This is a genomic window from Halorubrum sp. T3 (assembly GCF_000296615.1).
Classification (GTDB): domain Archaea; phylum Halobacteriota; class Halobacteria; order Halobacteriales; family Haloferacaceae; genus Halorubrum; species Halorubrum ruber.
The window spans coordinates 144,479-198,334 of the sequence record NZ_JH815329.1; the positions used below are offsets into that span (position 1 = coordinate 144,479).

At 70.1% G+C, this 53,856-nt stretch carries 60 protein-coding genes, 2 tRNA genes and 3 pseudogenes (1 of these 65 running past the window's edge); 32 read left to right on the top strand and 33 right to left on the bottom strand.

The annotated features are described in order from the left end of the window. Both B378_RS17265 and B378_RS0102850 read left to right on the top strand, forming a co-directional pair. On the top strand, window positions 1-917 hold a 917-nt coding region (locus B378_RS17265), incomplete at its 5' end, for a topoisomerase DNA-binding C4 zinc finger domain-containing protein (protein WP_237738318.1). 87 nt (window positions 918-1,004) lie between these two features. Further along, the gene (locus tag B378_RS0102850) at window positions 1,005-2,537 is read left to right on the top strand and encodes an ATP-binding protein (RefSeq protein WP_017342318.1); all 1,533 of its coding nucleotides are present in this window, start codon (window positions 1,005-1,007) and stop codon (window positions 2,535-2,537) included. Window positions 2,538-2,558: 21 nt separating this feature from the next. Here B378_RS0102850 and B378_RS0102855 read toward each other — a convergent pair whose 3' ends face one another. From B378_RS0102855 to B378_RS0102875, 5 genes are all read right to left on the bottom strand, one after another. Continuing rightward, entirely contained in the window at window positions 2,559-2,918 is a 360-nt protein-coding gene (locus B378_RS0102855) for a DUF192 domain-containing protein (protein WP_017342319.1), read from the bottom strand. 79 nt (window positions 2,919-2,997) lie between these two features. Continuing rightward, window positions 2,998-3,252 carry a glutathione S-transferase N-terminal domain-containing protein gene (locus tag B378_RS0102860; protein ID WP_017342320.1) on the bottom strand — a complete coding sequence of 85 codons (255 nt, stop codon included), beginning with the start codon at window positions 3,250-3,252 and terminating at the stop codon, window positions 2,998-3,000. A 289-nt stretch (window positions 3,253-3,541) separates the two neighbouring features. After that, window positions 3,542-5,188, bottom strand: a complete 1,647-nt coding sequence (gene thsB / locus B378_RS0102865; protein ID WP_044965568.1) for a thermosome subunit beta — start codon at window positions 5,186-5,188, stop codon at window positions 3,542-3,544. 215 nt (window positions 5,189-5,403) lie between these two features. Continuing rightward, window positions 5,404-5,928 carry a hypothetical protein gene (locus B378_RS0102870; protein WP_017342322.1) on the bottom strand — a complete coding sequence of 175 codons (525 nt, stop codon included), beginning with the start codon at window positions 5,926-5,928 and terminating at the stop codon, window positions 5,404-5,406. 69 nt (window positions 5,929-5,997) lie between these two features. Then, window positions 5,998-6,549, bottom strand: a complete 552-nt coding sequence (locus B378_RS0102875) for a hypothetical protein (RefSeq protein WP_017342323.1) — start codon at window positions 6,547-6,549, stop codon at window positions 5,998-6,000. Window positions 6,550-6,692: 143 nt separating this feature from the next. Between B378_RS0102875 and B378_RS0102880 the strand changes: the two genes are divergently transcribed. From B378_RS0102880 to pheA, 3 genes are all read left to right on the top strand, one after another. Beyond that, window positions 6,693-7,562, top strand: coding sequence for a CbiX/SirB N-terminal domain-containing protein (locus tag B378_RS0102880; protein WP_017342324.1), 870 nt, complete (start codon window positions 6,693-6,695; stop codon window positions 7,560-7,562). Window positions 7,563-7,564: 2 nt separating this feature from the next. Next, complete coding sequence (locus B378_RS0102885; RefSeq protein ID WP_017342325.1) at window positions 7,565-8,758, top strand: DR2241 family protein; 1,194 nt, start codon at window positions 7,565-7,567, stop codon at window positions 8,756-8,758. A gap of 85 nt (window positions 8,759-8,843) precedes the next feature. Beyond that, complete coding sequence (gene pheA, locus B378_RS0102890) at window positions 8,844-9,650, top strand: prephenate dehydratase (protein WP_017342326.1); 807 nt, start codon at window positions 8,844-8,846, stop codon at window positions 9,648-9,650. A 454-nt stretch (window positions 9,651-10,104) separates the two neighbouring features. On the opposite strand, the gene cysS is transcribed toward pheA, so the two are convergent. From cysS to B378_RS0102910, 4 genes are all read right to left on the bottom strand, one after another. Continuing rightward, entirely contained in the window at window positions 10,105-11,586 is a 1,482-nt protein-coding gene (gene cysS, locus B378_RS0102895) for a cysteine--tRNA ligase (protein WP_017342327.1), read from the bottom strand. Between the two features lie 89 nt (window positions 11,587-11,675). Continuing rightward, the gene (locus B378_RS0102900) at window positions 11,676-12,056 is read right to left on the bottom strand and encodes a hypothetical protein (protein ID WP_017342328.1); all 381 of its coding nucleotides are present in this window, start codon (window positions 12,054-12,056) and stop codon (window positions 11,676-11,678) included. 483 nt (window positions 12,057-12,539) lie between these two features. Then, window positions 12,540-13,802 (bottom strand): threonine ammonia-lyase, encoded by a 1,263-nt coding sequence (gene ilvA / locus B378_RS0102905; RefSeq protein ID WP_017342329.1) that lies wholly within the window; start codon window positions 13,800-13,802, stop codon window positions 12,540-12,542. Between the two features lie 75 nt (window positions 13,803-13,877). Then, complete coding sequence (locus tag B378_RS0102910) at window positions 13,878-15,269, bottom strand: deoxyribodipyrimidine photo-lyase (RefSeq protein ID WP_017342330.1); 1,392 nt, start codon at window positions 15,267-15,269, stop codon at window positions 13,878-13,880. A gap of 109 nt (window positions 15,270-15,378) precedes the next feature. Here B378_RS0102910 and B378_RS0102915 point away from each other — a divergent pair, with 109 nt between their 5' ends. From B378_RS0102915 to B378_RS0102930, 4 genes are all read left to right on the top strand, one after another. After that, window positions 15,379-15,915, top strand: coding sequence for an Hsp20/alpha crystallin family protein (locus B378_RS0102915; protein ID WP_017342331.1), 537 nt, complete (start codon window positions 15,379-15,381; stop codon window positions 15,913-15,915). A 98-nt stretch (window positions 15,916-16,013) separates the two neighbouring features. Beyond that, window positions 16,014-16,427 (top strand): archaeal heat shock protein Hsp14, encoded by a 414-nt coding sequence (gene hsp14, locus B378_RS0102920; protein WP_017342332.1) that lies wholly within the window; start codon window positions 16,014-16,016, stop codon window positions 16,425-16,427. Window positions 16,428-16,480: 53 nt separating this feature from the next. Then, a complete protein-coding gene (gene pcm, locus B378_RS0102925) occupies window positions 16,481-17,113 on the top strand; it encodes a protein-L-isoaspartate O-methyltransferase (RefSeq protein WP_017342333.1) in 633 nt (210 codons plus the stop codon). Between the two features lie 76 nt (window positions 17,114-17,189). Further along, complete coding sequence (locus B378_RS0102930) at window positions 17,190-17,957, top strand: protein-L-isoaspartate O-methyltransferase (protein ID WP_017342334.1); 768 nt, start codon at window positions 17,190-17,192, stop codon at window positions 17,955-17,957. Window positions 17,958-17,985: 28 nt separating this feature from the next. Here the strand turns inward: B378_RS0102930 and B378_RS0102935 are convergent, their stop codons facing one another. Then, window positions 17,986-18,462, bottom strand: coding sequence for a hypothetical protein (locus B378_RS0102935; protein ID WP_017342335.1), 477 nt, complete (start codon window positions 18,460-18,462; stop codon window positions 17,986-17,988). A 120-nt stretch (window positions 18,463-18,582) separates the two neighbouring features. Here B378_RS0102935 and B378_RS0102940 point away from each other — a divergent pair, with 120 nt between their 5' ends. The 4 genes from B378_RS0102940 (at window position 18,583) to B378_RS0102955 (ending at window position 20,931) form a co-directional block, all read left to right on the top strand. Continuing rightward, window positions 18,583-19,728 (top strand): ATP-binding protein, encoded by a 1,146-nt coding sequence (locus tag B378_RS0102940; protein ID WP_026046159.1) that lies wholly within the window; start codon window positions 18,583-18,585, stop codon window positions 19,726-19,728. 43 nt (window positions 19,729-19,771) lie between these two features. Next, window positions 19,772-20,176 carry a CrcB family protein gene (locus B378_RS0102945; RefSeq protein WP_017342337.1) on the top strand — a complete coding sequence of 135 codons (405 nt, stop codon included), beginning with the start codon at window positions 19,772-19,774 and terminating at the stop codon, window positions 20,174-20,176. Beyond that, window positions 20,173-20,532, top strand: a complete 360-nt coding sequence (locus B378_RS0102950; protein WP_017342338.1) for a CrcB family protein — start codon at window positions 20,173-20,175, stop codon at window positions 20,530-20,532. Before B378_RS0102945 ends, B378_RS0102950 begins: the two co-directional genes overlap by 4 nt. Window positions 20,533-20,601: 69 nt before the next feature. After that, window positions 20,602-20,931: a hypothetical protein gene (locus tag B378_RS0102955; protein WP_017342339.1), complete on the top strand. Its 330-nt coding sequence runs from the start codon at window positions 20,602-20,604 to the stop codon at window positions 20,929-20,931. A gap of 25 nt (window positions 20,932-20,956) precedes the next feature. Here B378_RS0102955 and cca read toward each other — a convergent pair whose 3' ends face one another. Beyond that, on the bottom strand, window positions 20,957-22,396 hold the full coding sequence (cca, locus tag B378_RS0102960; protein ID WP_017342340.1) for a CCA tRNA nucleotidyltransferase: 1,440 nt from the start codon (window positions 22,394-22,396) through the stop codon (window positions 20,957-20,959). Between the two features lie 159 nt (window positions 22,397-22,555). On the opposite strand from cca, the gene B378_RS0102965 reads away from it, so the two are divergent. The 3 genes from B378_RS0102965 (at window position 22,556) to B378_RS0102975 (ending at window position 23,296) form a co-directional block, all read left to right on the top strand. Then, a tRNA-Asn gene (locus B378_RS0102965) sits at window positions 22,556-22,664 on the top strand. Window positions 22,665-22,712: 48 nt separating this feature from the next. Next, complete coding sequence (locus tag B378_RS0102970; protein ID WP_017342341.1) at window positions 22,713-23,177, top strand: group I intron-associated PD-(D/E)XK endonuclease; 465 nt, start codon at window positions 22,713-22,715, stop codon at window positions 23,175-23,177. 43 nt (window positions 23,178-23,220) lie between these two features. Continuing rightward, a tRNA-Ile gene (locus B378_RS0102975) sits at window positions 23,221-23,296 on the top strand. 47 nt (window positions 23,297-23,343) lie between these two features. Here B378_RS0102975 and B378_RS0102980 read toward each other — a convergent pair. Then, window positions 23,344-24,207 carry a TIGR01548 family HAD-type hydrolase gene (locus tag B378_RS0102980; RefSeq protein ID WP_017342342.1) on the bottom strand — a complete coding sequence of 288 codons (864 nt, stop codon included), beginning with the start codon at window positions 24,205-24,207 and terminating at the stop codon, window positions 23,344-23,346. Window positions 24,208-24,273: 66 nt separating this feature from the next. Further along, window positions 24,274-24,747, bottom strand: a complete 474-nt coding sequence (locus tag B378_RS0102985) for a UPF0146 family protein (protein ID WP_017342343.1) — start codon at window positions 24,745-24,747, stop codon at window positions 24,274-24,276. 39 nt (window positions 24,748-24,786) lie between these two features. Here B378_RS0102985 and B378_RS0102990 point away from each other — a divergent pair, with 39 nt between their 5' ends. The 3 genes from B378_RS0102990 to B378_RS0103000 all read left to right on the top strand — a co-directional run bounded on the left by B378_RS0102990 (window position 24,787) and on the right by B378_RS0103000 (window position 26,888). Continuing rightward, window positions 24,787-25,308 carry an archaemetzincin family Zn-dependent metalloprotease gene (locus B378_RS0102990; protein WP_004598043.1) on the top strand — a complete coding sequence of 174 codons (522 nt, stop codon included), beginning with the start codon at window positions 24,787-24,789 and terminating at the stop codon, window positions 25,306-25,308. A gap of 75 nt (window positions 25,309-25,383) precedes the next feature. Then, window positions 25,384-25,683 carry a DUF6432 family protein gene (locus tag B378_RS0102995; RefSeq protein WP_017342344.1) on the top strand — a complete coding sequence of 100 codons (300 nt, stop codon included), beginning with the start codon at window positions 25,384-25,386 and terminating at the stop codon, window positions 25,681-25,683. 47 nt (window positions 25,684-25,730) lie between these two features. Next, the gene (locus tag B378_RS0103000) at window positions 25,731-26,888 is read left to right on the top strand and encodes an aminomethyltransferase family protein (protein WP_017342345.1); all 1,158 of its coding nucleotides are present in this window, start codon (window positions 25,731-25,733) and stop codon (window positions 26,886-26,888) included. A 51-nt stretch (window positions 26,889-26,939) separates the two neighbouring features. Here B378_RS0103000 and B378_RS0103005 read toward each other — a convergent pair whose 3' ends face one another. From B378_RS0103005 to B378_RS0103015, 3 genes are all read right to left on the bottom strand, one after another. Next, entirely contained in the window at window positions 26,940-28,115 is a 1,176-nt protein-coding gene (locus tag B378_RS0103005; RefSeq protein ID WP_017342346.1) for an inorganic phosphate transporter, read from the bottom strand. Beyond that, the gene (locus B378_RS17400; protein ID WP_017342347.1) at window positions 28,115-28,243 is read right to left on the bottom strand and encodes a hypothetical protein; all 129 of its coding nucleotides are present in this window, start codon (window positions 28,241-28,243) and stop codon (window positions 28,115-28,117) included. The genes B378_RS0103005 and B378_RS17400 overlap by 1 nt, the downstream gene beginning before the upstream one ends. A 445-nt stretch (window positions 28,244-28,688) precedes the next feature. Beyond that, on the bottom strand, window positions 28,689-29,231 hold the full coding sequence (locus B378_RS0103015; protein WP_017342348.1) for a metallophosphoesterase: 543 nt from the start codon (window positions 29,229-29,231) through the stop codon (window positions 28,689-28,691). Window positions 29,232-29,520: 289 nt separating this feature from the next. Between B378_RS0103015 and B378_RS17270 the strand changes: the two genes are divergently transcribed. Further along, complete coding sequence (locus tag B378_RS17270; RefSeq protein ID WP_237738319.1) at window positions 29,521-29,958, top strand: hypothetical protein; 438 nt, start codon at window positions 29,521-29,523, stop codon at window positions 29,956-29,958. Window positions 29,959-29,987: 29 nt separating this feature from the next. On the opposite strand, the pseudogene B378_RS17460 reads toward B378_RS17270, so the two are convergent. The 8 genes and pseudogenes from B378_RS17460 to B378_RS0103060 form a co-directional block, all read right to left on the bottom strand. After that, window positions 29,988-30,599 (bottom strand): annotated as a pseudogene (locus tag B378_RS17460) (replication factor C small subunit); the annotation flags it as partial. Between the two features lie 3 nt (window positions 30,600-30,602). After that, window positions 30,603-31,931 (bottom strand): annotated as a pseudogene (locus B378_RS15765) (replication factor C small subunit); the annotation flags it as partial. Further along, window positions 31,905-32,276 (bottom strand): annotated as a pseudogene (locus B378_RS17275) (AAA family ATPase); the annotation flags it as partial. The pseudogenes B378_RS15765 and B378_RS17275, both read right to left, overlap by 27 nt. A gap of 61 nt (window positions 32,277-32,337) precedes the next feature. Next, entirely contained in the window at window positions 32,338-32,592 is a 255-nt protein-coding gene (locus tag B378_RS0103040) for a hypothetical protein (protein ID WP_026046160.1), read from the bottom strand. 109 nt (window positions 32,593-32,701) lie between these two features. Continuing rightward, a complete protein-coding gene (locus tag B378_RS0103045; RefSeq protein ID WP_017342352.1) occupies window positions 32,702-33,625 on the bottom strand; it encodes a DUF5995 family protein in 924 nt (307 codons plus the stop codon). 84 nt (window positions 33,626-33,709) lie between these two features. After that, entirely contained in the window at window positions 33,710-34,657 is a 948-nt protein-coding gene (locus B378_RS0103050) for an electron transfer flavoprotein subunit alpha/FixB family protein (RefSeq protein ID WP_155118184.1), read from the bottom strand. Next, entirely contained in the window at window positions 34,654-35,442 is a 789-nt protein-coding gene (locus tag B378_RS0103055; protein WP_017342354.1) for an electron transfer flavoprotein subunit beta/FixA family protein, read from the bottom strand. Before B378_RS0103055 ends, B378_RS0103050 begins: the two co-directional genes overlap by 4 nt. Before the next feature lie 92 nt (window positions 35,443-35,534). Then, a complete protein-coding gene (locus tag B378_RS0103060) occupies window positions 35,535-36,824 on the bottom strand; it encodes a hypothetical protein (RefSeq protein ID WP_017342355.1) in 1,290 nt (429 codons plus the stop codon). Between the two features lie 257 nt (window positions 36,825-37,081). Between B378_RS0103060 and B378_RS0103065 the strand changes: the two genes are divergently transcribed. Next, on the top strand, window positions 37,082-38,425 hold the full coding sequence (locus B378_RS0103065; protein ID WP_017342356.1) for a hypothetical protein: 1,344 nt from the start codon (window positions 37,082-37,084) through the stop codon (window positions 38,423-38,425). A 95-nt stretch (window positions 38,426-38,520) separates the two neighbouring features. Further along, a complete protein-coding gene (locus B378_RS0103070; protein ID WP_026046161.1) occupies window positions 38,521-38,967 on the top strand; it encodes a type IV pilin in 447 nt (148 codons plus the stop codon). 35 nt (window positions 38,968-39,002) lie between these two features. On the opposite strand, the gene B378_RS0103075 is transcribed toward B378_RS0103070, so the two are convergent. Further along, window positions 39,003-39,713, bottom strand: coding sequence for a methyltransferase domain-containing protein (locus B378_RS0103075; protein ID WP_017342358.1), 711 nt, complete (start codon window positions 39,711-39,713; stop codon window positions 39,003-39,005). A 123-nt stretch (window positions 39,714-39,836) separates the two neighbouring features. On the opposite strand from B378_RS0103075, the gene B378_RS0103080 reads away from it, so the two are divergent. Continuing rightward, entirely contained in the window at window positions 39,837-40,661 is an 825-nt protein-coding gene (locus tag B378_RS0103080) for a DUF6663 family protein (protein WP_017342359.1), read from the top strand. 35 nt (window positions 40,662-40,696) lie between these two features. Here B378_RS0103080 and B378_RS0103085 read toward each other — a convergent pair whose 3' ends face one another. Beyond that, window positions 40,697-41,671 carry a C-terminal binding protein gene (locus B378_RS0103085; protein ID WP_017342360.1) on the bottom strand — a complete coding sequence of 325 codons (975 nt, stop codon included), beginning with the start codon at window positions 41,669-41,671 and terminating at the stop codon, window positions 40,697-40,699. Window positions 41,672-41,859: 188 nt separating this feature from the next. Between B378_RS0103085 and B378_RS0103090 the strand changes: the two genes are divergently transcribed. Further along, window positions 41,860-42,138 (top strand): hypothetical protein, encoded by a 279-nt coding sequence (locus tag B378_RS0103090; RefSeq protein WP_044965570.1) that lies wholly within the window; start codon window positions 41,860-41,862, stop codon window positions 42,136-42,138. Between the two features lie 128 nt (window positions 42,139-42,266). On the opposite strand, the gene B378_RS0103095 is transcribed toward B378_RS0103090, so the two are convergent. Beyond that, window positions 42,267-42,548, bottom strand: coding sequence for a helix-turn-helix domain-containing protein (locus B378_RS0103095; RefSeq protein WP_004598013.1), 282 nt, complete (start codon window positions 42,546-42,548; stop codon window positions 42,267-42,269). Between the two features lie 284 nt (window positions 42,549-42,832). On the opposite strand from B378_RS0103095, the gene B378_RS0103100 reads away from it, so the two are divergent. The 4 genes from B378_RS0103100 to B378_RS0103115 all read left to right on the top strand — a co-directional run bounded on the left by B378_RS0103100 (window position 42,833) and on the right by B378_RS0103115 (window position 46,184). After that, the gene (locus B378_RS0103100; protein WP_008443028.1) at window positions 42,833-43,141 is read left to right on the top strand and encodes a hypothetical protein; all 309 of its coding nucleotides are present in this window, start codon (window positions 42,833-42,835) and stop codon (window positions 43,139-43,141) included. Window position 43,142: 1 nt separating this feature from the next. Continuing rightward, on the top strand, window positions 43,143-44,963 hold the full coding sequence (locus tag B378_RS0103105) for a ribosome biogenesis/translation initiation ATPase RLI (RefSeq protein WP_017342362.1): 1,821 nt from the start codon (window positions 43,143-43,145) through the stop codon (window positions 44,961-44,963). Window positions 44,964-45,038: 75 nt separating this feature from the next. Continuing rightward, the gene (locus B378_RS0103110; protein WP_017342363.1) at window positions 45,039-45,782 is read left to right on the top strand and encodes a creatininase family protein; all 744 of its coding nucleotides are present in this window, start codon (window positions 45,039-45,041) and stop codon (window positions 45,780-45,782) included. 135 nt (window positions 45,783-45,917) lie between these two features. Further along, a complete protein-coding gene (locus B378_RS0103115; RefSeq protein ID WP_017342364.1) occupies window positions 45,918-46,184 on the top strand; it encodes an HAH_0734 family protein in 267 nt (88 codons plus the stop codon). Window positions 46,185-46,217: 33 nt separating this feature from the next. Here the strand turns inward: B378_RS0103115 and B378_RS0103120 are convergent, their stop codons facing one another. The 3 genes from B378_RS0103120 to B378_RS0103130 all read right to left on the bottom strand — a co-directional run bounded on the left by B378_RS0103120 (window position 46,218) and on the right by B378_RS0103130 (window position 47,708). Beyond that, a complete protein-coding gene (locus B378_RS0103120; protein ID WP_017342365.1) occupies window positions 46,218-46,847 on the bottom strand; it encodes an L-threonylcarbamoyladenylate synthase in 630 nt (209 codons plus the stop codon). Between the two features lie 89 nt (window positions 46,848-46,936). Further along, entirely contained in the window at window positions 46,937-47,446 is a 510-nt protein-coding gene (locus tag B378_RS0103125; protein WP_017342366.1) for a redoxin domain-containing protein, read from the bottom strand. Window position 47,447: 1 nt separating this feature from the next. After that, the gene (locus tag B378_RS0103130) at window positions 47,448-47,708 is read right to left on the bottom strand and encodes a glutathione S-transferase N-terminal domain-containing protein (RefSeq protein ID WP_017342367.1); all 261 of its coding nucleotides are present in this window, start codon (window positions 47,706-47,708) and stop codon (window positions 47,448-47,450) included. 224 nt (window positions 47,709-47,932) lie between these two features. Between B378_RS0103130 and B378_RS0103135 the strand changes: the two genes are divergently transcribed. After that, a complete protein-coding gene (locus B378_RS0103135) occupies window positions 47,933-49,357 on the top strand; it encodes a hemolysin family protein (protein ID WP_017342368.1) in 1,425 nt (474 codons plus the stop codon). 634 nt (window positions 49,358-49,991) lie between these two features. Here the strand turns inward: B378_RS0103135 and B378_RS0103140 are convergent. Next, entirely contained in the window at window positions 49,992-50,723 is a 732-nt protein-coding gene (locus tag B378_RS0103140; protein WP_017342369.1) for a DUF5781 family protein, read from the bottom strand. 155 nt (window positions 50,724-50,878) lie between these two features. Between B378_RS0103140 and B378_RS0103145 the strand changes: the two genes are divergently transcribed. Then, window positions 50,879-51,907 (top strand): hypothetical protein, encoded by a 1,029-nt coding sequence (locus tag B378_RS0103145; RefSeq protein ID WP_017342370.1) that lies wholly within the window; start codon window positions 50,879-50,881, stop codon window positions 51,905-51,907. Window positions 51,908-51,953: 46 nt separating this feature from the next. On the opposite strand, the gene B378_RS0103150 is transcribed toward B378_RS0103145, so the two are convergent. Beyond that, entirely contained in the window at window positions 51,954-52,673 is a 720-nt protein-coding gene (locus B378_RS0103150) for a queuosine precursor transporter (RefSeq protein WP_017342371.1), read from the bottom strand. Then, the gene (locus B378_RS0103155) at window positions 52,666-52,881 is read right to left on the bottom strand and encodes a ribbon-helix-helix domain-containing protein (protein ID WP_017342372.1); all 216 of its coding nucleotides are present in this window, start codon (window positions 52,879-52,881) and stop codon (window positions 52,666-52,668) included. The genes B378_RS0103150 and B378_RS0103155 overlap by 8 nt, the downstream gene beginning before the upstream one ends. 156 nt (window positions 52,882-53,037) lie before the next feature. Between B378_RS0103155 and B378_RS0103160 the strand changes: the two genes are divergently transcribed. Together B378_RS0103160 and B378_RS0103165 are read left to right on the top strand one after the other, a co-directional pair. Then, a complete protein-coding gene (locus tag B378_RS0103160) occupies window positions 53,038-53,619 on the top strand; it encodes a biotin transporter BioY (RefSeq protein WP_017342373.1) in 582 nt (193 codons plus the stop codon). After that, a protein-coding gene (locus B378_RS0103165; RefSeq protein WP_017342374.1) for an energy-coupling factor ABC transporter ATP-binding protein crosses the window boundary here: on the top strand, window positions 53,616-53,856 show its 5' portion. 551 nt of this gene lie beyond the right edge of the window; 241 of the gene's 792 nt are visible here — the first part of the coding sequence; the start codon lies at window positions 53,616-53,618; its stop codon lies beyond the right edge, outside the window. The genes B378_RS0103160 and B378_RS0103165 overlap by 4 nt, the downstream gene beginning before the upstream one ends.

A 53,856-nucleotide genomic window follows, 5' to 3' on the forward strand; every position in this document is an offset into this window, starting at 1 on the left:
CGGTCGTGGAGGCCGCCGAGGAGTTCGCCGACCGGATCGTCAGCGAGGAGATGACCGCCCAGCTCGAAGAAGACATGGCGGCCATCGCGGCCGGCGAGAAGGAGTACGACGAGGTGACCGAGGCATCCCGCGAGCTGCTCTCGCGCGTGTTCGACGACCTCACCGAGTCGCGCGAGGCGGTCGGCGACCACCTCCAGAACTCGCTGAAGGCGGACAAGACGCTCGGTCCGTGCCCGGAGTGCGGCGCGGACCTCCTCGTCCGGAAGTCGCGACAGGGGTCGTACTTCGTCGGCTGCGACGGCTACCCCGACTGCGAGTACACCCTGCCGCTCCCCTCGACCGGGAAGCCGCTCATCCTCGACGAGACCTGCGAGGAGCACGACCTCCGGCACGTGAAGATGCTCGCCGGCCGGAAGACGTTCGTCCACGGCTGCCCGCAGTGTAAGGCGGACGAGGCCGACGAGCAGGAGGACGAGGTGATCGGCGTGTGCCCCGAGTGCGGGGAGGAGCACGGAGGGGACCTGGCCATCAAGCGCCTCCGCTCCGGCTCCCGGCTCGTCGGCTGTACGCGCTACCCCGACTGCGACTACTCGCTGCCGCTCCCCCGGCGCGGCGAGATCGAGATCACCGACGAGACCTGCGAGGAACACGACCTCCCGCACCTCCGTGTCCACTCCGGCGACGAGCCGTGGGAGCTGGGCTGTCCGATCTGTAACTACCGCGAGTTCACGGCCCGGCAGGAGGGGTCGGAGCTCCAGGCGGTCGAGGGGATCGGCGAGAAGACCGCCGCGAAGCTGAAGGACGCGGGCGTCGACGGCGTTGACGAGCTCAAGTCAGCCGACCCGGACGACCTCGCGAGCGACGTCGACGGCGTCGGCGCCGACACCGTCCGCGACTGGCAGGCCAAGGCCGACTGACCGGTTTCGGCCCGACAGCTGTTCCCGGACCGACAGGACTCATAAAACCATAAACACATATGCACGGAGTGTCTCGATCATCGACAGATGGGGGACCGGAAAGGGGAATCGTCGACCGACGACCCACAGTCGTCGAGCGGCGACGCCGCCCCGACCGGGATCCTCCGAGCGTTCGTCGAGGCGGTCCCGACCCCGACGCTCGTCTGCGATCCGGAGACGCTGACGATCCGGGCCGCGAACGCGCCCGCGGTCGACCTCCTCGGCCACGACCGCGGCACGCTGACGCTGATGGGCCTCCCGGACCTCGGTGAGAACGACGTCACCGTTTCCGGAGAGTCGATCGCCGACGTCGCGGCGTCGGCCGCGGCGCCTCCGGCTTCCGACGGGTCCGACGGCCCGATCGAGCGCTTCGAGTGGGACATCCGGCTGGGGGATCCCGGTCTCCGGGTCGACGCGGCGCTCCGCGCGGCGACGATCGCTGGCGAAGAGTGGCTCGTCGTCGGGCTCTCGGACGTCACGGGCCGCGTCGCGGCCGAGACCGACCGCGACGCCGAGCGCCGACTCGTCGACGCGCTCGCCGAGACCGTCCCGCTCGCACTGTTCCGCTGTACCGAGGAGGGGACGCTCTCCCGGTGGAACGGTCGCCTGTCGTCGGACACCGGGTACGAGCCGGAATCGCTCTCGGGGCGAGCGCTCACCTCGCTGTTCGACGAGGAGACGAGCGGCCTCGTGAGCGACTCCCTCTCCAGGGTGTACCGCGAGGGGGAACCCGCCTCCTGCGAGGCGCAGCTGCTCACCCGCTCCGGCGAGCGCGTCCCGTACCGGCTCTCGCTCGGGCCCGTCACCGACGGCGACAGGGTCGTGGGCGCGGTCGGCGTCGGCGAGGACCTGACGGAGGCGTCGCTCCGGGAGGAGCGGCTCGCGGTGTTGACCCGCGTGTTGCGCCACAACTTCCGGAACGACCTCAACGTGGTCACGGGGTTCACCGGGCGGGCGATCGAGGCGGTCGACGACCCCGACCTCGTCGCTGAACTCGAACGGGTCGTCGACACCGCCGAGCGGCTGCTGCGCCTCGGCGAGACCTCGCGGAAGGTGGAGCGGCTGCTCTCACAGCGCCCCTCGCCGCGGCCGGTCGCGCTCGCGCCCGCGGTCGACGCGGCCCTCGAATCGCTCGACCCGGCGGTCCGGGCTCGGGCCACCGTCGAGGTCGACGTCCCCGAGGACCTCGCGGTCTCCGCGGTCGCGTTCCTCCCCGAGGCGATCACCGAGCTCGTCGACAACGCGGTCCGCCACAACGACGCGGACGAGCCGCGGGTCCGTATCTCGGCCGCGGAGCTGCCCAGCGAGTCGTGGACCTCGCTCGTCGTCGCCGACGACGGGCCGGGGATCCCGCCCGCCGAGCGGGCCGTCCTCACCGGCGAGGAGACACCGCTCGAACACGCGAGCGGACTCGGCCTCTGGTACGTGAACTGGATCGTCACCGCGGGCGGCGGGAGCCTCGACATCGCCGAGAGCAAGGCCGGCGGCAGCCGGATCGAGCTGTCGCTACGCGCCGCCGAGGGGAACCCGCCAGAGGATGCGGAGCTGTTTACGCTTGACGACGTCGAAGGCGGCACGTAGGATGGGTCGCGCGGCGCCCGGTCACTCCACCAGCCGCAGTTCGTCGCCGACCGCAACCGACTCCGCCGCGCCCGCCGGCAGCTCGACGACGGTGTCGGCGCGGCCGCGGCCCAGCCCGACGAACGGCGCGAGCCGCTTTTTCGCCGTCACCTCGCCGTCGACGAGCCAGGCCGCGTCGATCGCGAACGGCACGAACAGCATGTGGAGCCACTGCGTGTCGGCCTCGTCGAACGGGAAGACCAGCGCGTAGTCGTCCGGCACCGACCGCCGGAACATCAGCCCGCGGGCCTGTTCGAGCGTCGAGCGCGCGACATCGACGTCGCTCGCGAGGACGGTCTCGCCTCCGTCGCGTCCCGGCTCCGGACTGTGGACGAGTCGCACGCCCGCCGTCTCGCCGCGAGCGGATAAATAGCCTCTCGTTCGGTCGGCGCCGCTGAGCGTGTCGTCGAGCGCGGCGGGGTTAGCTCGCGCCGCCGTACGTCTCTTCGAGGTACTCGACGATGTCGTCGCTCTCGGCCATCCCCTCGACCCCGTGGTCCTCGTCGACGAGGACGGGGACGCCGGTCTGCCCGGAGACCTCCTCGACCTCGGTGCGCTCGCCGTGCGAGCGCGGCACCATCACCGACTCGTACTCCAGGTCGAGGTCGGCCAGCTTCGTCTTGACCTTCGCGCAGTACGGACAGCCTTCGAGTTCGTAGAGGGTTAGGTTTGCCATCACCCTGTGTACGGCTTGGACCCGTAAAGAGGTGCGGCCGCGGATGCGTCCGGCGCGCACGGGCGGCCGGGGCGGGCGCGTCGGCGGTCGTATCGTCTCGGTCGCGGATCGGATCTGGAGGACGCTATCGGACGGTGCGCGAAAACGGGGGAAAATCGGAGCGTTCGAACGGGGCAGTCGTCGAAGCGGTCGCGGTCGGCGTGGGTGGGGCGGTTCTCCTACGCGGAGATCACGCCTCGCGGGTCGCGTACGCTCCCCGCTCGGCAACGAGGTTCTGAAAGAACCTCGCTTACATCGCGCCGCCCATGCCACCCATACCGCCCATGCCGCCGCCGGGGGCGCCGCCCTCGTCGTCGCCGCCCGACGTCGAGAGGTCGCCCGCCGAGATGATGTCGTCGATTTTCAGCACGAGGTTCGCCGCCTCGGCCGCGGACGAGATCGCCTGCTCCTTCGCGTGGGCTGTCTCGACGACGCCCGCGTCGGCCGTGTTGACGACCTCGCCGGCGAACACGTCGAGCCCGGCGTTCTGGTCGCCCGCCTCGTGGGCCGCGCGCAGATCGACCAGCAGGTCGATCGCGTCGAGGCCCGCGTTCTCGGCGAGCACGCGCGGAATCAGTTCGAGGGAGTCGGCGAACGCCTCGACCGCGAGCTGCTCGCGGCCCTCGACGGAGTCGGCGTAGTCGCGCAGGCGACGCGCGATCTCGACCTCGACCGCGCCGCCGCCGGGCAGGGTTCGCCCGTCGGAGACGGTCGTCGAGACCACGTCGAGCGCGTCCTGAATGCCGCGTTCGAGCTCGTCGACGACGTGGTCGGTGGTGCCGTACAGGAGGAGCGTGACGCCGTGGGCGTCCTCGCCCTCGACGTAGAACAGCTCCTCGTCGTCGTCGCGCGTGACGGAGCCGACCGCGAGGTCGTCTGCGGTGAGCGAGTCGAGGTCGGTGACGATCGGCGCGCCGAGGACGTTCTTCAGGAACGTCAGGTCGGACTTCTTCGTGCGGCGGACCGCGAGGATGCCCTCCTTCGCGAGGTAATGCTGCGCGAGGTCGTCGATGCCCTTCTGGCAGAAGACGACGTCGGCGCCGCTCTCGACGATCTGATCGACCTTCTCGCGGAGCTGCTCTTCCTCCTGGTCGAGGAACTTCTGGAGCTGGTCCGGGGAGTCGACGTTGACGGAGGTGTCGACGTCCGCCTCCTCGACCTCGATCGGGTCGTTGAGGAGGAGGACGTTCGCCGACTCGAAGTCGGTCGGCATGTCCTCGTGGACCGCGTCCTTGTCGATCGCCGCGCCGGAGAGCAGGCGGGACTCGCCCGCCGCGCGGCCGGTGCGCGTCTCGATGTTGAGGTTCGCGAGGTCGACCACGTGGGAGCCGTCGTCGGCCTCGACGGTGACGCCCTGTACCGCGCGGACGACGAGGTCGGCGAGCGTCTCCTTGTCGAGCTCGGCGCCCTTCCCGGTCATCGACGTCTCGGCGACGTTACGCAGCGTCTCCGTGTCGTCGGGGTCGACGGCGGTCGCGACCTCGTCGACCTGCTCGCGGGCGTACTCGCTCGCGAGGTTGAACCCTTTGATCACCGCGGTCGGGTGGATGTCCTGTTCGAGGAGGTCCTGCGCGTTCTTCAGCAGCTCGCCCGCGATGGCGACCGCGCTGGTCGTCCCGTCGCCGGCCTCGTCCTCCTGGGTCTCGGCGACCTCGACGACCATCTCGGCGGTCGGGTTGTCGATGTCCATCTCCTGGAGGATGGTGACGCCGTCGTTGGTGATGGTGACGTCGCCCATCGAGTTGACGAGCATCTTGTCCATCCCCTTCGGTCCGAGCGTCGATCGGACCGACTCGGCGACGCCGCGCGCCGCGGAGATGTTGTACTCCTGAGCGTCCTTGTCCTGGACGCGCTGGGCGTCCTCGCCCATGATGATCATCGGCTGGCCCTGCTGCATTCGCTGACTCATACAGCGTTTGATTGATTGTGATTCTATATAAACCTCTCGGTGAGGGGCGGCCGGACGCGATCGGCCCTCGCCGGCGTCTCTCGAAGAAAACCGCACGACACCGCGGTGATAGATCCTAAGTCATGCGGGGAGTTAGCATTGATCTATTTTGGTTCGAGAACGCCGTTTCGCCCTCGTTTATATACTTCTTCTGCGGCGGCTCGTCACCCCGGAACCCCGCCGGCGAGGAGCGCGGCGTCGACGAGCAGCAGGACGGCGAGGCCGCCGCTCGCCAGCAGATAGGGGCGGGCGACGGACGCCAACCGGGCGGACCCGGGGACGCCCCCGACGCCGGCGAGCGCGTCGACCGGGAATCCCTCGGCCATGTAGCGCCCCCAGCCGAGGTCGGGGTCGACCTCGCGGCGCATCCGGAGGACGCCGAGCTCGACGAGCCCGTTCATGACGCCCCACAGCGACAGCATCGCGAGGACGGCCCATCCTCTCGGGGTCGTCACGAGGGCCTCCAGCGGCGTGTACAGCCGCCAGGCCATGTACGCACCGGTGACCGGGAGGATCACGCCGGTCCAGCGCGTGATCATGAGGAGGCGGTGCGCGGCGTCGACGAACGCGGCGCGGCCGAGCGTCCCGTCGGTCGCCCGCGGCAGGGTCGCGTAGACGACGTACAGCGTCGCGCCGGTCCACAGCGCGCCGGAGAGCACGTGGAGGACGAAGGCGGTCGTGAGCAACACGCGATCGGCTGGGACCGAGAGCGGCAAAAAGGCCGTCCCGGACAGGATCGGTTCGGTCGCGGTGGGCGGTCAGTTCTCCTCGACCGGCACCGCCTCCAGCGCCGCCTCGACCGCCCGAACCGCGCTCGCGCCGTCGCGCCGCGGGACGACGCAGACGAGCGCGTCGCCCGCCACGCCCGCGGCCGCGACGTCGACGTCCGCGGCGGCGAGCCGACCGAGTGCGTCCGCCAGCACCGCAGTGTCGACGTCGCCGGTCGCGAGGATCGCCGTGCGGTCGCCGCCGTCGACGACCGCCGCGTCGCCGACGCGGAGGAGGGGGTCGGCGGCGACCGCGCCGGAGTCGCCGCCGCCCGCGGCGGAATCGCTGTCTCCCGCGTCGTCGACCACGCCCACGCCGCTCCGCATGGTGACGCTCGCGGACCGGGACTCGGTCTCGTACGCCGGCAGGTCCTCCCGGAAGCGGCGGAGCGCGGCCGCGATCGCGTCCGGGTCGCCGTCGAGGTCGGCCCGCTCGGCGAGCCACGCCGCCGCGGCGCTGTGGTTCACCAGTCCGGCGCGGAGCGCGTCGCGGACGAACGGGTGCGCTCTGACCGCCTCCCGCGTCTCGGCTGCCAGCGACATGCGCGGGGCTGCGCGGCGGGCGGGCAAGATCGTTTCGGTCGGGCGTTCGCCGGAACGCGCGGATCGCTCGCCGGCGACGGACCGAGTTCCCGCCGCCCCGCAGCCTCCGAAGTCCCTAAGAGCGGCGCGGCCCCAGTGTGGGTATGCAGTCGCTCGTCATCGTCGCGCACGGCTCCCACCTCAATCCCGAGTCGAGCGCGCCGACGTACGACCACGCCGACACGATCCGCGCCACCGGTGCCTTCGACGAGGTCCGCACCGGGTTCTGGAAGGAGGAACCGCACTTCCGAGAGGTGCTCCGCACCGTCGAGGGCGACGAGATATACGTCGTCCCGCTGTTCGTCTCGGAGGGATACTTCACCGAGCAGGTGATCCCCCGCGAGCTCCGGCTCGCCGGCTGGGACGTCTCCGAGTGGGACTCCGACGGCCTCTCCGCCGACCAGGCCACCCTCATCGCCGAGGACATCGATCGGGAGGTCCACTATTGCGGCCCGGTCGGGACCCACCGCGCGATGACCGACGTGATCGTCAGGCGGGCGGAGTCGGTCACGGATGACCCGGATGTCGGCGACGGGTTCGGGCTGGCGGTCGTCGGCCACGGCACCGAGCGCAACGAGAACTCGGCGAAGGCGATCGAGTACCACGCCGACCGGATCGCCGAGCGCGACCGCTTCGACGAGGTGAAGGCGCTGTACATGGACGAGGAGCCGGAGGTCGACGACCTCCCCGAGCACTTCGAGAGCGACGACGTCGTCCTCGTTCCCCTCTTCATCGCCGACGGCTACCACACCCAGGAGGACATCCCGGAGGACGTGGGGCTCTGCGAGGACCACACCGAGGGGTACGACGTGCCCGAGACCGTCGACGGCACCCGGATCTGGTACGCGGGCGCGGTGGGGACGGAGCCGCTCATGGCCGACGTGGTCTTGGAGCGCGCCGCCGACGCCGGTGCCGACCTCGGGACCGCGCTCGACGACGTGCGCGAGACGACCCGCGTCGCCACGGGGGACTGAGCGTGGCCGACCACACCTCCGCGACCGACGAGGGCGAGGCGGGCGGCGACGAGGCGGGCGACGACGGGACCGCGACCCCCGAGATCGACCTCCCGGGCGAGGCGTTCGACGCGGTACTCGACGCGCTCGACGACCTCGACCCGGGCGACCCGCTCCGCTTCGAGGGATTCAGCGTCGCGCGCGACGGCGAGGGGGCGTACGCCCTCGTCGAGAACAGTCCCCCGAAGCCCCTGACCGAGCGCGAGCTCCACGAGGCGCTCGCGGAGCGCGCGCCCGCGGTGACGGACTGGTACACCTTCGAGCGGGTTGTCGGCGAGTTCGGTCCGCGCCGCGCCTTCCTCCGCTGGATCGAGGACGCCGACGGCGAGACCGTCGCGGCCCGCTACGCCGCGCTCGCGGCGGGGATCGAGCGCGCGTGGGGTGAACTGAAGATCACGGCGACGGTCACCGACCGCGGCGAGCGCCGTTACGACGTGCGCCATGCCGACGACGCCGGCGTTCCGGTCGACGAGCTCGACGCGCACGAGGACCCACTCGACGCGCGCGAGCTGGTCACGTACGACGAGAAGGGCCGGTACCGACCGCTCAAGACCGCGCCGTCGCTGGCGGACGGCTGGGTCTTCCCCGACCTCGGCCCGCGCGACCTCTACGAAACGGTGGAGACGATCTACCCCGCGACGGTCGCCAACTGGCACCGCGAGCGCGAGGGCGAGCTTGACGTGACCCACTGGCGCGAGACGATGGAGCGCCAGTCGGGCATCTACGGCGTCGTGAAGACGTGGGACCGCGGCGAGGGGTACGAGCACGTCAACTGGGTCGCGGAGGCGTGCTGCGACGACTCCCAGTGCCTCAAGCGCCGGGAGTGGGAGTACGACGACGAGACCGACCTCGACGTCGACGGCGGCGACGGCGTCTTCCCCTGCCGCGAGCCCTGTTCGGTCGTGGTGTCGGCCGCGCGCAAGTGGACGCGGCTGGAGAGCGAGCAGCCCCGGACGTACGAGTTCGAGCTGACCCCGAGCGAGAAGGAGCAGGTCGAAGACATCATCGACGCGGTCGCCGACGGCCGGACCGACGAGATTCGCGAGGCGGACACGAAGGAGGGCGCGAACCGCTACCGCGCGCGGTTCCTCCGAGCGAAGCTGTTCGACGACGAGGGGAACCTCGGCGGCGTGCCGACCGAGCCGGACGAGGAGTGACCCCCTCCGCGGATCCGACCTGACCGCTCCGGAAACATCGCCGCGCCCCGCAGGCTTTTCTCGCCGCCCCCGGTACGGTGGGGTAATGAACGCCGTCACGCTGGGCCCCGCCGGCACGTACTCGCACCGCGCCGCTCGCTCCGTCGCCGCCGAGGTGTCGTTCCGAGAGTCGGTCACCGCGATCGTCGACGCCGTCGCGAGCGGCGAGTTCGAGCGCGGGGTCGTCCCCATCGAGAACAGCATCGAGGGCTCCGTCACGGAGAGCCTCGACGCGCTCGCCGACTACGACGTGGCGGTCACCCGCGAGGTCGTCACGCCGATCCGGCACGCCCTCCTCGCGCAGGACGACGGGTTCGAAGTCGTCGCGAGCCACTCGCAGGCGCTCGCGCAGTGTCGGAACTGGCTGGAGGCGAACTACCCGGACGCCGGCCTCGAAGCGGTCGCCTCCACGGCCCGCGGGGTCGAGCGCGCCCGCGAGGACGCCCGCGTCGCCGGCATCGGCCACCCGGACAACGCCGGCGACGATCTCGATATCCTCGCCGCGGACATCCAAGACCGAACCTCGAACGCGACCCGGTTCCTCGTCGTCGCGCCCGAGTCCGCGCGCTCCGACGCCGGCGGGAAGACGACGCTGATCGTCTACCCGAACGCGAACTACCCCGGCCTCCTCTTGGAGCTGCTGGAGGCGTTCGCCGACCGCAACCTCAACCTCTCGCGGATCGAGTCGCGCCCGAGCGGCGAGCGCCTCGGCGACTACCTGTTCCACTTCGACGTGGACGCCGGCCTCTACGAGGACCACATGGCGAAGGCGGTCGAGGACGTCGAGGCCATCGCGGACAACGGGTGGGTAAAGGTGCTCGGCTCGTACGACACCGAACACGTATTGGACTGAGGGCTCGACTTCGGGAGATTACGATTCAACGCCGCCGATCAGATATTTAAATTATCAGATCCGACGATGACGACTATTTATAAATGAACGCAGCGGTGCGGTGGCGCGCGCCTCCGAGCGGCCGCCGTCGGCGGCCGTGAGGAGCGCGTGCGAGGGAGTCGGCCGACCGGAGCGAAGCGGAGGGAGGCCGACGAGGCTGGGGAGGTGTGAGGCTGCGGTGCGGTGCTGTGCGGGGCGGGGCTCAAAGGGGCAGCCGCGAGGACGAAGACGCGCGACGTAAGGACCGCAGGAACAAGTGAAACGAGTGACGAGGACCGCAGCGAGCGCATCGAGTCCTCGCGGCTGGGGCTTTGGAGGTGTTCTCCGTGCCACTGCGAACAACAAAACGCCGCGCACGAACACCGGCACTCGTCACCTAACTACCGGCCGCCTCGGAAAAGTTTGTGTACGCGTCCTATTCGAATCGGTACGTCGCGCCGTCTGGACCATCTTCAATCTCAACGCCAACGTCACGAAGCGCGTCGCGGAGCTCGTCGGCGCGCTTGTAGTTGCCGGCCTCGCGCTCGGCCTCGCGCACGTCGAGGACGAGTTCGACCAGCTCGCCGGCCAGATCCACGTCGCCGTCGCTCTCGGATTCGAACTGGAGGCCGAGCACGTCGCCGCCGAACTCCTCGAACGCCTCCACCGCCTCGCGGAGGCCGCGGTAGTCGTAGGCGGAGTCGCTGTTGTCGTCCACGTGCCGATTCACCGCGTCGGTGAGGTCCAGCAGGGCCGCGGTCGCCTCCCGGAGGTTGAGGTCGTCGTTCATCGCGGCCGCGAAATCGTCGCGTGCGGCTTCGACCGCGCCGCGGAGTTCCTCGTCTTCGGCCTTCGCGCGGGCGTCGGTCGAGTCGACCGCCTCGACCGCGCGGTCGTAGGTGCGCGAGAGGCGCTCCCAGCGCTCCTCGGCCTCGGCGATCGTCTCCTCGGTGAGCGCCTGCTCGGAGCGGTAGGCGGCGCCGGCGTAGAAGGTCCGGACCACGTTGACGCCGAGCTCCTCTAAGGCGTCCGGCACGGTCCAGAAGTTGCCGATCGAGGATGACATCTTCTCGCCGTCCATCTCCAGTAAGCCGACGTGGAGCCAGTGGCGCGCGAACGCCTCGCCGGTGGCGGCCTCCGACTGCGCGATCTCGTTTTCGTGGTGCGGGAAGACGAGGTCGCGGCCGCCCATGTGAATATCGAGCGTGTCGCCGAGGTGCGTCGTCGACATCGCCGAGCACTCCACGTGCCAGCCGGGCCGCCCCTCGCTCCAGGGCGACTCCCACGTCTCGCCGTCGGGTGTCTCCGCGCCGTGGTCGTGTTTCGCGTGCTCGCGCGCCGCGGTCTCGCTGACGCCGTCCGCCTTCCAGAGGGCGAAGTCCGACGGGTTGCGCTTCTCCGAGCGCTCGTCCGGCTCGCCCTGCGCTTCGAGCGCGTTGAGGTCTTGGTTCGAGAGCTTCCCGTACTCCTCGAACCGCGTCACGTCGAAGTAGACGGAGCCGTTCGCCTCGTAGGCGTACCCCTTCTCGATCAGGGTCTCGACGAGGTCGAGTATCTCCGGGACGTGCTCGGTAACGCGCGGGTACACCTCGGCGCGCTTGAGGTTCAGCCCGCGCATCGCGTCGAAGGTGGTCGCGGTGAACGTCTCGGCCACGTCGCGCTCGGCGGCCCACTCGTCGCGCTCCCCGACGCGGGCGGTGATCTTCTCGTTGACGTCGGTGACGTTCTCGACGTGGCGCACGTCGTACCCCTCGTGTTCGAGCCACCGGTGGAGGACGTCGGCGTGGAACCACAGCCGGGCGTGGCCGAGGTGGGGGTCGTCCGACACCGTCAGGCCGCAGACGTACAGCGTGACGTCGCCGTCCGCGGTGAACTCGACGCGCTCGTCTTCCAGGGTGTCGGTGACGACGAGACTCATTACGACGTGGTTGCCGAGGTGAGCCTTTTAAACCGTCGGATTGGGCGAGATCACTCCGCCTGGACTCTTGAATCGCACTTCAAAAGCAGTTAGAGAAAGAGAATTGTCCCGATCTGTACTGCTGCGTAGCCGAGTACCATCACAACAATGGCCTTTATCAATAGCCCCGGGATGTTGTTCGGAATGTCGTCCCATTGCTCTGCGATCCCCGGTCCCTCCGGTTCTACTGCCGCCGGTGTCTTTCCACTGCTTTCGAAGATGTCATCGCCGAACATCCGTTCTAACTCGGCGTCCTGTCTGTCCATCATCGCGTCGAACTCGTTGTAGTTGTCGAACCGGTTCTTGATCTGGCTGACGTACGACGCGGAGCAGTCACACGCGTCCGCAATCTCCTGATTCGTCGCATTCGGATTTTCCCACCATGTGAGGAGAATATCTCGCTGTAGATCCGTTTTGGAACTGTTACCCATATGCGGAATACGTAACTTTTCGCTGATAATATTTTCTACGGAACACGAAGACAGAGAATTGTTTTAGCTAGACGGCCGGCCCATTCTTTGCTTTTTGAAATTTCTGAATATAAATGGCAAGGCGGTACGGCGAACACCGCCAAAGCCCAGCCGCTCGTTTATAAATAGCCGATAACGGATCGGCGGCGAACGCCGCCAAAGCCCCAGCCGCGAGGGCGACGTACGCTCGCTGCGCGCTTCACTCGGTCGCTCACTGCGTTCGCTCCCTCGTTCCAGTGCTTGCGTCGCCTACGTCGCCCTCGCGGCTGCCCCTTTGAGTCCCGCCCCGCACAGCAACCGCAGCCTCACGCCTCCCCAACCTCGTCGGCCGGCCTCCGCTTCGCTCCGGCCGGCCGACTCCCTCGCACGCGCTCCTCGCGCCCCGTCGGGCGCTCGGAGGCGCGCGCCACCACGGTTTTATTTATAAATCACCGATGCTGACTCTCACTCCTCTCGCGTCGTCCACTCGACCTCGTACCCTGCCTCGCGCACCGCCGACAGGACGCGGTCGACGTGGGCCGGGCCGTTCGTCTCCACCTCGAACACGAGGTCGGCGTCGCCCACCGGCAGGTCCGGGCGGCTGCGCTCGTGGCGCACCGTCCGGATGTTCGCGCGCTCGCCGCCGATCAGGGTGGCTATCTCGCCCATCGTCCCGGGCGTGTCGTCGATGCGGACGGAGAGCTCGATCAGCTGGTCGCGGTCGACGAGCGCGTGCGTTACCACCTCCTTCAGCGTCGTCACGTCGATGTTGCCCCCGCAGAGGAGGGGGACGACCGTCTCGCCGGCGAGGTCGAGCTCGTCGACCGCGTCGTCATTTAAAAGGGCGGCCGCGGCGGTCGCGCCCGCGCCCTCGACCATCTGCTTCGCGCGCTCCAAGAGCAGCAGGATCGCGCTCGCCACGTCGTCGTCGCTCACGACGACGGTCTCGTCGAGATGCCTCTCCAGAAGCTCGAAGGTGAGTTCGCTCAGCCCCCCGGTCGCGATGCCGTCCGCGATAGTGTCGGGCTCGTCGCGCGTCACCAGCTCCCCGGCCGCGAGGCTCTCCGAGAGCGTCGACGCCCCTTCGGTCTGGACGCCCACCACCCGCGTCTCGGGCGAGCGCGCCTTCACCGCGGTCGCAACGCCCCCCGCGAGCCCCCCGCCGCCCACGGGGACGAGGACCGCGTCGGCGTCGGGCACCTGATCTATCACCTCCAAGCCGAGCGTCCCCTGCCCGGCGACCACGTCCGGGTCGTCGAACGCGTGGACGAACCGCGTCCCGGGCTCGTCGGTCAGCGTCCGGGCGTGTTCCATCGCCTCGGGGAACGCGCTCCCGCGGAGGACGACCTCGGCGCCGTACGCGCGCGTCGCCTCGATCTTCGCCGCGGGCGCCGACTCCGGCATCACGATCGTCGCGTCGATCCCGGCGTCGGCGGCCGCCAGCGCCACCCCCTGCGCGTGGTTGCCCGCGCTCGCGGCCACGACGCGCTCGATCGCGGGCTCGTCGGTCCCCGCACCCGAGCCGGCGACCGCCCGCGAGATCGCGTTGTACGCGCCGCGCGTCTTGAACGAGCCGGTGCGCTGGAGGTGCTCCATCTTGAGGCGCACGTCGGCGCCGCACCGCTCGCTCAGCGACCGGCTCCGCTCGACGGGCGTTCGCTGGACGATGTCGGTGCCGGCGAGCCGCTCGGCGGCGGCCTCGACGTCGTCGATCGTGACGGGGGACATGACCTCGGCCTTCGCCCGGTCGCGTGATAAGAACTCGGATACGGAACCCGGTTCCCGCCTCGCTCTCCGCCCCGCTCAGCGCTTCCCGAGCGCCTCCTCGAAGACGCGCTGGGCGCGCTCGTACCCCTCGTTCCGGTCGACGATCGGGTTCGGGTAGTCGGGCGCCAGCTCCTCGCGCTCCGCCCGCGAGAGGGTCGGCCAGTCGACGACCTTGTCTGCCGGCACGTCCGCGAGCTCCGGGACGTACGCCTTCACGAAGCGCGCGTCCGCGTCGTACTTGCTCATCTGGCTCACCGGATCGAAGATGCGCACGTCGACGGAGTCGGTGCCGGTCGAGGCCGTCCACTGCCACGCGCCGTGGTTCGAGGCGTAGTCGTGGTCGATCAGCTGCTTGGTGAAGTAGCGCGCCCCGCGCCGCCAGTCGATCAGGAGGTGTTTCGTGAGGAAGCTCGCGACTACCTGCCGCGGCCGGTTGTGAATATATCCCTCCGTGTTCAGCTGTCGCATCCCGGCGTCGACGAGCGGGTAGCCGGTCTCGCCGCGCGCCCACGCCTCGAACTCCGCGTCCGACTCTCGCCACGCGATCTCGTTGGGGAACGACTTGTAGTTCGAGACGGCGAGGTCGGGGTTGTAGTACAGCAGGTGGTACATCTGCTCGCGCCACGACAGCTCGTACCGGTACTTATCGACGTTGCGGCGCTCGCCGCCGGTCGCGGCGTCGTACGCGTCGCCTGCGCCCGCCCACAGTTCTCGGATTCCGATCGCGCCCGTCGCGAGGTACGGCGACATCCGCGAGACCGCGCGAGTCGGCGCCTCCACGGCCCGCGCGAGGTCGTCGCGAGTGTCGTTGTACGAGGCGATCCCTCCTTCGAGGAAGCCGTCGAACCGCTCGCGGGCGGCCTCGTACCCCGCGTCCGGGAGGTCGATGTCGGCGTCGGGTTCGGGGACCGTCTTCCCGTCGCGCACGTCGGCGAGGTCGTCGGGCTCCGGCTCGGCGTACGGTCCGCGCTTCGGCACCGCCTCCCAGTCGTCGTGGAACTGGCTGTGGTTCGGGTAGCGCTCCTCTAACCGCCCGGGGTCCACCAGCACGAGGTCGGTCCGCGAGTCCGTCTCGACGCCCGCGCCGGCGAGCGCCTCCTCGACCGCACGCTGTCGATTCCGGCGCGCCGGCCGGTAGTGCTCGTCGTAGTACACCGCCTCGGCGTCGTACTCGTCGGCGAGATCGACGAGGACCTCGTCCGGGTCGCCCGCGCGGACGATCAGGTCGCTCCCGAGTTCGCGGTACCGCTCTTCCAGTCGCTTCACGTGTCGGAGGAAGAAGGCGCGCTGACGCGCGCCGACGGTCGCGAGCAGGTCGGAATCGTAGACGAACGCTGGGACCACTGCTCCCTCTCCCTCCCGAGCCGCGGCCGCGAGGCCGGCGTTGTCCCGCGTCCGCGCGTCGCCTCGGTGCCAGAACAGGCGCATACGATCGCCTGGGGCGCCAGCGGATAGTGTCTGTCGCCGCGTCTCGGACCTCGCTACCTTCCCTCTCCGCCAGTACGTTCAAGACGCTCCGTCCCGAATCCTGACCCGTATGACCCGACGCGATCCCTTCGACGAGATCGAGGACCTGCTCGAACGGATGGGCCGTGAGTTCGAGGAGCTCGGCGGCACGCTGGAGGGGAGCGGTCCCGACGTCCCGCGCTTCCCCGGCGCCCGCGACGTCGACGTCGACGTGATCGAGGACGACGAGGCAGTCACGGTCGTCGCCGATCTCCCCGGGTTCGACGCCGACGACGTCGACGTCGAGTTCCGCGACGACGCGCTCGTAATCACCGGCTCCCGCGAGGAGTCGAGCGAGTTCGACGTCGCGGACGCGGGCGACGACGGCGACGACAACGAGGCCGACGCGGACGCCGCGGCCGACGCCGCCGACGGCGCACACGAGGACGACGAGGTCCGCTACCACCGGCGCGAACGCCGCCTCCGGTCCGTCTCCCGACGGGTCCCGATCCCGGAACCGGTCGAGGCCGACGCGGCGACGGCTTCGTTCGACGCCGGCGTGCTCACCGTCACGCTCCCCAAGCGCTCGCCCGACGACGACCGCGGACACACGATCGACGTCAGCTGAGCCTCGGACGCGGCGTACGGGGTCGACATTTCCCGCCGCGACCGCGAGATAGCACGCGTCACTCGCTGTTTAATACCTCGCGGCGCCTTCCTGTTGGTATGAACACGACGAATCCCTTCGACGAGATCGAGCAGTTCCTCGGCCGCACCCCCTTCGCGGGCGAGCGGGCCTGGGGCCGCGACCTCCGGACCGCCGACGTCGACGTCGCCGAGTACGACGACGAGTTCGTCGTCACCGCCGACCTGCCGGGGTTCGACCGCGACGGAATCGACGTCCGCGTCGACGACGACCGGCTCACGATCGCGGCCGAGCGCGACGCGGAGCGCGAGGACGCCGACCGGCGGTACCTCCGACGCGAGCGGCGCCACGAGTCCGTCACCCGCACTATCGACCTCCCTGCGACCGCCCGCACCGGAGACGCGTCCGCGACGTACCGGAACGGCGTGCTCACCGTGACGGTCCCGCTCGACGCCGTCGACGCCGACGAGGGACACCGGATCGACGTGAACTAATCCCTTCCTCTCTGGCCGGTGCTTTCTCCACGCTCCCCGTGCTAACTACCCGCATGAGCGACGCCGACCACGCGGCCGTCAGGCGCGAGCTGGTGAACGCGCTCCGCGATCGCCTCGACGCGAGCGAGCGGACGCTGTCGGCGATCGGCGCCGTCCCGCGCCACGAGTTCGTCCCGGAACCGCAGCGCGCGTCGGCGTACGCCGACCGACCGCTCCCGATCGGCCACGATCAGACCGTCAGCGCGCCGCACATGGTCGCGATGATGACCGACCTGCTCGAAATCGAGCGCGGCGACCGCGTGTTCGAGGTGGGAACCGGCTGCGGCTACCACGCCGCCGTCGTCGCCGAGGTCGTCGGTCCGGGGAACGTGTTCTCGGCCGAGCGCGTCCCGGAACTGGCCGCCGACGCCCGCGAACGACTCGATCGCCTCGGCTACGACGTGACAGTCGCGGCCGGGGACGGCCGCGAGGCGTTCGCCGACGAGGCGCCGTTCGACGCGGCGTACCTCACCTGCGCAGCGCCCGAGTCGGTCCCGGACGCGATCGTCGACCGCGTCCGGACGGGCGGTCGCGTCGTCGCTCCCGTCCGCGAGGACGGCCGCCAACGCCTCGTCCGGCTCACCGTCCGCGAGGACGGTATCGACCGGGAGGACCACGGCGGCGTGCGGTTCGTCCCGATGCGGTAACCGAGTTCGCTGCCCGGGTGTCCGTCCCCGGCCCGCCGAACGCACAGTTTTAGAGGACCGAGCCCCGAGACCGGTCATGGACGACGCGTCGCTCAGGGCGGACATGATCGAGGGGCTCGAACACCAGATCGGCGAGCCCATCGAGCCGCCCGTGTTGACCGCCCTCCAGCGCGTCCCGCGCGACCACTTCGTCGACGACTCGCCCCGCGACGGCATCGACGGCGACGACCCACACTCGCTTTCCCTCCCGACGCTGGTCCGGCTGGTCACCGCGCTCGACGCCGAGGAGGGCGACTCGGTCCTCGTCGTCGGCGCGGGGGTCGGCTACTCGGTCGCGATGCTCGCAGAGATCGCCGGCGCGCGCCGCGTCCACGCGGTCGACATCGACCGCGCCGCCGTCCACGCCGCGCGGTCGAACCTCGACGCGGCCGGCTACGGGGCGGTCCTCGTCGACCGCGCGGACGGCGCCGACGGGCTCCCCGCGTACGCACCCTACGACCGGATCCTCCTCGAAACCGCCGTCGTCGAGCCGCCGCGCTCCCTCCGAGAACAGCTAGCGTCCGGCGGCCGGATCGTCTATCCGCGCGGCGCGGGCGTTCAGACGGTCGCGGCGATCGAGCCGTCCCCCGCCGACTCCGCTCCGGACGAAGACCCGGCGCCGGCGGGGTTCGAGACGGTCGAGACGCACGGGCCGGCGCGGCTCCAGCCGATGCTCGTCGACGGCGAGCAGCCCGGGGCGGAACGGAACCGGACCCGTCGGGAGGACGCCGAACGCGCCGAACGCGGGCGTCAGCGTCAGCACGGCTGGGAGCAGGACTGGATCGACTGGGACAAGCGGCTCTGAAAATCTCTCGCCCGCGTCGCCCGCTGCGTCACTCCTCGACGACGAGCACCTCGGTGTTCCCCCGCTCGTCGACGAAGTCGCCCTCCGCCGGCGGTTTGATGTCGATCGTGAGCGTCCCGTCGGCCTGATTCGGTCCGAGCTCGGGGTCGACGTCGACCGTGGCGACCCCTTCGCCGTTCGTCTTCGCGGTGACGACGCCGTCGATCTGTGCGGAGCCGCCGCGGACGATGACCGTCGCGTCCGCGACGCGGGAGCCGTCGGGATCGACGACCGCGACGTCGATCGACTGGTCGCCGGGCGTGGTCACCTCCGGCTGCGGCTGCGCGTCGAGCTCGGTCGCGGCTAAGCCGTCGATGTCGCCGATCATCCCCATCATCACGCTGAGGCTGGCGACGCCGACGACGAGCGCGATGACGAGCCGGACCGGGAGCCCCTCGATCGCGCGGGTGTCGGTGCTGAACGTCCGGCGGTTGGCGGTGCGCGAGTCGTGTGTTCGATCGGACATACGGCCCGCTGGCCGCGGCATTGCTTATAAAGAGTCGGACGGACCGGCCGGCGCCGAACCGGGCGCCCGCGAGACGCGTTCGACGTTGAGGAGTTCGGGCGGCCCGACCGTTTTTATCCGATACCGAGGCCACCCGGCCGCGTGTACGTACTCGGCCGCGACGAGACGGGCTCCGACAGCGACGGAGAGACCAGCCGCGACGGCGTGAGCGACCGCGACGACGTAAGTAACGCCCACCGTCCCCCGCACACCGCACGGATCGGATCCTTCCTCGCTCGCGACGGGAGCGCCGGCGCGGCGGTCGGCGTCGACCTCGACCGGCCGCACGCGGGGGTCGTGTTCGGGAAACGCGGGACCGGGAAGTCGTACACGCTCGGTGTCCTCGCGGAGGAAATCGCCGACGCCGACGGCGTCGTTCCGGTCGTCGTCGACCCGATGGGCGTCTTCGGCGGCCTCGAAGCGGCCGGCGGCCGCGTCGTCGACCCCGCGGTCCGCCCCGCTTCGATACCGCCCTCGACGTGGCCGGACCTGCTCGGGCTCGACCCGGCGAGCGGGCCGGGAAGTCTCGTCTGGCGCGTCGTCGCGGACGCGGTCGACGGCGGCTCCTCGCCCTCGCTCGCGACGCTCCGCGAGGCGGTCGCCGGCGCCGACGCACCGGCGGAGACGCGGCGCGCAGCGGCGAACCACCTCCGGCTGGCGGCCTCGTGGGGCGTCTTCGACGCCGACACGCCGCCGGTCGCGTCCCTCGCGGCCGACGGCGACCCAGTCGTCCTCGACCTCGCCGGGGTTCCGGACGCCGCCGCGTCGGCCGTCGTCCGCGCGGTCGCTCGTGGCCTCTACGACGCGCGAATCGCCGAGGATCTCACGCGGCTCCCGTGGCTGCTCGTCGACGAGGCGCACGCCTTCTTCGACGGGGTCGCCGAGCCGGCGCTCCGGACGATCCTCACTCGGGGGCGCGCGCCCGGCGTCTCGCTGGTCTGTGCGACGCAGCGCCCGGCCGCGCTGCCGAGCGTCGCCGTCTCCCAGTCCGACCTCCTCGTCTCGCACCGGCTGACGGCCGCGCGCGACGTCGACCGCTTGGCCGAAGCGGAGGCGACGTACCTCGCTGGCGACCTCGCCTCGCGGCTCCCCGAGGGCGTCGGCGAGGCGCTCGTGGTCGACGACGCCACCGAGACGGCCCACACGGTCCGGATCAGAGAGCGGCGGACGCCGCACGAAGGGGAGAGTCCGCGCGCTCGCCGGCTGTCGGACGCGGAGCGACAGTAACGCGGTCCAGAACGCACAAGCCGTCCCGGCCTCACTCACGCGCATGGAACGGACGCCGTACGGGTTCCTGCTCGTCGCGCTCGGCGGGTTCCTCGGTGCGGTCGCCAGACACGCGGTCGACGTCGGGGTCGGTCGGGCCCTCGCCGCGGGCGCCGCCGAAACCGGTCTCGGGGGCCTCGGCGGCGCTCCGACCGGCGCGGGGACGCTCGTCGCGAACGTCGCCGGGTCGTTCGCGCTCGGGCTCCTGTTGACCCGCGCGTCGAGCGACCAGACCCGGCTGTTCGTCGGCACCGGCGCGCTCTCGTCGTTCACGACGTACAGCACGTTCGTCGCCGACGCGGTCGCGCTCGGGTCGCTGGCCGGCGCCTGGTACGTCGCCGCCAGCTACGCGACCGGGTTCGCCGCGGCCGCGCTCGGCCTCGCGCTCGGAGGGCGGGACCGCCGATGACGGTCCAGCCGCTCCTCGCGACGGCCCTCGTCGGCGTCGGCGGCGCGCTCGGTGCCGTCTTTCGGCACGTAGTTGGGCTCCACGTCGAGGGACGACGGTCGGTCCTCGTCGTCAACGCGCTCGGAAGCTTCGCCCTCGGCGCCGTCTCCGCCGCGCCGATCGGGTCGACGGCTACGCTGCTCCTCGGTGTCGGCTTCTGCGGCGCGTTCACGACGTTCTCCTCGTTCGCCGTCGGGACCGTTCGGGCGGCGAGCGAGACGGGCGCGCGCGCCGCCGCGGGGATCGCGGCGTCGAACCTCGCGGCCGCGCTGGCGGCGTTTCTCCTCGGAACGCTCCTCACCGGACGGCTCCTCTGACGGGCGCCGACGCTCGGCGTCTGCCCGACAAGCGATAGGTACAGCATCCTCCGGCCCGTATCCACGTCCGTGACCGACACCGACCGCTCCGTCGACGCCGAGTCGGGGGACCCGGCCGATTCGGGGCCGCTCTCCGACGATCCGGATCCCGGAGACGTCGACCCCGACGACGTCTCCGAGTTCGGCGACCTCTCGATCCCCCAGCGCGCGTTCGTCGCCGCCGCGCAGAACCCCTCTCGCGGACTGCTGGTCGTCGGCCTGTTCGCGTTCGCGCTCGCCTTCTACGCCGCGTTCTGGCTGTCGTTCCCCCGCGCCGCCGGCCTCCTCTCGGCGGTCGCGCTGATCGTCGCCGCCGTCGCCGCGCTCGTCTACCGGCTCCTCGACCGCGTCTCCGGATGACGACCGACGTTCTCGCCGACGGCGCTCACGGTCGCGGCTCGTAGAACTCCCGGAGCGGCCGGCCGAACGCGGGCGCGAGCGTGGCGACCGCCTCCCCGACCAACACATCGCGGTCGTCGAACGCCGGCTCCACCTGCGCCCCGAGCGCGACGTCGCTCGCGGCGTCGCTCTCCAAGTACTCCCGGACGGTTGCGAACTCCCGCTCCCGCTCGACGACGTACCGGTCTCCGTCGATGAAGGGTCCGTACGTGTCCGGGTCGACGTCGTCAACGTACGACTCGTAGAAGCTCGCGGCGTGCTTCCGGACCGCGACCGGCGGCCCCTCGTGGCGCTCCACGGTCGGGCGCTCGGTCACCTCTAATTCGGCGTACAGCGCGGCCCGCGTCGGCTCGTCGGCTCCGTCGCGCTCGGCCGTCTCCTCGGCGTCGCTCGTCTCGGGGGTGCCCGCCGCACCCGCCGCTCCCGCCGCGTCCGTCATCGCTCGCGCCCGGAGAACGTCGAAGCCGCGCTCGTTGAGACCCCCGACGATCCCGTCCAGCGAGCGCCGGAGCTGCGGCCACAGCTGGTCGTCGACCACGTCGGGCGCGTCGAAGACGACCGCGACCGGGGTCGTCCCCCGCCGGTCGAGGTGGGCGCGGACCTCTCTGGAGTCGAGCGGTTCGGGGTCGTCGGGCTCGAAGAGCGCCTCGCTCGGCGCCGCGAGCAGCTCCCGCGCGTAGTGCTGGAACCGCGCGAGGTTCGCCGCCGACAGCACCGCCGCGACGTTCCGCGTCGGGTCGGTGGGGTCGACGACGACGAGCGGGTCCTCGAACGTGCGCTCGGCGTGCCCCTCGGGGTCGAACTCCACCGGCGGGTGCCAGCTCCGCGCCGACTCGACCAGCGGGACGAACCCGCCGAGCTCCAACACGAGTAGCTCCGTGAGGTATCCCGAGAACCCCTCGGTGCGGAGGTCGCTCCCGTACGCGCCGATCCCCTTCAGGAACGCCTTCGCCAGCACCACGTCCGCGGCGAGGTCGTCGTCGAGCCGCGCGGAGAGGTACGCGTCGTGGAACGGCGTGCGGTCGACGGCGGAGACCAGCTCGGCGGCCCTCTCAACGTCATGACAGGGGACGAGGTCGACGTCGAACCCCTCGTAGCTCCCCTTCACGTACGGGTGTTCGGCGAACTCCTCGTGGCCGTCGGGGAGGACCGCGTGGCCGACGTCGAGGCCGTACTCCTCTAACTCGGCACGGTCGAGGTCCACGTCGAACCGGACGAACAGGTCGATGTCGCGGTCGCCGGCGACCCACGTGCCGCGCGCGGTCGACCCGACCTGGACCACGTCGGCCTCGACCGGGAGGTCGGCGATCGCCTCGCGGGCCCGATCGGTCAGCTCCGCGGCCGTCGCGCGCAGCCGCTCGCGCTCCTCGGGCTCCGGGAGGACCCGCTCGCGGACCCGCGACAGCACCGCCTCCAACTCGTCCATACCGAACGGTCTCGCGGTCCGGCCGAAAACGTGTCGGTCGGATCGGCGGCGCGAGCGTGGCCTCCGCGGCATCGTTTCGAACCCCTCGTGTCCTCCGGATCCCACTCCGTCGGGCGGAAACGAAAGCCATATCAAAACGACGCGAGTACCCGAAAGTGAGCCGAAGTAGCTCAGTTGGTAGAGCGCCTCGCTGTTACGACGTTCGGCGGAACTTCCCCCGGCCGTCACAGTCACGAGGCGGTCCCAGGTTCGAGTCCTGGCTTCGGCGTCTCTTCGTTCGGTCGCTCGTTTTGTACGATAACGGCACAGACGTCGTGTGTCACGTTTTGAGCAGTACGACCGCCTCGAAGAACCACAGAAGCGCGGGCAGGCCACGGAAGCGATCGTCACAGCGGAGCTGATCGCTCGCGATGTCTCGGTACTCACGCCGGCGTACGACAACGAGCCGTACGACCTCGTCATCAGGCTCGATGACGAATTCTACCGGCTACAGGTCAAGACGGCCTACGACAGCCAAAACGACGGTGCGGTGGAGTTCCGGACTCGGAGCGTTCGGACAAAAAGCACGGGATACGAGCGGGAGGGATACAGCGGAAAAATCGATTACTTCGCCGTTTTGAACGTCCGAACGGAGGAGGTATATCTCGTCTCCATCGACGACGCGGGGTCGGCGGCGACCACGATCCGATACGAGCCCGCCGCGAACAACAACCGAGCGAACGTTAACTGGCACGCGGAGTATCAACTCAATACGGTTCTTGGCCGACTCCGGTCGGGGTAATGCGGTAATCTAAAGAACGTCGCTCATGTACCTTCGATCGATCGGGCCTTTAGCTTAGTCTGGTTTAAAGCCTTCCGCTCATAACGGAAAGATCGCCGGTTCGAATCCGGCAAGGCCCACTCTCTGCCTTCGTTTTACACGACTCGCAAACGCGGCACGCCGCCGGCTACTCCAACAACGCCACCAGCTCGTTCACGTCGTCGATCACCGCGTCGGCCCCGGCGTTTGCGAACTTCTCGCGGCCTTCCTCGCCGGTCAGCCCGCCCGTCAGCACGCCGATACCGTAGTAGACGCGCGTCTCGTCCGCCTCGTCTGCGTTGCGCGCGGTGCGCACGTCGTCGAGGGTGTCGCCAGCGAACGCGACGCGCTCGGCGTCGAACCGCTCGGCGAGCTCGACGAGCGCCCGCGGGTGGGGCTTCCCCTCCTCCCAGTCGTCCATCGTGAAGCGTCGGTCCTTGGGCACGTCGAGGCCGACACGCTCCAAGGCGATGTCGGCCTCCGCGGCCGGGCGGCCGGTGAGGACGCCCACGTCGAACCGCGCGGTGAGGTCGGCGATCGTCTCGGGGTCGACGAGCGTCGGCTCGTCGTGGATGTACCCGTCCGCCTCGATCGGCGGCTCGCCGCCCTCTAACTCGCGGTACAGCTCCGCGCCGAGGTACAGCGCCTGGAACGTCTCGCGGAGCGCGTCCCGGTCCCACTGGTCGCGGACGCGGGCCTGCGCGACCCGCGGGAGGTCGCCGACGACCTCCTTAGCCGCGTCGAGGCCGCCGCCGAGTTCGCTGACGCGGTCGGTGAACTCGTCGACGTCCATCCGGAGCCCCTCGCGCCGGGCCAACACGAACAGCGCGGCCGCGTCCGTCAGCTCCCAGTCGTTGTTGAACCCGCCGGCGTCCTTGAACGCCTGTACCGCGTCCCGGTCGATCGGCTTGCCGCAGACCCGGTCGACCGATTCGAGGATCGCCCGACGGTAGGAGTCCGCCACGTCGACCAACACCCCGTCGATGTCGAGGACGGCTGCGTCGACCTGCATACCGCAACCCCGTCTGGGGGCGGAATGAACGTTCGGGTTCGCGGCCGGCGTCGCCGGTTCGCTTCGTCATCGCGCCACGTACACGATGGTCCCCGACTCCTCCGACCGACGCCGGACGTCGACGACCGGCTCCTCGAAGCCGAGCGTGGTGAACAGACAGTCGGCGTCGAGTCGCTCCGCGAGCGCGACGGTCGGTCGCTGGAGTTCGGCGGGGAGGTTCCGCGCGTACACGGCGTTGAACCCGTTCTCGGACGCGTCGAGACCGAGCCCGTCCCGTATCGACCGGTCGTCCCCGCCGCTCGCCAGTGCCGTCACGTCCGCCGTGACGACGCGGAGCGATCCCGCGCTCGACGGTCGGGGCTCCATCGACGCCTCCCGCGCCGCCTCGCTCACCTTGACATCGATCGCGACAACCTCGCGACCGCGCTCGGCGAGGGCGCGAGCGACCTCCGGACGCCGCCCGACGCCGACCTCGATCAGCCGTTCGTGTCGGTCGAGCGCGGCGACGAGCGCGCGTTCCGACTGCGGTGGTTGGCCCACGGCGCGGCCTTTATGACCGCGGCGGTCAAAAGCGGTTCCATGCTCGTGGACATCGTCCCGGTCGGGGAGGTCACCCCCCGAGTGAAACGGGAGGCCTCCGGTGCGCTGCGTTCCGTATACGACTGCGACGTGACGGTCCACGACGATCAGGCGATCCCCGACTCCGCGTTCGACGCCGACCGCGGCCAGTACCGCGCGGAGGACCTCATCGAGACGGTCACGCGGGTCGGCGGCGGCGAGAAGAACATCGGGATCACGCCCGAGGACCTCTACTACCGCCGCCGGAACTACGTGTTCGGCCTCGCGTACCTCAACGGCAGCGGCTCCGTCATCTCGACCCACCGTCTCCGCACCTCCTCCGACGGCGGCGTCTCCACCAAGCCCGCGGTCGACGTGTTCGGCGACCGCGTCCGCAAGGAGGTCGTCCACGAGATCGGGCACACGCTCGGCTTGGAACACTGCGACAACAGCAAGTGCGTCATGTCGTTTTCCCCGACCGTCCGCGAGGTCGACGTGAAAGAGGAGAACCTCTGTGGCACCTGTTCGCGGATCGTTCGCTGACGGGCCGCCCTCTCTCGGGTCAGGTTCTCGCCTCCCGCCGGTAGACGTAAAGTCCGCCCCGCACAAGGGACACGTATGGCCGCAAAGCCGGAATACCGCGACCGGCCGGACGTCGAGGTCGCGCTGCTCGACGCGCTCGTCGACCGCGGCGACGAGGGGATGACCGTCCTCGAACTTCGGGCAGCCGTCGACGCCGACATCGACGCCGTCGAGGAGGCCCTCTCGGCGCTGAAGGAGGACTCGCTCATCACCGTGGAGTCCGAGGAGCGCGTCCGGGTGTACGCCCACGACCGGGTCGTCCCGGACCCGGACGCCCCGGACGACGACCCCTCGGAGAGCCTCGTCGACGCGATCCGCGACCGCCTCGGGCTGTAGCCGCCGGAGACGGCGGCCTTTTGGCCCTCGATCGCGTCCCTCCGACCATGACGCTCGTCTCCGGCACCCACGACGCGCACGGCGCCGTGTACCGCGACCGCGGCGGCCGCGAAGTGGTCGACCACTACGGGAAGCCCGTCCGCGTCGGCAAGGCGGTCCGTAACATCGCCGGCGTGATCGAGATGGGGTACGGCGTCCTCGCCATCAGAGGGGCCGACCGCGTCGAGTTCGTCGACAACGCCGTCTCCAACCGCGTCCCGACCGAGGACGGCGAGGGGACGTACGCCCTCCTGCTCGACCCGCAGGGCGGGATCGAGACGGACATGTACGTGTACAACGCCGACGAGCGACTGCTCGTCTTCCTCCCGCCGGAGCGGGTCGCGTCGGTTGCCGCCGACTGGGCGGAGAACGTGTTCATTCAGGACGTCGAGATCGATGACGTCTCCGACGAGTTCGGCGTGTTCGGCGTCCACGGCCCCAAGTCCACCGAGAAGGTCGCCTCCGTCCTCGGCGGGCCGGGCGCGCCCGAGGAGCCGCTCTCGTTCGTCCGCGGGTCGATGGTCGACGCCGGCGTCACCGTGATCGCGACGGACGCGCCGCTGGGCGAGGAGGGGTACGAGATCGTCTGCGCCGCCGCCGACGCGGGCGACGTGTTCGACACCCTGATCAACCGCGGGCTCAACGCCGCGCCGTTCGGCTACCGGACGTGGGACGCGCTCGCGACCGAGGCCGGGACGCCCCTCTTCGAGTACGAGCTGGCGGGGACGGTTCCGAACGTCCTCGGCCTCCGGAACGCCTTAGACTTCGAGAAGGGGTGTTACGTGGGACAGGAGGTCGTCTCGCGCGTGGAGAACCAGGGGCGACCCAGCCGCCGGCTCGTCGGCCTCGAACTCGACGGCGTCGCCGAGGCGGTCGCCGACCTCGACGCGAACGCGGACCCACAGGGGATCGACGACGCGCTCCCCGCGACCGGCGCGGCCGTCTTCGACGGCGACGAGGCGATCGGCGAGGTCACTCGCGCTGCGGTCGGCCCCGCGACCGACATCCCGATCGCCCTCGCGCTCGTCGCGTTCGACGCCGACCGCGGCGGGGTCACCGTCCGCGTCGACGGCGAGGAGGTGCCGGCGACCGCCGTCGACCTCCCGTTCGTCGACGGGAGCGCGGCGTCCGAGCGGCTGCCGACGTACCCCGAGCTGCGCGCCTGAGACGGACGAGGAAGGCCGGGCGAGGAAGGCCGGGCGAGCTCCCGAAGCCACTCACACGACGAAGTCGACCGCCGAGTAGACGACGAACCCAAGCGTGAACGCGCCGACGAGCGACCCGACCCACGCGAGCACCGTGTACCCCATCTTCTTCCGGCTGACGCCCGCGTCGCCCGCGGCGTAGCCCGCGCCGACGATCGCGGAGACGATGATCTCGTTGAACGAGACGGGGATCCCGAAGGCGACGGCGGTCTGCGCGATCGCGAACGACGGAATGAGCGCGGAGATCGACCGCCGCGGGCCCATCGAGGCATAGTCCTGCGAGATCGCCTTGATCATCCGCGGCGCGCCCGTCCACGACCCGGCCAGTAGCCCGACGCCGCCGCCGACGAGCAGCGCCCACAGCGGGACGCCGACCTCGCTGAAGATGGGGACGAGCGGGCCGATGGCGAGCCCCACCTGCGAGCCGCCCGCCGAGAACGCGACGAGCCCGCCCATCGCGAGCAGGAACCGGCGCTGGGCGCCCGCGCGATCGCGGCCGAGGTCGGCGTACACGGCGACCGCGACCACGGCGGCGATCGCGAGGCTCACCGCGGGCGGGCCCGCGCCGCCGAGTCCGAGCCCCGAGCCGAGGACGCTCGCGACCGAGGCCTGCTCGCCGGCCGGCCCGAGCAGCGCGAACCCGACGTTCGCGAGGATCCCGCCGACGACGCCGGCGAGCGCGGCCGTGAGCGGCCGTTCCGGGAGCGACTCGCCGATGAGCATTCGGGCGACGCCGTAGGCGACGCCGCCGCCGACGAACGGGGTGAGCACCCACAGCGTCGCGATCTCGGCGTACTTCGGCCACGCCGGGGCGCCGCCCAGCGCGAGGCCGACGCCGACGACCGCGCCGGTGACGGTGAACGCGGTCGCGATCGGATACCCAGCGAACACGCCGATCGCGACCAGCGCGGCGGCCGTGACGAGCGCGACGATGGCCGCCGCGGCCGTGAGCGTCACGCCGCCGATCAGCTCGGTGCCGACCGCCTCCGTCACGTTTGCGCCCTGGAGGATCGCGCCGAGCAGCCCGAGGACGCCGACTATCAGGCCGGCGCGCATGACGGAGATGGCGTTCGCGCCGACCGCGGGCGCGAACGGGGTCGAGCCGGAGGAGCCGGCGCCGATCGACCACGCCATAAAGAGGCTGGCCGCGGCCGCGACGAGCAGCGTCGCGGCGGTGACGACGACCATCAGTTCCGCCCGTCGTTGTACCCCTCGTTCAGCCCGGCCACCGTGCGCCGGACGAGGAGGAACCCGAAGAAGAACAGCCCGAGAAGACCCACCAATAAGAGCACGAACAGCGGTTGGACCGGGAGCATACGCTCGAATCCGTCGGCACGCGGTTATAAGTTTCGAGCGCGCCGGGTCGCTCCCTCGGAAACGCCTCCGCCAGCGGGCGCTCGGACCGGTGACTAAAACGCGCCTTTGTCTCTCAGCCACGTATATGTCGGTACCCGGACTACGTGTAACCGCGACCCCCGCTTCGGCCCTCACACGCCCCAACACGCCGGTCGACCCGCCGGCCGGTCGGACTCGCGGCCGCTCCCTCCCCTGCCCGGAACCCCTCCCTGGCCGCTCCGTCCGACCGCCGGCGTCCGCGCCCGCGCCCGCACCGATTCGGGTCCGCCACCGTGCACACGACCGTCGGCCGGTCCGGCCGTCCGCGGGGCGTCGCGATCGGTCCCCGCCGACGCAGCGGCGACGCGCTTCGCTCGCTTCTCGCGCTTCCGTCTCCGCTTCCGCTCCGAGCCGATCCCCGCACCGTTACTGCGCGCCGCTCTCGCCATCGATACGGAACGTCTCGAAGGACTCGCCGTCCGGCGTCACCAGCTCCCCGTCCAGCGCGGGCTCGCTTCCGCTCTCACCCTCGGTCGGAGTCAGCTCCGCGTGGGCCGGGCGGTTGCCGCGCGGCTGCGCGTGGCTGCCCGGATTCAGTATCGGGAGCCCGCCCGAGTCGTCGAACCGCGGCCGGTGGCTGTGGCCGCAGATCACGGCGTCCGCGTCGCGGCCCCGACCGAGCATGACGAGCCCCGTGTCGCCGCTCCGGTGACGGTGCGTGACCGCGAACCGCACCCCAGCGTACTCGACGGTCCGCACCTCAGGAACCCGGTCGCGGATCGACGCGTCGTCGTTGTTGCCGTAGACGGCCCGGAGGCTCGCGGCGGCCGACTGAAACGCGTCCAAGACCGGCTCGCGGTAGAAGTCGCCCGCGTGGATCACCAGCTCCGCCTCGCGGATCGCCTCCGCGGTCCGTCCCTGAAGCTTCGACTCCTCGCGTGCGTGCGTGTCGGAGACGACGACGAGCATACCGACCGTCGGCGCCGCCCCGATTTAAAAAGCGCGCCTGCCGGAATGGCGCGTGCCGATGAGCGCCCGAAGGGCGCGAATCGCACGCGCGAGGGAGTCGGCCGACCGGAGCGAAGCGGAGGGAGGCCGACGAGGCTGGGGAGGCGTGAGGTGCTGTGCGGAGCAGGGCGGGACTCAAAGGGGCAGCCGCGAGGACGAAGACGGGCGACGCAAGGACCGCAGGAGCGAACGTAGTGAGCGACGAGGACCGCAGCGAGCCCATCGAGTCCTCGCGGCTGGGGCTTTGGAGATGTTCGTCGTCGATCTGCTCTCAGCTATTTATAAGCGAGCGGCTGGGGCTTTGGCGGTATTCGTCGTCGATCTGCCCTCAGTTATTTATAAACGAGCGGCTGGGGCTTTGGAGATGTTCGTCGTCGATCTGCTCTCAGTTATTTATAAACGAGCGGCTGGGGCTTTGGCGGTGTTCACCGGCGATCCGCGATCAGCTATTTATAAACGAGTGGCTCGGGCTTTGGAGATGTTCGCCGTCGATCTGCTCTCAGCTATTTATAAGCGAGCGGCTGGGGCTTTGGCGGTGTTCACCGGCGATCCGCGATCAGCTATTTATAAACGAGTGGCTCGGGCTTTGGAGATGTTCGCCGTCGATCTGCTCTCAGCTATTTATAAGCGAGCGGCTGGGGCTTTGGCGGTGTTCGTCATCCGTCCGCGGCCGACTGTTTATAAATGAACGAGCGGAGATCCGGCCCCAGTCTATCGCTATTCGTCCAATGAAAGCGCCGCGAGCAGCGACTCCAGCTGGACCTGCTCGTTGGCCCCCTCGGCGATCCGGTAGTCGGCCTCGCCGATGCGCTCCATGAGCCGCACCGCCTCGCGCTCGCTTAGGTCGAACTCCCAGACTGAGCGGTGGAGCTGGTCGATCACGTCGCCGCCGGCCATCCCCGTCTCCGTGAGCAGCGTGTCGAGCGTCGAGCGGGCCCGCGCGAAGTCGCCGTTCAGCGCGTCGGTCACCATCGACTCGATCTCCTCCGGCCGCGCGGTCGCCGTGATCGCGTACACGGCCTCCTCGTCGACGACGTCGCCGGTCGTCGCCGCCGCCTGAAGGGAGTTGATCGCGCGGCGCATGTCGCCGTCGGCCGCGTAGACGAGGGCGTCGACGCCCGCGTCGGTCACCTCGATCCCCTCCGCGGCCGCGATCTCGCGGACCATCCCCCCGACCGCCTCGTCCGAGAGCGGCGAGAAGCGGAAGACGGCGCACCGCGACTGGATCGGGTCGATGATCTTCGACGAGTAGTTACATGAGAGGATGAAGCGGGTGTTGTCGGAGAACTGCTCCATCGTCCGGCGGAGCGCTGACTGGGCGTCGTCGGTATTGTGCGTCAACACCCCGTTCGCGAGCATGAAGTTGGGGGTGTCCTCCATGGTGATGTTGTACGCCTTGCCGCGATGGCTGTACTCGATGCTGTCGATCGCCACCGTCTGAACGCTCTGGACTCCGCCGTCGGCGACGACCGCCGGTTCGAACTCTTCTTTCTCGTAATGTTCGTGGTGAGGCATGGCGCCGTCGCCGACGACGACGTACGTGTACTCGTCGCCGTACGTTTCGAGGAATTCCTCGACTTTCTCGGTCTGTCCCCACAGCTCGGCAACTCCCTTAACCTCGATCACCGTGTCTCCGAGCAGGAAATCGGGATGGTACACGGAGTCGGACAGTTCGAACGCCGGTTCGTACTCGTACTCGATACCTGCCTCCTGTAGTGCCTTCGCGACATCGTACTCCCAGTCGGATCGAACCAAGTGTCCGAGTTCGTCGCTGTGTCTGATGTTGCCGCCGGTCGGTTCATGGCCTTTCAGCGCTTCTGACACTTTCTGTGCGACTTCCGGATCGCGCATCGGATTATTGTCGCCGCTGATGTCACAAACGGGATAGTCACAGTTTTCGACGCTCTTGTCGATTACCGCCTGTCTCTCCTCGTCGTCCAAGCTTTCCCACCACTCGACCGTGGCCGCACCGATGTCTGCTTTCACCCGGTCGGGATCCGCGTCGACGACCCACTCCTCCCACGACGTTCCCGACCGCATCTCGCTGATCGTCTCACGAAATTGCTCAACTGTCTCTTCGTCCATCTCCATGACGTGGACTCCGTGGAAATCTCCGCCGTAGTTCGGGTTGTTACTTCCGGCAAAGCGACCGTCTGAGAGCTTTTCGACGATCTTTTCTCGACGCTCGTCGGACCATTCGGTCCCGTACATCGGGTTCCCGCTCCCGCGCATCTCTCGGCTGTGGCCCTCGTTTTTACACTCCATGGAACAGAACCGTCCTGCTGTCCACGACTCACAGATCTCGCACTTCGATACCCCGATCTCGTCTTTGAAGTCCGCGATTTCGTCACTCGGTGACAGCTCCCTGAGCTCTTTTTCCACGAGTCTTCCGTCTTCGCCGACCGCGAAGAACGGGTGAGTTGGACTCGCGACCGTGGTTCGACCGTCCGCTAACTCAATTTCGAGGAAGTCCGCAGTACCGGAGTCGACGAGCTTCCCCTTGTCGGATTGTATCTCGTTGGTCTCGAAATCGACAGACGGGATCGGTTCGCCCTCCGTACTCACTTCCTCGATCGGTTTTACCTCGGGCTTCGACGGATACCCCGTAACGACCTCGGTTCCCGGTGGTACGCATAACGAGTCGGCCTCGTCAAGAAACACGATCCGGAAGTCGCCGCCGAACGATGACCGCGCGAACCCCTTGATCCGGTCGCGGACGACGTCGATCCCGCGCTGGTCGGAGGCGTTCAGTTCTAGGAAGTTGCCGCGCCAGTTGTCCTCGCCGTAGATCTCGCGGGCGATCGCGGTGGCCGCGGTTGTTTTCCCCACGCCCGCAGGCCCTGAAAATAAAAGGTGGGGCACGTCGTCCTGCGCGATGTAGCTCTGGAGGCGCTCGATGATCTCCTCTTGGCCGTGGATGTCGTCGAGCGTCTGCGGCCGGTACTTCTCGATCCAGATCTCCCGGCCGGTCGCGGTCGCAGCCGGCTGCTCGTCGGCCTCGCTCATTGCCGGATCCGAGGGTCGGCGGGGTGATAAACGAACCGAGACTGACCCGCCCCCTTCGGTGTCACTCGCTCCGCGAGAGCCGCTGGAGTTCGTAGGCGAACACCCAGACGCCCATCAACACGCCGAGGGGGACGACCACCTCGGCGATCTCCCGCGACACCGGCAGCTCCGCGACGTCGACGAGCAGGTGCGTCGTCGTCGCGGCCATCTGCGCGAACAGCTCGTACTCCTCGCGGATCGTGTTCGTCAGCATCGACCCGACGACGAGCATCACCATCGCGGCGACGCCGTGGATCGTCCCCCGAATATGTGGCATAGTCGTCATATTCGCGACGAGTGTCATAGGTGTTTCTCACTTGGCAGATGCTCCGCCGGGGGCGCGGGTTCGCTACGTATCGACTCCGCCGGAACGGTCCGCGGGCCCGCTATATCCGCCGCCGGACCGCCTCGCCGAAGGCGTTCGCCACGTCCGCGTCGGCCTCCGCGTCCCGCAGGCGCGCGCTCTCGGCCGCGTCGAACTCGGGAGCGAGCACGACCGCGGCGGCGCCGGTCGCGACGGTCTCGGTCCGCCAGTCGACGTACGGTTCGCCGACCCACCTCGGGAGGTCCGCCCGCAACACGGCGTTCCGCCACGCGAACTCCCGAACGCCGCGCAGCCCCAGCAGCGCCAACCGGTCGTCGAGGGGATGGAACAGCCGATCGATCCCGGCGATCCCGACCGCGTCGTAGGCTTCGACGAGCGCGTCCTGCGCGGTCTGGACGAGCCTGGCCAGAACCGCGTTGATGCGGTCGTGGTCCTCGTGTTTGTCGCCGCGGTCGGGATCGATTCCCACGTCGCCGAGCGTGTACGTGAGGTCGTAGGTGATGTGCGCGTTGATGCCCAGCAGGGCGTCCTGCGCGACGAGCGTCTCCCCGCGGGCCGCGGCGCCGAAGGCGAGCAGCCACGGCCGGGGAAGCGAGTCGAACGCTCGTCGCTCGAACGCGACCAGCGCTCGCCGGTAGCGCTCCGCGAAGGCGACGAGATACGCGGCCGCCCACTCCGGATCGACGAACGCGCCGTCGTCGATGGCGGTCCGCACGGTCGCCGTCATCCGACTGTACACCGTGAGGAACACCGCGCGCCGGTCGCCGCGCTCGCGGAGGTACGACTCGGTCCGCGCCAGCCGCTCGTCGACGTCGTCGACGGACGCGAACGGCTCCGACACCAGATCGAGCAGCGCCGCGTCCGGCTCCTCGCCCGCCAGCTCCGCGGCGATCGCGTCCCGCTCGCCGTCGACCGCCCGGCGGAGACCGACGAGCAGCGCTCTCGCCTCCGCGAGCGTCGGGACGGCGGCGCGGATGGGGGGCATCGGGGAGTCGACGGCGGACGCCGTCTAACCGCCCGGTACTCGGTCGGAGTCAAAGAGTGTTGCTGCCGGAACGGCGCCGCCGGCCTATGCGAACTCGTCGATCAGCTCGGGCACCACGTCGAAGAGGTCGCCGACGATCCCGTAGTCGGCGATGTCGAAGATGGGCGCGTTCGGGTCGGTGTTGATCGCGATTATCGTGTCCGACCCCTTCATCCCGGCGACGTGTTGGACCGCGCCGGAGATGCCGACCGCGATGTACACGTCCGGCGTGACGACCTTCCCCGACTGGCCGACCTGCCGGTTCTTCGGCAGCCAGCCGTTGTCGACGATCGGGCGGGAGGCGGACAGCGTCGCGCCGAGCGCGTCAGCGAGCTCCTCGACGAGCTCGAGGTTCTCCTCCTCCTCGATGCCGCGGCCGACCGAGACGAGCACGTCGGCGTCCGCGATGTCGACGTCGCCGCCGCCGACCTCCTCGAAGCCCGTGACGCGGGCGCCCGACTCGGGGATGTCGACCTCGGCCGCCTCGACGGTCGCGTCGCCGACCCCCTCCGCGGGCGGCCACTCGCCGCCTCGGACCGTGAGGACGAACCGGTCGCCCGCGACGTCGACGGTCGTCTCGACCTTCGAGCCGTACATCTCGCGGGTGACGGTGAGCCCGTCGTCGTAGGCGATTCCGACCGCGTCGGTGACGATCGGGGCGCCGAGGTCCTCGGCGAGGGCGGGCGCGTAGTCGAGCCCGTTGACGGAGTTCGGCAGCACCACCGCGCCGGCGTCGATCCGGTCCGCGAGCGTCGAGACCGCCGCCTGGTAGGCGTTGTGGTCGAACTCCTCGCCGTCCTCGACCGCGTGGACCGCGTCGACGCCCTCGCGGTTGACGTCCTCCGCGAACCCGTCGACGTCGCCGCCGACGACGGCCACGTGGAGGTCGCCGCCGCGCTCGTCGGCGAGCTCTCGCCCGGCCGTGATCGCCTCGTAGGTAACGTCCCGGAGCGCGCCGCGGCGGTGTTCGGCGGCGACGAGCACGCTCATCACGCGCTCACCCCCTTCTCGCGGAGGACCTCGGCAAGGCGCCCCGCGGACTCGCCGGCGTCGCCCTCGATGATCTCCGCGTCGGACTCGCTCTCCGGCTCGTACATCTCGGTGATCGTCAGCGCGCTCTCGACGTCATCGGCGGTCAGGCCGAGGTCGGCCAGGTCCTTCGCGGCGATCTCCTTGCGCTGGGCCTGTCGGATCCCGCGGAGGCTCGCGTACCGCGGCTCGTTGAGGCCGGTCTGGACGGTCAACACGGCCGGCAGGTCGACGTCGGTCAGCTCCTCGACGCCGCCCTCCAGCTCGCGGTGGACGTGCGCCACGCCGGCGTCCGCGTCCACGTCGAGCTGGTTGACGACCGCCGCGTGCTCGAATCCGATCCGCTCCGCGAGCGCGACGCCCGTGGCGCCGAAGCCGGTGTCCGCGGCCTGGACGCCGCCGAGGACCAGGTCCGGCTCCTCCTCGTCGACGACCGCCTCGAACAGGGCGACCTTCGAGGCGACGTCGGCGAACCCGCCCTCGAGCGCGTCGTCCCAGACGCGGACCGCGCGGTCGGCGCCCTTCGCGAGCGCCATCCGGATCGTCTCCTCGGCGCGCTCCGGGCCGACGGTGACGGTCACGACCTCGTCCGCGATCCCGGCCTCGGCGAGCTGGACGGCGGCCTCGACGGCGTAGTCGTCCCACTCGTTGAGGTCGTACTCGAGGTCGGACTCGGCGATGTCTGTCCCCTCGATCGCGAAGTCGTCGTCCGCCTCCGCGACCTCCTTGACGGTCACCAGAACCTTCATGATCGATACTCGGTCGCTCGCCCTGTAATGGTTTTCGGAACGGCCGACGGCGGACCAGCGGTTTCCGCTCGGCCCGGCCGCGTGCCGGGTCGTCAGCGGTCGTCGTCGCCGTCGTCGCCTCCCCCGTTGCCGTCGCCCTCGTCGTCGGGCAGGGAGATGAGGTTCTCGCGGCCGAGCCGGAGCTTCTCGACGCGCCCCTCGTCGGCCATCGCCGAGAGCAGCTGCGACACCTTCGCGTCCGACCACCCTGTCTCGGCGACGATGTCGGCCTGCCGCATCCGGCCGCCGTTCGCGTCGAGGAGCCGCTCGACGCGCTCCTCGTCCGAGAGCAGCGAGAGGTCCTCCTCGTCGCCGTCGTCCGCCTCGTCGGTCGCGTCGGCGCCGGCGTCGGCTCCGGTCCCCGGACCGGCGTCGCCGACGCCCATCGCGTTCGGACCGTCGCCGCTCGCCGCGCGCTCGCCGCCGTTCGCGGCCGACTCGTTCGGGTCGCTCTCCCCGTTGTTGATCCGACGGTATCCGACGACGCTCCCGGCCACGAGGGCCGCGGCGAGTACGATCGCGGCCATCAGCATCGTCCACGGGGTGCCCGCCCCCGCGGGCCCGTACACGATCACCACGGGCTCGCCTCCCTCGAACGTCTGGGGCCCCTCGATGATCACGTCGCCGTCCGAGAGCTGCGTCACGGCGCTGCTCGGCGTTCCGGTGACCGTGTACCCTTCCGGCGTCGCCACCTCCAGGGTCTGGCCCGCTTCGAGGCTGCGGAGCCACGTCTCGTTGCCGGGCGTCGTCAGCGCGTCCCCGAGGACGAGGCTCTCGCCGTCCTGCGCGAGGAACGACGTCCAGGTGAAGCGCAGCCGGAGCTCGCCGACGGCGACCGCGTCCTCCGTGGCGACGTCGAACTCGCCCGGGTTCTCGTGGACGATGACCTCGCGTTCGACGTCCTCGATCGCCATCGACCGGTCGACGTTCCGGTTCGCCTCGCGGCGGAACCCCTCGAACAGCTCGGCGCTCGGGCCGACCTCGCCGTCGCGGAAGCGGTCGCCGGCGGCCCTGAACACCCTCGTCTCGTTCTCGTCCGCCAGCGAGTACCGGACCGCGACGGTCCAGTCTGCGCTGCGGTCGGAGTTCAACGCGAGTCGGATCCGCGTCGTCGACGGCGACGTGATGCCGTCGCCGGTCTGCTGGCGGACCGCCGGCGAGCGGTCGTCGACCGACTCGCGGACGCGCGGTTCGTCACCGACTGCCGGCACGTGGGCCGGGGGGTCGTCCGCGCCGAGGGGGGAGGGGGTCGTGGTCGCACCGTCGGCCGCGCCGCCGGCGCTCGCGACCAGCGCGAGCGCGACGACAGCGACCAAGAGCGCGCGAAAGGCGGGGTTCCGCATACGTCTCGGGTCACTCGCGCGCCGGGCAAAACGCTTTCCATACGCTGTTTTTTGACAGGATGCCGGACCGAGCTTGCGCTCCCGGGCCGCCGTCTGCCCGCGACGCCGACCCGCACGGCTCCATCGCCCGCGGTTCGCCTGCGACGCCGACCCGCGCGGCTCCATCGCCCGCGGTTCGCCCGCGACGCCCGGCCGCACGACCTGCCGGCCGACCGCAGTGGGTGGACTTTTTGTGTCGCGGGTCGAACCCAGAGACGATGAGAGCCCTCCCGATCGCCGCGGTCGCGGTCCTGCTGCTCGTGGCCCCGGTCGCCGGCGTCACCGCGCCCGGCGCCGTCTCGCCGTCCGCCGGTTCGGTACCGGCCGCCGATCCGGAACCGTCCGCCGATCCGGCACCACCCGTCGATTCGGTCGGTCCCGTCGACTCCCCGCTGTCCGTCGATTCGGCATCGAGCGTCACCGGACAGACGACGCCGCAGATCGACACGGCCAACCTCACGTTCCGGACGCTCTCGACGCCGCCCGGGGCGGAGACGCGCGTCAGCGCGTACACCCGCGGCCCGGACCTCGGGTCGTCGCTCGGCTTCGCGACCGCCGACGCCGACGCCGCCTTCGAGACCGCGGCCGTCGTCGACCGGATCGAACGCGCCGAGGCGGGCGTCGAGCGCCAACAGCAGATCCTCGCGGAGCTCAACCGGGTCGAGCGCGCGGAGGTGGCGCTGAACAGCCGCCAGACCGCCGCCTTCAGCGCGCACGCGGCCGGCGAGATCAGCGACCGCGAATTAGTCGACGAGCTCGTCCGCGTGGCCGCGACCGCCCGCGAGTACGACGAGCGGCTCGACGAGATCGACGCGCTCGCCGAGTCGACGGACGGGTTCAGCTCGCCCGGCCGGCTCGACGAGCTCCAGGTGGCGCTCCAGGTGTACGAGGGCCCGGTCCGCGACCGCGCGCTCGCGACCGCTCGCGGCCAGTCCTCGCCGAACGACCTGTACGTCGCGTCGAGTCAGGGCGCCGTCGTGCTCGCCACGGTCGTCGACGGCGAGTACGTCCGCGAGGTGTTCCGAACTGACCGCTGGGACCGCGGCGGCAGCGACATCTCGAACGACGCGGCGATCGAGATGACCGAGGCGGCCTACCCCGAGACGGCCGCGCTCCGCGAACCGGACGCGTTCGGCGCGGGCTCCGTCCAGCGGATCACCATCCCGCACGAGGTCGGGACCCTCCGGACGTTCGTCAGCGGCGGCACCGAGCAGGTGTTCGTCGAACACCAGCGCATCGACCTGTCCGCGTTCCCCGACAGCGAGCCCGTCACGGCGGCGGGCGACGGGTTCAACGTCACCGTCGAACGGACGTACCCCGGGGGCCCGGTGACCGTGACCGTCCTCGACGACGAGACGGGCGAGCCGGTCCCCGACGTCACCGTCACCAAGTCGGTGGGCGACGGCGACAGCCGGACGATCGGGACGACCGACGAGGAGGGGGTCGTCCGGACGCTCTCGCCGGCCGAGACGTACCGCATCACGGTCGTCGACGAGCCCCGCGTCGTCGTCCTCGGCGACATCGAGCCCCTCTCGACGCCGCGGCCGGTCGACGACGAGTGACGGCCCGACTCGGGGGCGTCGCCTCCCGGGCCGACCTTTTTACCCGAAACCGCCGCAGGGCCGCCGTGCCACCAGTCGTCCGTCGCGCCCGAGGGATCGCGCCCGTTGCGGGCGTGCTGCTCATCGCGATCACGGTCGTGTTGGCCGGCGGCGTCGCGGCCGCCACGCTCGACGGCCCGAGCGCGACGGTGCCGCCGTCGGCGGCCCTGTCGCTGTCGGCGACCGACGACCGGATCGCGATCGACCACCGCGGCGGCGACCCGATCGATGTCTCCGCGGTGACGGTCCGCGTCAGCGTCGACGGCGAACCGCTCGACGAACAGCCGCCGGTCCCGTTCTTCTCGGCCGCCGGCTTCCACCCCGGACCGACGGGGGCGTTCAACTCCGCCGGCGGCGACACGCTGCGCGCCGGGGAGACGGCGACGTTCCGCGTCGCGGACACCAACGACCCGACGCTCGAGCCGGGCCGGCGGGTCACCGTCGAGATCACGGCCGACGGGCAGTCGGTCGCGACGCTGGAGGCGTTCGTCGACTCGGGGTGAGAACGCGCGTCTCGGACGGATCGGTGCTGACGCCGTTACTCGGCGTCGGACGCCGTCGACGCGGACTCCTCGGCGCCCGATGCGGACTCCTCGGTACCCGACGCGGAACTGCCGCCCGCCTCGTCGCCGCCCGGAACGCGGGCGACGGTCGTGATGGCGCGGGGGCTCTGGGGCGTCGCCTGCTGAATGTGGTGTTCGAACTCCTCGTAGCCGGCCGCCTCGAACATCCGGTCGGCCTCGTCGGCGTCGTAGAACAGCATGATCGCGTCGGCCACCCGCTGGAGGATCGGGTTGTGGGGGTAGTCGGGACCGACGACGAGGACCTGCCCGCCCGGCTTCGCGACGCGTCGGAGCTCGCGCAGCCCCTCGACGGGGTTGGGCCAGTACTCGATGGAGCCGGACGACCACACCACGTCGAACGCGTCGTCGCGGAACGGGAGCCGCTCGGCGTCGCCGCGGTAGAAGTTTACCCTGTCGTGTCTCCCGAACTTCTCGAACGCCTTCTCCATCTGGTGGACGCTCTGGTCGAGGCCGTGGACGTCGTCGGCGTGCTCGAGTAACCCCTCGGTGCCGAACCCGGTGCCGCAGCCCACGTCGAGCACCGTCGGGTCGTCGCCGAACTCCAGCCACGAGAGCGCCTCCGCGCGCATCTCCTCGTTCCAGTTGAAGCTGTTAATCCGGTCGTACACCTTCGAGAGGTACTTGTAGAAGAGGCGGGCGTTCGACTTGTCCTCGAGGATCCCCATTTACCGGTTCCTTGGGCCGGCGGCCCCATAACGACACGGATCCGCGAGCGGGATCGGGCCCGGATCGCCGGCCCCGCGGGCCGCTTCCGACCGGCTTTTCCGCCGTCCGTCCCACCGTCGGATATGGACCCGACGACGAGCGGCCGGTTCCGCGTTCACGACCGGCGCCGGCGGCCGGACATCGAAGACGAGTCCGACGGGGCTGACTCGGCCGCGAGCCCCGACGACGTCGAGGAGTTCGTCCTCGTCGAACTCGCGGACGGGCCGGTCGACCCGACGGCCCCCGACGCCGAGGACCGCTTCGACCCCCTCTACGCCACCGCCGAGGGGTACGAGGGCGAACTCGCAGACGCCGTCGACGCGCTCCAACCGGGGTTCGTCGTCGAGGCGACGCTGGTGTGGACCGACGGCTCCGCGCGCTTCCGCGAGGTCAACGTCGTCCGCGAGACGCGGTTCCGCTTCGCCGACGGCGTCGAGGGGATGTTCGAGGCGGCCGTCGACACCTGGCGGCAGATCCGCGCCGAGGGGGAGCCCGTCGGCTCGATCACGACCCGCTCGAACGACGGCGACCCCAACGGCGCGTTATACCTCTTCGCCGACGCGCCCGGCAGCGACACCTTCGAGGAGGTCCGCACGGGCCGGCTCCCGATCGAGCCGCTCGTCGCCCGCGTGAACGAGTCGCGGGACGACGACGACCCGCGGGAGGTGTTCGTGTTGCGCCCCGCGGAACACGAGTTCGTCGCCGTCTACGTCGTCTTCGACCCCGACGGCGTCCTCGCACAGACGGTCCGGGACACCTACGACCTCGGTCCCGGCCTCGCCGCGGGACTCGACGCGAGCTACCCCGGCGGGGACGGCGGCGATTCCGTGGTTTCCGACAGCTCGAACGACTCGGGGGACGACGACCTTGACGAAGGCGACGACTTCGACGCGCTCGACCGCCTGTAGTCCGTCTCGTCGCCCCCTCCGCAACTACCGCCCCACTACAGCCAGTCCGCCTCGGGGTCGACCCGACCGTCGGGCGTCTCACCGTTCAGCACGGCCGCCACGTCGGCGGCGCCGCTCCGGTTCAGGTCGTCTCTCGCCTCCTCGCTGTACCACGCGGCGTGCGGCGTGACCACGGTGTCGTCGCGACCGACGAGCGGGTCGTCCTCGGGCGGCTCCTCGGCGAGGACGTCGAGGCCGGCGGCCTTGATCTCGTCCGCCGCCAGCGCGTCGAGCAGCGCGTCGGCGTCGACGACCGGACCGCGGCTCACGTTGACGACGACCGAGTCCTCGCTCAGTCGCCCCAGCGCGTCGGCGTCGACGATCCCGCGCGTCGCGTCCGTCAGCGGCGCGTAGACGCCGACGTGATCGGCGCGGTCGAACAACGCGTCGAAATCGACCTTCTCGACGCCGTAGTCGGCCATCTCCTCGGCGTCGACGAACGGGTCGTACGCCACGAGGTCGGCGTCGAACCCGGAGAGCTGTTCGGCCGCCCGCCGCGCGATCGGCCCGAACGAGAGCAGCCCGATCGTGGACGCGCTCACGCGCCGGGTCGGGACGCCGACCTCCCAGCTCCAGTCGCCGGCGGCGACCGCGTCGTCGTACGGCTTCAGCGAGCGCAGACAGGCGAAAAGCAGCGAGACGGAGTGGGTCGCCACCTCCTCGGTACAGTATTCTGGCACCCGGGTGACGGTCACGCCGCGCTCCGCGGCCGCCGCGACGTCAATATTGTCCACGCCGACGGCCGAGCGGACGACGACCGCCAGGTCCAGCGCGTCGAGCGCCGCCTCGGTGACGGGCGTGTTGATGTCGGTGACGACCGCGTCGGCACCGGCCGCCGCCTCGATCAGCCGCTCTGTCGACCCCATCTCCGCAACCTCGACCTCGACCGGCTCGTCGACGGCGTCGGCGAGGACCTTGCGGTACGTCTCGGGGTCTATCATCGGGAACGCCGACAGCACGACTCTGGGCATGCGCCGCGGTTCGCCCCCGACCCACTTGACGGCTGTCACTGACGCCGTCAGGGCCTCGTACGTCCGTTTCGATCGTGAGGAACCCTCCCTAGCGCGAGCGACGCCCGCTCCGCGCGTCGCGTTCCGATGACTCTTTGCGGTCGCCGGCCGTACGGACCCCCGTGAGCGAGGACAGTTCGAAGCCGCCGATGCTGGTTCTCTTGGAGTCGCTGTCGTTCTACCGCAACGTCCGCGTCGGCGCGGCGGCCGGCGCGCTGCTCGCGGCGCTTTTGTACCTCGTCAGGACCTTCGAGCTGCTCGGGCCGGTGATCGACACGCGCGACTACCCGCTGTTCGGGCCGGACGTCTGGTTCCTCCTGCTCGCGTTCGTGCTGGCGGCGACGTCGGCGCTGTCGGTGGCGGTCGTCCTCACGATAGCGACGGCGGTCCGCGGCGCGCGAGAGGGCGAAGCGGAGCGGCCGGAGTAGTTGGACACCGCGAGCGGCCGGAGTAGCCGGACATCGCGGAGCGGCAGGTGTGACGGAGAGGCGCCGCTCGGGGCCTTCGACGCGGGTTTGAAAACACAGGGACTGCGTCGACGACTCCGATCCGCGCGTCAGTCAGCGGTGCAGGAGGCCTCGCTCTCGTCGGCGGTGAACTCCTGAGCCGGTTCCGTGAGCTTGTAGAGGTTCTGTCTGGCGTCCGCGAAGTAGACGTCCTCGTCGACGACGCCGATCCCCTCGAGCCGTTCGAGCGCGTACCGGACGGTGCGGGCCGACAGCATCGACTCTTGGACGATCCCCTTCTGGGTCAGCGGTCCGTTGTACTCGAGCACCTTGAAGACGAGTTTGGCGCTCGGTGGGAGGTCGTCGAGCCCCTCCGTTTGAGTTCCTTCCATCGTTACGATTCGAAACCGCACACGCTCATAAATGTTGATGGAGCAACGCCGTCTGAGCGGCGTTTACCGGCGAAAACGGCCGCATTTTGTGCCATAAGCCGGCAGAAATCACTGGTAATCGGCCGCTGGACTGACCAGTCAGTCAGCGATTCGGCTCGCGCGCGCCTCGGCCGCGCCGTCGCGCGGCGGGCCGACGAGCGGAGCGAACCCGCGGTCGCCCCGTCGCGGTCGCGGGGGACGGCCGGAACGAACGGCTTTTCACGGGCGCTCGCGGATCCGAAGGCATGAGCGACGACTCGGGCCTGTCCGACCACGCGCGCGGCGTGGTCGTCACGACCATCTGCTGTCTCGCCGGGATCGCGGCCGGCGTCGTCTCGGCCGTCTACGTCGGCACCGATCCGGCGTCCGCCGCGAGCACCACCGCGGTGTTCGTGCTCGGCGCGTTCGTCATCGCCCAGTACCCGATATTCAAGGCGGTCGGCGTCGGCGACCTCGGGATCAAAGACAACCTCTACGTGGCGTTTCTCACGTTCACCCTCTGGTTCATCAGCTACACCGTCCTGCTGACGTCCGCCGTCGACCTGGGGGTCTGAGATGGCCGACGACAGCATCGCGGTCGTGGACCTCGATCGGTGCCAGCCCGACCGCTGCAACTACGAGTGTATGAAGGACTGCCCGCCGAACCGGACGGGCAAGGAGTGTATCACGGAGCGGGGCGAGGACGCCGAGGAGGGGGACCCCGACCAGATCCACATCTCCGAGGAGATCTGCTTGGGCGAGAGCTGCGGCATCTGCGTCCAGTCGTGCCCGTTCGACGCGATCGAGATCATCAACCTCCCCTCCGAGCTCGACGACGACCCGGTCCACCGCTACGGCGACAACGCCTTCTCGCTGTACGGCCTCCCGACGCCCGAGCCCGGCAGCGTCACCGGCATCCTCGGGCCGAACGGGATCGGGAAGTCGACCGCGGTCCACGCGCTCGCCGGCGAGATGGTCCCGAACCTCGGCGACCACGCCGCCGACGGCGACTGGGAGCGCGTGCTCGACCGCTTCCGCGGCACCGGCCTGCAGAACTACCTCGAATCGCTGCGGGACGGCGACGTGACCGTCGCGCGCAAACCGCAGTACGTCGACCAGATCCCGAACCAGTTCGACGGCAACACCCGCGAGCTGCTGGAGCGGACCGACGAGCGCGGCGCGCTCGACGACCTCGTCGACCGGCTCAACATCCGGCCGGTGATGGACCAGAACATCGATTCCATCTCCGGCGGCGAGCTCCAGCGTGTCGCCATCGCGGCCTGCCTCGCCCGCGACGCCGACTTCTACTTCCTCGACGAGATCACGCCGTACCTCGACATCGGCCAGCGGATGATCGTCGCGCGGCTCATCCGCGAGCTGGCGGACGACGACGCCGCGGACCGCTCGATGCTCGTCGTCGAACACGACCTCGCCATCCTCGACCTGCTGGCGGACACGCTCCACGTTGCGTACGGGGAGCCGGGCGCGTACGGTGTCATCACCGACCCGAAGTCCGTCCGGAAGGGGATAAACGAGTACCTGAAGGGGTACCTCGACAACGAGAACATGCGGATCCGCCCGTCGGCGATCACCTTCGAGGAGCACGCGCCGCGGGTCGCCTCCCGGAGCGAGACGCTGATCGAGTACCCCGACCTGCGGAAGTCGTACGGCGACGGCGAGTTCGAGCTCCGCGTCGAGGGCGGCGAGATCAACCGCTCCGAGGTGCTGGGCGTCGTCGGTCCGAACGGGATCGGCAAGTCCACGCTCGCGGAGCTGTTCACGGGCGACTTAGAGCCCGACGAAGGGGAGCTCGACTTCGCGCTCGACATCTCCTACAAGCCGCAGTACATCGACATCGACCAGCACATGCGGGTCGACGCGTTCCTCTCCTCGATTACCGACGAGTTCGGCTCCTCCTACTGGAACACCGAGGTCGCCCAGCCCCTCCAGTTGGAGCGCGTGATGGAGCAGAATCTCTCGGACCTCTCGGGCGGGGAGCGCCAGCGCGTCGCCATCGCGGCCTGTCTCTCCGACGACGCCGACCTCTACCTGCTCGACGAGCCCTCCGCGCACCTCGACGTGGAGCAGCGCGTCCGTGCCACGACCGCGATCCGCCGCTACGCCGAGAACCACGACGCGACCGTGATGGTGATCGACCACGACATCTACATGATCGACCTCCTCGCGGACCGCCTGATGGTGTTCGACGGCGAACCGGCCGAGCGCGGGCGCGCCGCGCCGCCGCAGGAGATGCGCGACGGCATGAACGAGTTCCTCGCCGACCTGGAGATTACCTTCCGCCGCGACGAGCGCACCGGGCGCCCCCGGATCAACAAGCCGGGGTCGCAGCTCGACAGTCAGCAGAAGCGCGACGGCGAGTACTACTACTCCGGGTAATCCGGTCGTCCTCTCGCCCCGTCCGGGCTCGCCGCTACCCCGAACCTTTCCTCGCCCGCCGTCAGACGCTTCGCCATGCCCGAGACGGACGCCGACCTGTTCGGCATGACGTGGGAAGAGGCGGGGGACGCGATCGACGACGCCGACTTCGCGGTCCTCCCGACCGGCAGCATCGAGCAGCACGGCCCGCACCTCCCGGTGTCGACCGACACGCTCCGCGCGGACCACCTCACCGCCGAGCTCGTCGACGCCGCCGACGAGTTCGACCTTGACCTGCTGCGGCTCCCGACGCTGCCGTACGGGCAGTCGGAACACCACATGCGGTTCCCCGGCACGATCACCCTCTCGACGGAGACGTACGTCGACGTGGTCCGCGAGATCGGCGAGTCGATTGTCGAACACGGCGCCGACCGACTGCTCATCGTGAACTGCCACGGGGGGAACCGGGAGCCGCTGTCGGTCGCCGCCGACCGGCTCGGCCGCGACACCGACCTCACGGTCCACTTCGTTCACTGGACCGACTTCGCGCGCGAGGATCTGGAGGAGGCGTACGGTGAGGGGTGGGGCCACGCCGGCGACCACGAGACGAGCTTCGTCGAGCTGTACCGCCCGGACCTCGTGCGGACGGAGAAGAAGGAGCCGCAGGAGGCCGCCGAGATGCCCCGCACGCGGAGCTACGAGTACTTCGACGAGGTGACTGAGTTAGGCGGGCTCGGCGACCCGACGAACAGCGACCCGGACGCGCTCGAACCGATCGTCGCCGCGACGACCCGCGAGATCCTCGGCGCGCTCGTCGAGGACCTCGACGCGGGGTGGTGAGGGCGCTCGACGCGGGCCGATGAGGGCGGCGGCGCCGCACGTCGCGATAGCGCCGCCGCGCCAGGTCGCCGGCGCCGCCGCGATCCGATCCGCAGTATCGAAGCGATTAAGCCCGGAACACGCGAACCCCGGCGTATGCACCACCTCATCATCCGCGGCGACCCCGACATCCGGCGGGACGCGGTGATCGAGCACGACGGCGAGGAGCTGGTCTGTTTCGGAATCAACGTTCAGGGCGGCTGGCACGGCCCGGACGAGCCGCAGCTCTGGTGTACCGTCGGCACGGAAGACGAGCGCGAGGCGTACGACAAACGCGAGTACGTCCCCCACTGGCTCGACGTCGAGACGGTCGACGCCGAGGAGTTGGACGTGATCAAGGCGAAGGGCGAGCTGTCGGTTTAAACCGCACAGACGGGCGCTCTTCCTCGGCTCTCCTCACTCGTCTACCGGCGGATCCGCCAGCCACGCCTCGATGGCGCCGGCCATCGCGCCGCGCCGGTGGATCGTCCCCGCCTCGGGGTCGACGACCGTGCTCTCGGTGCCGGGGGCCTCCCCGTCGTCGATCACGGCGGCGGCGCCCTCGCGGATCCGGTCGTCGAGGTCGGCAGGGTCCGTGACACTGCCAGTCCCCGAGACGTTGGCGCTCGTCGCGGTGAGCGGTCCGGTTTCGTCCAGCAACGCCCGCGCGAGGTCGTGGTCCGGCACGCGGATCCCGACGCGGTCGCGCCCGGCGGTGAGCGCGTCCGGCACCCGGTCGCCGCGCTCGACGACGACGGTCACCGGCCCCGGGAGGAACGCCCGCGCGAAGGCGACGGCTAACTCCGTCGGCCGGGTGTAGCGGAGCGCGTCGTCGACGCTCGCGACGCCGAGCGAGAGCGGGTTCGACCGGTCGCGGCCCTTCAGCTCGAAGACGCGCTCGACGGCGTCGGGGTCGAGCGCGTCGGCGCCCAGCCCGTACACCGTCTCGGTCGGGTAGACGACGAGGTCGCCGCGGTCGACGGCGGCGGCCGCCGCGCGCAGCTCCTCGGATCGGTCCGGTCGGTCGTCGCTCGTGTCGGCGGTCACGCGCGACCGTTCGGCGGCGAGTTGAAAAAGGGTGACGTGTGGGTGCGGCCGGCGCGCACGGCCCGCGGTCGGCCCCGGTCAGACTCCGGTCAGTCGACGAGGTCGGCGACCGCGTCGCCGATCGCCTCGGCGTCGGGGAACTCGGGGTGTTCGCTCGCGACCCACGCGTACTCCACGGTGCGGTCGGAATCGAGGAGGAAGACGGCGGGGCGGCTCTCCGTGATCCCCGTCATCCCGTCGATCTCGTGTGCGAGGCCGTACTCCTCGACCACGGCCGCGCCCGGGTCCGAGAAGATCCGGATGCCGTCGCCGCGCTCGGCGAGCAGGCGCTTGTGGGCGTACGGCGTCGAGATCGAGAGACCGAGGACGTCGAGGTCGTCGCTCCACTCGTTGTCGTCGACCGTGTTGTAGAGGTACGTCCCCTGGAAGGTGCCGTCCATGGGGTGAAAGAGGAGAAGCGTCGGGCCGTCGACGACGTCGTCGAGCGCGCGGTCCTCCCAGTACTCGCCGTTCACGAGCGGGCGGGTGAAGTCGGGCGCCGTGTCGCCCTCGTCGACGTGGTCGGTTTCGGGCAGGGAGACGACGTCGAAGTCGGGCATCTCAGGCACCTCCCTCGCCGTAGGTACCTTGGAGGTACTCGACGATGTTCGCGCTCTCCGACATGGTGACGCCGGTCTCGCGGTCGACGATCGCCGGGACGCTCCGGGCGCCGGAGACGCGCTTGACGACGTTGCGCTCGGAGTGCATCGGCTCGACGTATCGGGAGCGGTACTCCACGTCGAGCTCGTTCAGCGTCCGGACCACGCGCTCGCAGAACGGACACGCCTGAAGCCGGTATAGGGTGATCTGTGGATCGCTCATATCGCGTAATTCGCCCGCGAGACGGGTAATCGTGTCGGCAGCGGCACCCTTGGGGTCGGCGGGGTCGGCGGGGTCGGTGGGGTCGGTGGGGTCGGTGGGGTCGGCGGAGTCGGCGGAGTCGGCGGGGTCGGCGGAGTCGGCGGGGTCGGCGGGGTGAAAGCGGGCCGATTCGAGGGTACTCGAAGGGAACGCTTTAATCGCGGGCCGACGGAAGACAAACGAACATGGGCTTGTCGTCTACTGCGCCGCTGGTCGACGTCCTCCAGGTACCGATGCCGGGCGACGGGGTCATCACCGCGCTCGGCGTCGTCGCGATCCTCCTTTTAGTCGCGCTCTCGGCGTTCTTCTCCTCGTCCGAGATCGCGATGTTCTCGCTCCCGCAACACCGCGTCGACAGCCTCGTCGACGAGGGGGTGACGGGCGCGAAGACGATCCGCGAGATGAAACAGAACCCCCACCGGCTGCTGGTGACGATCCTCGTCGGCAACAACATCGTCAACGTGGCGATGACCTCCATCGCCACCGCGCTGTTCGGTATCTACCTCTCCCGCGGCCAGTCGGTGCTGGCGACGACGTTCGGGATCACGACGCTCGTGCTGATCTTCGGCGAGAGCGCGCCCAAGTCGTACGCCGTCGAGAACACCGAGTCGTGGGCGCTCAAGATCGCCCGGCCGCTGAAGGCCTCCGAGTACGCGCTGTACCCGCTCGTCGTCCTCTTCGACTACATCGTCAAGGGAGTCAACAGCATCATCGGCGGCTCGGCGGCCATCGAGTCGACGTACGTCACCCGCGACGAGATCCAGGACATCATCGAGACGGGCGAGCGCGAGGGCGTCATCGAGGAGGAGGAGCGCGAGATGCTCGACCGCATCTTCCGGTTCAACAACACCATCGCCAAGGAGGTGATGACGCCGCGGCTCGACGTCACCGCCGTCGCGAAGGAGGACTCCGTCGAGGAGGCGATCGAGACGTGTATCCAGGCCGACCACGAGCGCGTCCCCGTCTACGAGGGGAACCTCGACAACATCATCGGTGTGGTCACCGTGCGCGACTTGGTCCGCGAACTGCGCTACTCCGAGGGGACGCCCTCCTTGGAGCGCGTCGTCAAGCCCACCCTCCACGTCCCCGAGTCGAAGAACGCCGACGAGCTGCTCGCGGAGATGCAGGAAAACCGCCTCCAGATGGTGACGGTGATCGACGAGTTCGGGACCACGGAGGGGATCATCACCCTCGAAGACATGGTCGAGGAGATTGTCGGCGAGATCTTGGAGGGCGACGAGGAGGCGCCGGTGGAGTTCTTAGAGGACAACGTCGCGGTCGTCCAAGGCGAGGTGAACATCGACGAGGTCAACGAGATCCTCGGGATCGACCTCCCCGAGGGCGAGGAGTTCGAGACGCTCGCCGGCTTCGTGTTCAACCGAGCCGGGCGCCTCGTCGAGGAGGGCGAGGAGATCGAGTTCGACGAGATCCGGATCCGCATCGAGCGCGTCGACAACACCCGAATCATGTCCGCGCGCGTCACCGTCCTCGACGGCGGCGCCGCGGCGGCGGACTCGACCGCCCCGGTGGAGACGGCCGACTCGACAGACGGGGACGAGACGGTCGAGGCGGATGGCGACGGCGAGCCCGCGCAGAACGACGCGGAATAGGACGGGGAACGCGACGTTCTCGGAGATCGGAGCGGTTGTTTATAAACGGCTGCCGGCGTTTCAGTGGCAAACGCGGACGAAGTCACAGACAATCACTTATAAATAATCGACAGCGGGCGGACGGAGAGCGCCGCTGGAGTCCCAGTCGTTCGTTTATAAATGGCTGAACATGGATCCGCTGACAACACCACTAAATTTTCAGCCGCTCACTTATAAATGGCTGATAGCAGACCGACGGTGAACACCGCCAAATCCCCAGCCGCTCGGTTATAAATAGCTGATAACGGATCGACGGTGAACTCCGCCAAAGCCCCAGCCGCGGGGCCGCAGTACGCTCGTTGCGCTCCTCGCTCGCTCCGCTCGCTGCGGTGCTTACGTCGCCTACTGCGGCCCCGCGGCTGCCCCTTTGAGTCCCACCCGACCGCGACCGCACCGCACCTCACGCCTCCCCAGCCTCGTCGGCCGGCCTTCGCTTCGCTCCGGCCGGCCGACTCCCTCGCGCGGCGCTCCTCGCGCCCGGTGGGCGCTCGGAGGCGCGCGCCATCGTTGTTTGATTTATAAGTGATCGCTGCGGTCGGTCCCGTTTCGAGAAAGCGCCGTCCGCAACTCGACCGCCATGTGCGGTGTGCCATTTTTAAACGGCGTAGGCGCGAGCGGCCGCAACGAGCGCCTTCCGGTAGTCGCTCTCGGAGGGGTCGTGACCGAGGTCGAGGAATCGATTTTTAAATGCGTCGACGTCGACGGCGTCGGTGTCGCTGCCGGCGGCGCGCGCGAGGTCGTAGATCCGGTGGTCGGGGCCGGCGATGTCGTGCCGCTCGACGAGAGCGAGCGCGAACGCGGCGTTGACGGCCGTGATCTCGGGATCGGCGCCGGCCGTCACGGGCGGCGAGCCGGTGCGCGACACGTCGGGGCGGTCCGCGACGGCGGCCGCCAGCGTCGACTCGAGGAAGCCGAGGAGCTTGTCCGCGGGCGCCACCGAGAGCGTGATGTCGTCGGCGTAGATGTCCTTCATGTGGTTCGCGATCTGGTAGCAGTGCGCGAGCTTCCGGCGCTCGACCTTCTCGCCGGAGAGGCCGAGGTACAACGCCTCCTCCGTGGACTGGAGGTGCGAGGGGTGGCCCTCCTCGTAGCGCGCCATGTGCGACAGCTCGTGGATCGCCAGCTCGCGCGCCATCGCGCTCGTGGCGGCCCGCCGCGAGACGTTCAGGACGTGGTGGTCGTCGTAGTGGCCGGCCCAGGTCCGCTCGTCCGGGTCCTCGCGGACCACGACGCGGACCGGCGCCTCCACGGAGCGCTCGGTCTCGAAGAGGTCCGCGGCACCGAGAAACGGGTCGGGGGGAACGTCCCCCTGAACGCGAAGATCCATGCGTACAGTTCACACGGGCGGCGGCGGTAAGTCTCTTGCGCTCGTGGAACCCGGGTCGTCGCGACGGGGGGTTCGGCCCGCCGAGGGCCCGCCGAGCGCTCGGCGCTCCGGCGCCCCGGCGTACGCTTTTGGCCCTCCCCACCGAACGCCGACCCATGCGCATCTACGCGGCCTACGACGACGGGCTCCGGGTCGTCGACCCCGCGACCGGTGCGGTCGAGACGCGCCTCTCCGGCCAGCGCGTGGAGTGTCTCTCGGTCGCGCGCGGCGAAGTCCGCGAAGACGCGAACGGCGCGGCCGGAGCCGGAGACCCCGCTCCGCGCGTCCTCGCGGGGACGTCGGACGCGGGCCTGTTCCGCTCCGTCGACGGCGGGAGCCGGTTCGCGCGCGTGGCGGCCTCGACGCTCGGCCCCGAGGGGTCCGGCCCCGACGCGGTGACCGCGGTCGCGACGAGCCCGCACGACCCCAACGTCGTCTGGATCGGCACGGAGCCCTCGCGGGCGTACCGCTCCGCGGACGGCGGCGAGACGGTCGACCGCGTCGGCGGGCTGATCGACCTCCCCTCCGCCGACGAGTGGTCGTTCCCGCCGCGGCCCGACACCCACCACGTCCGGTGGATCGAGCCGTGCCCGGCCGACCCCGAGCGGTGGCTCCTCGGCATCGAGGCGGGCGCGCTCGCCGTGACCGCCGACGGCGGCGAGACGTGGACCGACCGTCCGCCGGGGTCGCGCCGCGACACCCACGCGATGGCGACTCACCCCGACGCGCCCGACCGCGTCTACGCCGCCGGCGACGGCTTCGCCGAGAGCGGCGACCGCGGCGACTCGTGGCGCGTCCGCGACGCCGGTCTCGATCACGTCTACGTCTGGGGGCTCGCGGTCGACCCCGGCGACCCCGACATCGCCCTGGTCAGCGCGGCCGCGAGCGCGACGGCCGCCCACCGCCGCGGCGAGGCGTACCTGTACCGCTACCGCCGCAACGAAGGATTCGATCGGCTCGACGAGCGCGGATTCCCGACCGGGGAGGGCACCTATCGGGCCGTGTTGGCCGCCGGCCGCGCCGCCGGGGAGGTCTGGGCGCTCTCGAACCGCGGGCTCTTCGTCACCCGCGACGCGGGCGACTCCTTCGAGCAGGTCCCGGTCGACCTCCCCGACCGGGCGGCGTGGGCGCTGGCGGTCGCGTGAGGGCCGCGGGAGACGGAGCGAGCCGGACCGGGACCGGGCGGTCCGGTCAGTTCCGGACCGCGCCGACGATCAGGTAGACGACCGGCGTGTCGAGGAGGGCGATCGCGAGCTTCAGCAGGTACTGGCCCAGCCCGAGCGCGAGCAGCGCCGGCGGGTCGAACACCGGGCCGACGCCCAGCAGGAGCGGCGCGGCGTAGAAGGCGACGCCGACGAAGATGACGGTGTCTATCGCCTGGCTCGTGGCGGTCGAGCCGATGTTGCGGAGCCACAGCATCCCCTCGCCCGTGCGGTCGCGGATCGCGTGGAAGACGAACACGTCCCAGTTCTGGCTGACGACGTACGCCAGCAGGCTGCCCGCGACGATGTTCGCCGCCGGCCCGAGCGCGGTCTGGAAGGCGCTCGACACCTCAGGGTCGACCCCGGGCGCCGCGAGCGTCGACCACACGAGCGCTAACACGAGGAAGTTCGCAAGGAACGCGACGTTGACGACCACCTGCGTCGCCCGCCGGCCGTACAGCTCGGCGTAGCAGTCCGACGCGAGGAACGTGAGCGCGTACGCGAGCGCGGCGCCGGGCAGCAGTATCTCCGCCCCGACCACCGGCAGCGCGAACGGGAGCGGCAGCGCGAGCACCTTCGCGGCGGTGAGCTGCGCGGTCGCGAGCGCGACCGTGAACAGCGTGACAAGCGCGACCGCCGCGACCGCCGACCGGTCCAGCGGGTCGGTCCGGAAGGGACCGTCCTCGCCGGCTGCCGTCCGGCTACTCATCGGTCTCCTCCGCCGCTCCGGCCGCGGCCGACGCGGAATCGCCGTCGAGTCGGTCGTGGCGGGCGTCGATCTCGTCGAGCAGGTCGAGGTTCTTCCGGATCGACGCGCGCACCGCGTCGCTGCGGTTCACGAACTTCCCGTCGTCGCCGACGTGCTCGTCGAGGTCGGCGAGCAGCTCCGCCGGGATCTCGACGCTTATCTTGGGCATACTCGCGTCGTGGACGCCGGCCGGGCATGAACGTTATTATCCGAGGATTATCTAGAGAGTCCACGGATGCTCGGGGCGGCCGCGTGTCGGCTCGGTCCCGGCTGCTCCGAACTCGTAAACCGCTACGTTGAAGTGAGTTTACGAGTCCGTTCGGGTATGGCAACGAACACGGAGTCCGTCGACCTCGTCGGCGACGAGGCGGCGACGAACCTCGCGCGCGCCGCGCTGTTCGCGGCGCTCGTCGGGGCGTTCGCGTACGTCACGTTCCCGAACCCGGTCTCGCCCGTGGACGTGACCCTTCAAGTGTTGGGCGTCTTCCTCGCGGGGATATTCCTCGGTCCGGTGTGGGGCGGCGCGTCGCTCGTCCTCTACCTCGCCGCGGGGGCGCTCGGCGCGCCCGTCTTCGGGGGCGGGTCGGCCGGGTTCGGCCAGCTCGTCGGTGACTCGGCCGGCTACCTCTGGTCGTACCCGGTCGCCGCGGCGGTCGTCGGCGCGGTCGTCCACCGCGGCGCGACGCTCCGCGACCTCGATTCCGTCGGTCTCTCGACGCTCGTCGGCGCGATGGTCCTCGGCACCATCGTCATCTACGGGTTCGGCGTGGCCGGTCTCATGCTGGTGCTGTCGCTCGGACCGGTCGAGGCGATCGCTGCCGGCGCCGCCGCGTTCCTCCCGGCCGAGGCCCTGAAGATCGCCGCCGCCGTCGGCGTCGTGAGGTCCGACGCGATCGCCGCGACGTGATCGAACTCGACGGCGTCACGTGCCGATACGGCCGTGGCGGCGAGGGGGAGGTAGACGACGAGGACGGCGACGAGGGAGTAGACGACGCCACCGTCGCCGTCGACGACGTCTCCCTCACGGTCCCCGACGGCGAGTTCCTCGTCGTCGCGGGCGCGAACGGGTCGGGCAAGACCACGCTCGTCCGGACGTTCAACGGCCTCGTCGAGCCGGACGCCGGGACCGTGGCCGTGAACGGGA

Excerpts from the sequence above, each read along its gene's own strand:
- B378_RS0102880 (WP_017342324.1), top strand. The coding sequence starts at position 6,693 with ATGCAGTCGCTCGTCATCGTCGCGCACGGCTCCCACCTCAATCCCGAG.
- cysS (WP_017342327.1), bottom strand. The coding sequence starts at position 11,586 with ATGAGTCTCGTCGTCACCGACACCCTGGAAGACGAGCGCGTCGAGTTC.
- B378_RS0102900 (WP_017342328.1), bottom strand. The coding sequence starts at position 12,056 with ATGGGTAACAGTTCCAAAACGGATCTACAGCGAGATATTCTCCTCACA.
- B378_RS0103130 (WP_017342367.1), bottom strand. The coding sequence starts at position 47,708 with ATGAGCGATCCACAGATCACCCTATACCGGCTTCAGGCGTGTCCGTTC.
- B378_RS0103105 (WP_017342362.1), top strand. The coding sequence starts at position 43,143 with ATGGCCGACGACAGCATCGCGGTCGTGGACCTCGATCGGTGCCAGCCC.
- B378_RS0103125 (WP_017342366.1), bottom strand. The coding sequence starts at position 47,446 with ATGCCCGACTTCGACGTCGTCTCCCTGCCCGAAACCGACCACGTCGAC.
- ilvA (WP_017342329.1), bottom strand. The coding sequence starts at position 13,802 with ATGTCCCCCGTCACGATCGACGACGTCGAGGCCGCCGCCGAGCGGCTC.
- B378_RS0103040 (WP_026046160.1), bottom strand. The coding sequence starts at position 32,592 with ATGCCACATATTCGGGGGACGATCCACGGCGTCGCCGCGATGGTGATG.
- B378_RS0103060 (WP_017342355.1), bottom strand. The coding sequence starts at position 36,824 with ATGCGGAACCCCGCCTTTCGCGCGCTCTTGGTCGCTGTCGTCGCGCTC.
- pheA (WP_017342326.1), top strand. The coding sequence starts at position 8,844 with ATGAACGCCGTCACGCTGGGCCCCGCCGGCACGTACTCGCACCGCGCC.
- B378_RS0102935 (WP_017342335.1), bottom strand. The coding sequence starts at position 18,462 with ATGTCCGATCGAACACACGACTCGCGCACCGCCAACCGCCGGACGTTC.
- B378_RS0103110 (WP_017342363.1), top strand. The coding sequence starts at position 45,039 with ATGCCCGAGACGGACGCCGACCTGTTCGGCATGACGTGGGAAGAGGCG.
- B378_RS0103155 (WP_017342372.1), bottom strand. The coding sequence starts at position 52,881 with ATGCCCAAGATAAGCGTCGAGATCCCGGCGGAGCTGCTCGCCGACCTC.
- B378_RS0103065 (WP_017342356.1), top strand. The coding sequence starts at position 37,082 with ATGAGAGCCCTCCCGATCGCCGCGGTCGCGGTCCTGCTGCTCGTGGCC.
- pcm (WP_017342333.1), top strand. The coding sequence starts at position 16,481 with ATGAGCGACGCCGACCACGCGGCCGTCAGGCGCGAGCTGGTGAACGCG.
- B378_RS0102945 (WP_017342337.1), top strand. The coding sequence starts at position 19,772 with ATGGAACGGACGCCGTACGGGTTCCTGCTCGTCGCGCTCGGCGGGTTC.
- B378_RS0103140 (WP_017342369.1), bottom strand. The coding sequence starts at position 50,723 with ATGGATCTTCGCGTTCAGGGGGACGTTCCCCCCGACCCGTTTCTCGGT.
- B378_RS0102950 (WP_017342338.1), top strand. The coding sequence starts at position 20,173 with ATGACGGTCCAGCCGCTCCTCGCGACGGCCCTCGTCGGCGTCGGCGGC.
- B378_RS0102980 (WP_017342342.1), bottom strand. The coding sequence starts at position 24,207 with ATGCAGGTCGACGCAGCCGTCCTCGACATCGACGGGGTGTTGGTCGAC.
- B378_RS0103000 (WP_017342345.1), top strand. The coding sequence starts at position 25,731 with ATGACGCTCGTCTCCGGCACCCACGACGCGCACGGCGCCGTGTACCGC.
- B378_RS0102910 (WP_017342330.1), bottom strand. The coding sequence starts at position 15,269 with ATGCGCCTGTTCTGGCACCGAGGCGACGCGCGGACGCGGGACAACGCC.
- B378_RS0103045 (WP_017342352.1), bottom strand. The coding sequence starts at position 33,625 with ATGCCCCCCATCCGCGCCGCCGTCCCGACGCTCGCGGAGGCGAGAGCG.
- B378_RS17400 (WP_017342347.1), bottom strand. The coding sequence starts at position 28,243 with ATGCTCCCGGTCCAACCGCTGTTCGTGCTCTTATTGGTGGGTCTTCTC.
- B378_RS0103095 (WP_004598013.1), bottom strand. The coding sequence starts at position 42,548 with ATGGAAGGAACTCAAACGGAGGGGCTCGACGACCTCCCACCGAGCGCC.
- thsB (WP_044965568.1), bottom strand. The coding sequence starts at position 5,188 with ATGCAGCAGGGCCAGCCGATGATCATCATGGGCGAGGACGCCCAGCGC.
- cca (WP_017342340.1), bottom strand. The coding sequence starts at position 22,396 with ATGGACGAGTTGGAGGCGGTGCTGTCGCGGGTCCGCGAGCGGGTCCTC.
- B378_RS0102875 (WP_017342323.1), bottom strand. The coding sequence starts at position 6,549 with ATGTCGCTGGCAGCCGAGACGCGGGAGGCGGTCAGAGCGCACCCGTTC.
- B378_RS0103080 (WP_017342359.1), top strand. The coding sequence starts at position 39,837 with ATGGACCCGACGACGAGCGGCCGGTTCCGCGTTCACGACCGGCGCCGG.
- B378_RS0103085 (WP_017342360.1), bottom strand. The coding sequence starts at position 41,671 with ATGCCCAGAGTCGTGCTGTCGGCGTTCCCGATGATAGACCCCGAGACG.
- B378_RS0102850 (WP_017342318.1), top strand. The coding sequence starts at position 1,005 with ATGGGGGACCGGAAAGGGGAATCGTCGACCGACGACCCACAGTCGTCG.
- B378_RS0103075 (WP_017342358.1), bottom strand. The coding sequence starts at position 39,713 with ATGGGGATCCTCGAGGACAAGTCGAACGCCCGCCTCTTCTACAAGTAC.
- B378_RS0103055 (WP_017342354.1), bottom strand. The coding sequence starts at position 35,442 with ATGAAGGTTCTGGTGACCGTCAAGGAGGTCGCGGAGGCGGACGACGAC.
- B378_RS0103160 (WP_017342373.1), top strand. The coding sequence starts at position 53,038 with ATGGCAACGAACACGGAGTCCGTCGACCTCGTCGGCGACGAGGCGGCG.
- B378_RS0102990 (WP_004598043.1), top strand. The coding sequence starts at position 24,787 with ATGCTCGTGGACATCGTCCCGGTCGGGGAGGTCACCCCCCGAGTGAAA.
- B378_RS17270 (WP_237738319.1), top strand. The coding sequence starts at position 29,521 with ATGTTCGTCGTCGATCTGCTCTCAGCTATTTATAAGCGAGCGGCTGGG.
- B378_RS0103135 (WP_017342368.1), top strand. The coding sequence starts at position 47,933 with ATGGGCTTGTCGTCTACTGCGCCGCTGGTCGACGTCCTCCAGGTACCG.
- B378_RS0103100 (WP_008443028.1), top strand. The coding sequence starts at position 42,833 with ATGAGCGACGACTCGGGCCTGTCCGACCACGCGCGCGGCGTGGTCGTC.
- B378_RS0103015 (WP_017342348.1), bottom strand. The coding sequence starts at position 29,231 with ATGCTCGTCGTCGTCTCCGACACGCACGCACGCGAGGAGTCGAAGCTT.
- B378_RS0103145 (WP_017342370.1), top strand. The coding sequence starts at position 50,879 with ATGCGCATCTACGCGGCCTACGACGACGGGCTCCGGGTCGTCGACCCC.
- B378_RS0103005 (WP_017342346.1), bottom strand. The coding sequence starts at position 28,115 with ATGGTCGTCGTCACCGCCGCGACGCTGCTCGTCGCGGCCGCGGCCAGC.
- B378_RS0103090 (WP_044965570.1), top strand. The coding sequence starts at position 41,860 with ATGCTGGTTCTCTTGGAGTCGCTGTCGTTCTACCGCAACGTCCGCGTC.
- hsp14 (WP_017342332.1), top strand. The coding sequence starts at position 16,014 with ATGAACACGACGAATCCCTTCGACGAGATCGAGCAGTTCCTCGGCCGC.
- B378_RS0102860 (WP_017342320.1), bottom strand. The coding sequence starts at position 3,252 with ATGGCAAACCTAACCCTCTACGAACTCGAAGGCTGTCCGTACTGCGCG.
- B378_RS0103150 (WP_017342371.1), bottom strand. The coding sequence starts at position 52,673 with ATGAGTAGCCGGACGGCAGCCGGCGAGGACGGTCCCTTCCGGACCGAC.
- B378_RS0102915 (WP_017342331.1), top strand. The coding sequence starts at position 15,379 with ATGACCCGACGCGATCCCTTCGACGAGATCGAGGACCTGCTCGAACGG.
- B378_RS0102995 (WP_017342344.1), top strand. The coding sequence starts at position 25,384 with ATGGCCGCAAAGCCGGAATACCGCGACCGGCCGGACGTCGAGGTCGCG.
- B378_RS0102930 (WP_017342334.1), top strand. The coding sequence starts at position 17,190 with ATGGACGACGCGTCGCTCAGGGCGGACATGATCGAGGGGCTCGAACAC.
- B378_RS0103115 (WP_017342364.1), top strand. The coding sequence starts at position 45,918 with ATGCACCACCTCATCATCCGCGGCGACCCCGACATCCGGCGGGACGCG.